The 57,671-nt window shown below is 45.3% G+C and carries 57 protein-coding genes and 3 pseudogenes (1 of these 60 running past the window's edge); 39 read left to right on the forward strand and 21 right to left on the reverse strand.

Annotation, left to right across the window (positions count from 1 at the left end; all coding sequences use genetic code 11):
- Positions 1–50: 50 nt before the first annotated feature.
- Positions 51–254 carry a hypothetical protein gene (locus LWH95_RS16160; RefSeq protein ID WP_039075166.1) on the reverse strand — a complete coding sequence of 68 codons (204 nt, stop codon included), beginning with the start codon at positions 252–254 and terminating at the stop codon, positions 51–53.
- Between the two features lie 13 nt (positions 255–267).
- Positions 268–471, reverse strand: a complete 204-nt coding sequence (locus tag LWH95_RS16165; protein WP_232919981.1) for a helix-turn-helix transcriptional regulator — start codon at positions 469–471, stop codon at positions 268–270.
- Between the two features lie 292 nt (positions 472–763).
- Between LWH95_RS16165 and LWH95_RS16170 the strand changes: the two are divergent.
- A pseudogene (locus LWH95_RS16170) lies at positions 764–2,107 on the forward strand (IS1182 family transposase).
- A 132-nt stretch (positions 2,108–2,239) separates the two neighbouring features.
- Here LWH95_RS16170 and phrF read toward each other — a convergent pair.
- Entirely contained in the window at positions 2,240–2,359 is a 120-nt protein-coding gene (gene phrF / locus LWH95_RS16175) for a phosphatase RapF inhibitor PhrF (RefSeq protein WP_003222023.1), read from the reverse strand.
- Positions 2,343–3,488 carry a response regulator aspartate phosphatase RapF gene (rapF, locus tag LWH95_RS16180; RefSeq protein WP_232919982.1) on the reverse strand — a complete coding sequence of 382 codons (1,146 nt, stop codon included), beginning with the start codon at positions 3,486–3,488 and terminating at the stop codon, positions 2,343–2,345. The genes phrF and rapF overlap by 17 nt, the downstream gene beginning before the upstream one ends.
- Before the next feature lie 229 nt (positions 3,489–3,717).
- On the opposite strand from rapF, the gene LWH95_RS16185 reads away from it, so the two are divergent.
- Together LWH95_RS16185 and LWH95_RS16190 are read left to right on the forward strand one after the other, a co-directional pair.
- The gene (locus LWH95_RS16185) at positions 3,718–5,073 is read left to right on the forward strand and encodes a YncE family protein (RefSeq protein ID WP_232919983.1); all 1,356 of its coding nucleotides are present in this window, start codon (positions 3,718–3,720) and stop codon (positions 5,071–5,073) included.
- A gap of 39 nt (positions 5,074–5,112) precedes the next feature.
- Entirely contained in the window at positions 5,113–6,489 is a 1,377-nt protein-coding gene (locus LWH95_RS16190) for a YncE family protein (RefSeq protein ID WP_232919984.1), read from the forward strand.
- A 6-nt stretch (positions 6,490–6,495) separates the two neighbouring features.
- Here the strand turns inward: LWH95_RS16190 and LWH95_RS16195 are convergent, their stop codons facing one another.
- The 9 genes and pseudogenes from LWH95_RS16195 to sboA all read right to left on the reverse strand — a co-directional run bounded on the left by LWH95_RS16195 (position 6,496) and on the right by sboA (position 13,434).
- Positions 6,496–7,197 (reverse strand): bacteriocin biosynthesis protein AlbG, encoded by a 702-nt coding sequence (locus LWH95_RS16195; protein WP_133485615.1) that lies wholly within the window; start codon positions 7,195–7,197, stop codon positions 6,496–6,498.
- Positions 7,194–8,474 (reverse strand): M16 family metallopeptidase, encoded by a 1,281-nt coding sequence (locus tag LWH95_RS16200; RefSeq protein ID WP_232919985.1) that lies wholly within the window; start codon positions 8,472–8,474, stop codon positions 7,194–7,196. Before LWH95_RS16200 ends, LWH95_RS16195 begins: the two co-directional genes overlap by 4 nt.
- A 4-nt stretch (positions 8,475–8,478) precedes the next feature.
- On the reverse strand, positions 8,479–9,675 hold the full coding sequence (locus LWH95_RS16205) for an insulinase family protein (protein ID WP_133485618.1): 1,197 nt from the start codon (positions 9,673–9,675) through the stop codon (positions 8,479–8,481).
- Complete coding sequence (albD, locus tag LWH95_RS16210; protein ID WP_133485620.1) at positions 9,629–10,939, reverse strand: antilisterial bacteriocin subtilosin biosynthesis protein AlbD; 1,311 nt, start codon at positions 10,937–10,939, stop codon at positions 9,629–9,631. Before albD ends, LWH95_RS16205 begins: the two co-directional genes overlap by 47 nt.
- Entirely contained in the window at positions 10,932–11,651 is a 720-nt protein-coding gene (locus LWH95_RS16215; protein ID WP_003235877.1) for an ATP-binding cassette domain-containing protein, read from the reverse strand. The genes albD and LWH95_RS16215 overlap by 8 nt, the downstream gene beginning before the upstream one ends.
- Positions 11,648–11,809: an antilisterial bacteriocin subtilosin biosynthesis protein AlbB gene (albB, locus tag LWH95_RS16220; RefSeq protein ID WP_003222006.1), complete on the reverse strand. Its 162-nt coding sequence runs from the start codon at positions 11,807–11,809 to the stop codon at positions 11,648–11,650. Before albB ends, LWH95_RS16215 begins: the two co-directional genes overlap by 4 nt.
- Before the next feature lie 12 nt (positions 11,810–11,821).
- Entirely contained in the window at positions 11,822–13,168 is a 1,347-nt protein-coding gene (gene albA / locus LWH95_RS16225; RefSeq protein WP_100275374.1) for a subtilosin maturase AlbA, read from the reverse strand.
- Positions 13,169–13,238: 70 nt separating this feature from the next.
- Positions 13,239–13,346: pseudogene (locus LWH95_RS16230) on the reverse strand (bacteriocin-like protein SboX); the annotation flags it as partial.
- A complete protein-coding gene (sboA, locus tag LWH95_RS16235) occupies positions 13,303–13,434 on the reverse strand; it encodes a subtilosin A (protein ID WP_003222002.1) in 132 nt (43 codons plus the stop codon). The gene sboA and the pseudogene LWH95_RS16230, both read right to left, overlap by 44 nt.
- 313 nt (positions 13,435–13,747) lie before the next feature.
- Between sboA and LWH95_RS16240 the strand changes: the two genes are divergently transcribed.
- The 4 genes from LWH95_RS16240 (at position 13,748) to fnr (ending at position 17,980) form a co-directional block, all read left to right on the forward strand.
- Positions 13,748–14,176 carry a DUF1934 domain-containing protein gene (locus tag LWH95_RS16240; RefSeq protein ID WP_003235873.1) on the forward strand — a complete coding sequence of 143 codons (429 nt, stop codon included), beginning with the start codon at positions 13,748–13,750 and terminating at the stop codon, positions 14,174–14,176.
- Positions 14,173–15,843, forward strand: a complete 1,671-nt coding sequence (gene argS, locus LWH95_RS16245; protein WP_133485622.1) for an arginine--tRNA ligase — start codon at positions 14,173–14,175, stop codon at positions 15,841–15,843. Before LWH95_RS16240 ends, argS begins: the two co-directional genes overlap by 4 nt.
- 133 nt (positions 15,844–15,976) lie before the next feature.
- Positions 15,977–17,164: a nitrate transporter NarK gene (gene narK, locus LWH95_RS16250; protein ID WP_133485624.1), complete on the forward strand. Its 1,188-nt coding sequence runs from the start codon at positions 15,977–15,979 to the stop codon at positions 17,162–17,164.
- Between the two features lie 99 nt (positions 17,165–17,263).
- Positions 17,264–17,980, forward strand: a complete 717-nt coding sequence (gene fnr, locus LWH95_RS16255; protein WP_003235867.1) for a fumarate/nitrate reduction transcriptional regulator Fnr — start codon at positions 17,264–17,266, stop codon at positions 17,978–17,980.
- A 33-nt stretch (positions 17,981–18,013) separates the two neighbouring features.
- Here fnr and LWH95_RS16260 read toward each other — a convergent pair whose 3' ends face one another.
- On the reverse strand, positions 18,014–18,733 hold the full coding sequence (locus LWH95_RS16260; RefSeq protein ID WP_232919986.1) for a YwiC-like family protein: 720 nt from the start codon (positions 18,731–18,733) through the stop codon (positions 18,014–18,016).
- Positions 18,734–18,876: 143 nt separating this feature from the next.
- Between LWH95_RS16260 and arfM the strand changes: the two genes are divergently transcribed.
- The 9 genes from arfM (at position 18,877) to LWH95_RS16305 (ending at position 30,700) form a co-directional block, all read left to right on the forward strand.
- Entirely contained in the window at positions 18,877–19,353 is a 477-nt protein-coding gene (gene arfM, locus LWH95_RS16265) for a Crp/Fnr family transcriptional regulator ArfM (protein ID WP_133485628.1), read from the forward strand.
- A 220-nt stretch (positions 19,354–19,573) separates the two neighbouring features.
- A complete protein-coding gene (locus LWH95_RS16270) occupies positions 19,574–23,260 on the forward strand; it encodes a nitrate reductase subunit alpha (protein WP_232919987.1) in 3,687 nt (1,228 codons plus the stop codon).
- The gene (narH, locus tag LWH95_RS16275) at positions 23,250–24,713 is read left to right on the forward strand and encodes a nitrate reductase subunit beta (protein WP_232919988.1); all 1,464 of its coding nucleotides are present in this window, start codon (positions 23,250–23,252) and stop codon (positions 24,711–24,713) included. Before LWH95_RS16270 ends, narH begins: the two co-directional genes overlap by 11 nt.
- 26 nt (positions 24,714–24,739) lie before the next feature.
- Positions 24,740–25,294: a nitrate reductase molybdenum cofactor assembly chaperone gene (gene narJ, locus LWH95_RS16280; protein ID WP_232919989.1), complete on the forward strand. Its 555-nt coding sequence runs from the start codon at positions 24,740–24,742 to the stop codon at positions 25,292–25,294.
- On the forward strand, positions 25,291–25,962 hold the full coding sequence (narI, locus tag LWH95_RS16285) for a respiratory nitrate reductase subunit gamma (protein WP_232919990.1): 672 nt from the start codon (positions 25,291–25,293) through the stop codon (positions 25,960–25,962). The genes narJ and narI overlap by 4 nt, the downstream gene beginning before the upstream one ends.
- A 153-nt stretch (positions 25,963–26,115) precedes the next feature.
- Positions 26,116–26,745, forward strand: coding sequence for a YitT family protein (locus tag LWH95_RS16290; RefSeq protein ID WP_232919991.1), 630 nt, complete (start codon positions 26,116–26,118; stop codon positions 26,743–26,745).
- A gap of 102 nt (positions 26,746–26,847) precedes the next feature.
- Complete coding sequence (gene cls / locus LWH95_RS16295) at positions 26,848–28,350, forward strand: cardiolipin synthase (protein WP_232919992.1); 1,503 nt, start codon at positions 26,848–26,850, stop codon at positions 28,348–28,350.
- Between the two features lie 88 nt (positions 28,351–28,438).
- The gene (locus LWH95_RS16300; RefSeq protein ID WP_060399724.1) at positions 28,439–30,166 is read left to right on the forward strand and encodes an ABC transporter ATP-binding protein; all 1,728 of its coding nucleotides are present in this window, start codon (positions 28,439–28,441) and stop codon (positions 30,164–30,166) included.
- 9 nt (positions 30,167–30,175) lie between these two features.
- On the forward strand, positions 30,176–30,700 hold the full coding sequence (locus tag LWH95_RS16305) for a dihydrofolate reductase family protein (RefSeq protein ID WP_003235844.1): 525 nt from the start codon (positions 30,176–30,178) through the stop codon (positions 30,698–30,700).
- A gap of 41 nt (positions 30,701–30,741) precedes the next feature.
- On the opposite strand, the gene LWH95_RS16310 is transcribed toward LWH95_RS16305, so the two are convergent.
- From LWH95_RS16310 to cls (LWH95_RS16320), 3 genes are all read right to left on the reverse strand, one after another.
- Positions 30,742–31,014 carry a hypothetical protein gene (locus LWH95_RS16310; protein ID WP_003235842.1) on the reverse strand — a complete coding sequence of 91 codons (273 nt, stop codon included), beginning with the start codon at positions 31,012–31,014 and terminating at the stop codon, positions 30,742–30,744.
- An 80-nt stretch (positions 31,015–31,094) separates the two neighbouring features.
- Positions 31,095–32,057, reverse strand: coding sequence for a UV DNA damage repair endonuclease UvsE (uvsE, locus tag LWH95_RS16315; RefSeq protein WP_232919993.1), 963 nt, complete (start codon positions 32,055–32,057; stop codon positions 31,095–31,097).
- A 12-nt stretch (positions 32,058–32,069) separates the two neighbouring features.
- Positions 32,070–33,269 carry a cardiolipin synthase gene (gene cls / locus LWH95_RS16320; protein WP_232919994.1) on the reverse strand — a complete coding sequence of 400 codons (1,200 nt, stop codon included), beginning with the start codon at positions 33,267–33,269 and terminating at the stop codon, positions 32,070–32,072.
- A gap of 154 nt (positions 33,270–33,423) precedes the next feature.
- Here cls (LWH95_RS16320) and LWH95_RS16325 point away from each other — a divergent pair, with 154 nt between their 5' ends.
- The 4 genes from LWH95_RS16325 (at position 33,424) to pyrG (ending at position 39,218) form a co-directional block, all read left to right on the forward strand.
- Entirely contained in the window at positions 33,424–35,541 is a 2,118-nt protein-coding gene (locus LWH95_RS16325) for a heterodisulfide reductase-related iron-sulfur binding cluster (protein WP_232919995.1), read from the forward strand.
- The gene (gene acdA / locus LWH95_RS16330) at positions 35,538–36,677 is read left to right on the forward strand and encodes an acyl-CoA dehydrogenase AcdA (RefSeq protein ID WP_003235835.1); all 1,140 of its coding nucleotides are present in this window, start codon (positions 35,538–35,540) and stop codon (positions 36,675–36,677) included. Before LWH95_RS16325 ends, acdA begins: the two co-directional genes overlap by 4 nt.
- A 182-nt stretch (positions 36,678–36,859) precedes the next feature.
- Positions 36,860–37,369 (forward strand): DNA-directed RNA polymerase subunit delta, encoded by a 510-nt coding sequence (gene rpoE, locus LWH95_RS16335; protein WP_232919996.1) that lies wholly within the window; start codon positions 36,860–36,862, stop codon positions 37,367–37,369.
- Between the two features lie 241 nt (positions 37,370–37,610).
- Positions 37,611–39,218, forward strand: coding sequence for a glutamine hydrolyzing CTP synthase (gene pyrG / locus LWH95_RS16340; protein WP_003235830.1), 1,608 nt, complete (start codon positions 37,611–37,613; stop codon positions 39,216–39,218).
- A gap of 82 nt (positions 39,219–39,300) precedes the next feature.
- On the opposite strand, the gene LWH95_RS16345 is transcribed toward pyrG, so the two are convergent.
- A complete protein-coding gene (locus tag LWH95_RS16345; protein WP_024572667.1) occupies positions 39,301–39,822 on the reverse strand; it encodes a DUF2529 domain-containing protein in 522 nt (173 codons plus the stop codon).
- Positions 39,823–39,987: 165 nt separating this feature from the next.
- On the opposite strand from LWH95_RS16345, the gene spo0F reads away from it, so the two are divergent.
- The 11 genes and pseudogenes from spo0F to LWH95_RS16400 all read left to right on the forward strand — a co-directional run bounded on the left by spo0F (position 39,988) and on the right by LWH95_RS16400 (position 50,532).
- On the forward strand, positions 39,988–40,362 hold the full coding sequence (gene spo0F / locus LWH95_RS16350; RefSeq protein ID WP_003227621.1) for a sporulation initiation phosphotransferase Spo0F: 375 nt from the start codon (positions 39,988–39,990) through the stop codon (positions 40,360–40,362).
- A gap of 179 nt (positions 40,363–40,541) precedes the next feature.
- Positions 40,542–41,399 (forward strand): class II fructose-bisphosphate aldolase, encoded by an 858-nt coding sequence (locus LWH95_RS16355; RefSeq protein ID WP_003243339.1) that lies wholly within the window; start codon positions 40,542–40,544, stop codon positions 41,397–41,399.
- A 118-nt stretch (positions 41,400–41,517) separates the two neighbouring features.
- Complete coding sequence (fsa, locus tag LWH95_RS16360; protein ID WP_003235823.1) at positions 41,518–42,156, forward strand: fructose-6-phosphate aldolase; 639 nt, start codon at positions 41,518–41,520, stop codon at positions 42,154–42,156.
- A gap of 378 nt (positions 42,157–42,534) precedes the next feature.
- Positions 42,535–43,824 carry a UDP-N-acetylglucosamine 1-carboxyvinyltransferase gene (locus tag LWH95_RS16365; protein WP_003235821.1) on the forward strand — a complete coding sequence of 430 codons (1,290 nt, stop codon included), beginning with the start codon at positions 42,535–42,537 and terminating at the stop codon, positions 43,822–43,824.
- 30 nt (positions 43,825–43,854) lie between these two features.
- Positions 43,855–44,820 (forward strand): class II fructose-bisphosphatase, encoded by a 966-nt coding sequence (glpX, locus tag LWH95_RS16370; RefSeq protein ID WP_003235818.1) that lies wholly within the window; start codon positions 43,855–43,857, stop codon positions 44,818–44,820.
- A gap of 212 nt (positions 44,821–45,032) precedes the next feature.
- Positions 45,033–45,195: pseudogene (locus LWH95_RS16375) on the forward strand (hypothetical protein).
- Between the two features lie 30 nt (positions 45,196–45,225).
- A complete protein-coding gene (rho, locus tag LWH95_RS16380) occupies positions 45,226–46,509 on the forward strand; it encodes a transcription termination factor Rho (protein WP_003221939.1) in 1,284 nt (427 codons plus the stop codon).
- Between the two features lie 118 nt (positions 46,510–46,627).
- Positions 46,628–46,828 carry a 50S ribosomal protein L31 gene (rpmE, locus tag LWH95_RS16385; RefSeq protein ID WP_003151132.1) on the forward strand — a complete coding sequence of 67 codons (201 nt, stop codon included), beginning with the start codon at positions 46,628–46,630 and terminating at the stop codon, positions 46,826–46,828.
- An 88-nt stretch (positions 46,829–46,916) separates the two neighbouring features.
- Positions 46,917–47,504, forward strand: a complete 588-nt coding sequence (locus tag LWH95_RS16390) for a thymidine kinase (protein WP_232919997.1) — start codon at positions 46,917–46,919, stop codon at positions 47,502–47,504.
- 289 nt (positions 47,505–47,793) lie between these two features.
- The gene (gene malS / locus LWH95_RS16395; protein ID WP_232919998.1) at positions 47,794–49,491 is read left to right on the forward strand and encodes an oxaloacetate-decarboxylating malate dehydrogenase; all 1,698 of its coding nucleotides are present in this window, start codon (positions 47,794–47,796) and stop codon (positions 49,489–49,491) included.
- 81 nt (positions 49,492–49,572) lie between these two features.
- Entirely contained in the window at positions 49,573–50,532 is a 960-nt protein-coding gene (locus LWH95_RS16400; protein ID WP_003235811.1) for an AEC family transporter, read from the forward strand.
- A gap of 35 nt (positions 50,533–50,567) precedes the next feature.
- Here the strand turns inward: LWH95_RS16400 and racA are convergent, their stop codons facing one another.
- Positions 50,568–51,122, reverse strand: a complete 555-nt coding sequence (gene racA, locus LWH95_RS16405; protein WP_232919999.1) for a chromosome-anchoring protein RacA — start codon at positions 51,120–51,122, stop codon at positions 50,568–50,570.
- A 121-nt stretch (positions 51,123–51,243) separates the two neighbouring features.
- Complete coding sequence (gloA2, locus tag LWH95_RS16410) at positions 51,244–51,630, reverse strand: SMU1112c/YaeR family gloxylase I-like metalloprotein (protein ID WP_232920013.1); 387 nt, start codon at positions 51,628–51,630, stop codon at positions 51,244–51,246.
- Positions 51,631–51,755: 125 nt separating this feature from the next.
- On the opposite strand from gloA2, the gene prfA reads away from it, so the two are divergent.
- The 3 genes from prfA to LWH95_RS16425 all read left to right on the forward strand — a co-directional run bounded on the left by prfA (position 51,756) and on the right by LWH95_RS16425 (position 54,043).
- On the forward strand, positions 51,756–52,826 hold the full coding sequence (gene prfA / locus LWH95_RS16415; protein ID WP_003235802.1) for a peptide chain release factor 1: 1,071 nt from the start codon (positions 51,756–51,758) through the stop codon (positions 52,824–52,826).
- Between the two features lies 1 nt (position 52,827).
- Positions 52,828–53,694 carry a peptide chain release factor N(5)-glutamine methyltransferase gene (gene prmC / locus LWH95_RS16420; RefSeq protein WP_148982423.1) on the forward strand — a complete coding sequence of 289 codons (867 nt, stop codon included), beginning with the start codon at positions 52,828–52,830 and terminating at the stop codon, positions 53,692–53,694.
- Between the two features lie 61 nt (positions 53,695–53,755).
- Entirely contained in the window at positions 53,756–54,043 is a 288-nt protein-coding gene (locus LWH95_RS16425; RefSeq protein ID WP_232920000.1) for a DUF5316 family protein, read from the forward strand.
- Between the two features lie 16 nt (positions 54,044–54,059).
- On the opposite strand, the gene LWH95_RS16430 is transcribed toward LWH95_RS16425, so the two are convergent.
- The gene (locus LWH95_RS16430) at positions 54,060–54,422 is read right to left on the reverse strand and encodes a UPF0715 family protein (protein WP_060399714.1); all 363 of its coding nucleotides are present in this window, start codon (positions 54,420–54,422) and stop codon (positions 54,060–54,062) included.
- A gap of 141 nt (positions 54,423–54,563) precedes the next feature.
- Here LWH95_RS16430 and spoIIR point away from each other — a divergent pair, with 141 nt between their 5' ends.
- The 5 genes from spoIIR to LWH95_RS16455 form a co-directional block, all read left to right on the forward strand.
- Positions 54,564–55,238 (forward strand): stage II sporulation protein R, encoded by a 675-nt coding sequence (spoIIR, locus tag LWH95_RS16435; protein ID WP_003235794.1) that lies wholly within the window; start codon positions 54,564–54,566, stop codon positions 55,236–55,238.
- Between the two features lie 66 nt (positions 55,239–55,304).
- Entirely contained in the window at positions 55,305–55,754 is a 450-nt protein-coding gene (locus LWH95_RS16440) for a GNAT family N-acetyltransferase (protein ID WP_148982594.1), read from the forward strand.
- Positions 55,755–55,904: 150 nt separating this feature from the next.
- Positions 55,905–56,945: an L-threonylcarbamoyladenylate synthase gene (locus tag LWH95_RS16445; protein ID WP_232920001.1), complete on the forward strand. Its 1,041-nt coding sequence runs from the start codon at positions 55,905–55,907 to the stop codon at positions 56,943–56,945.
- Between the two features lie 78 nt (positions 56,946–57,023).
- A complete protein-coding gene (locus LWH95_RS16450; protein ID WP_003235788.1) occupies positions 57,024–57,581 on the forward strand; it encodes a manganese efflux pump MntP in 558 nt (185 codons plus the stop codon).
- 75 nt (positions 57,582–57,656) lie between these two features.
- On the forward strand, positions 57,657–57,671 hold the 5' portion of the coding sequence (locus tag LWH95_RS16455; RefSeq protein WP_232920002.1) for a low molecular weight protein arginine phosphatase. It continues 438 nt past the right edge of the window; only the first 15 of its 453 coding nucleotides appear in the window; it begins with the start codon at positions 57,657–57,659; its stop codon lies off the right edge, out of view.

The following is a 57,671-nucleotide window of genomic DNA, read 5'->3' on the forward strand; positions in this document are numbered from 1 at the left end:
ACTTATATTCATACATGACTGTATAATCCTCCAGAAATTTATTGGAATTGTTACCTTGTTTTTCTATTATGATAAACTTGAATCCACAAATAGAGAGCGCAGCCTATTAATAGTATTGGGAATTGCCACCCTGTATTTCCGTTATTAAAATAATCTATTAATGACCATATCAGTAAAGTGATAGTATAAAAACTAAATGCTATTCTGGCGGCTATGCCCGATTGGTGTTTTTGCATCTCATCCATTTTCTTCATAAGAACCTCTCCCTTAGTTTTTTTTGACATTATAGTTGAAAACTTTGTCTATTCCTATATTTAATGCGTGGGCTATAGAAAAAGCCAGACTTAAAGTCGGGTCATATTTATTATTCTCAATTGCATTAATGGTTTGCCTGGTAACATTGCAGAGCTTAGCCAAATCATTTTGTGAAATATTAGCTGCTGTTCTAAATTTTTTAATATTGTTATCCACTAAAACCCTCCTTAAATTCTTTTTATTCTTATTTTAAATCTTCAAATTTATATATTTATTTTAAATAATATATGTATAAGTGTCAAATGTTTTTTACACTTTTGGATGTTAAGGTATATTTTTTGTTTTTGCAAATTTGACCATTAAGTTGTTTATACAAAAAAATGGCTTGCAGTATAACTCTGCAAGCCTCAGGCTGTTGAGAAAATCTCAACGTCTTTTATTTTTCCTTAAAAATATCCATTCTCTGTAATAAAATAAAAGAAAGACTTAAAAGGACGGTGTCTTTCTCATGTTCCACACAAGAAATTCTTCTCAAAACGCAGCCGAATTTGTTTTTCTCGAACAACTTGTCGAAGAGGATCATCTGCTTCGAAAAATTGATAAATACATAGACTTCTCTTTCATTATTGAAAAGGTTAAACCATATTACAGTGAAAACAAAGGCCGCCCCTCACCTTGATCCGATAATTTTATTCAAAATGATGTTTATCGGATATCTCTATGGTGTCCGTTCAGAAAGACAGCTCGAGAAAGAAATTTACTATAATATGGCGTACAGATGGTTTATCGGATTGAACATAAACGATCCAGTTCCGCACCACTCAACCATCAGCTGGAACAGACGCACACGTTTTAAAGATACAACCATCTTTCGAGACATTTTTGATGAGATTGTTCTTCGGGAAATCAATCAAGACATGGTGAGCGGACGTGTCCTATTCACCGATTCCACTCACACCTTAAAGTCAAAGCCAACAAGCATAAATACACAAGAAAAACAATTGAACAGGATACACAAAACTATATCAAAGATTTAAATGAAGCTATTCAAGAAGATCAGGAGGAACACGGAAAAAAAGCCACTAATGGTTAAAGAGGAGGTGAAAGCTGAAAAAGAGATCCGTCACAGTACAACTGATCCGGAAAGTGGATATCTGTATCGGGAAAACAAAACAGAAAGAAGGATCACCGAACAACGGATATGAAACATAACATTATCACAGACGCCTATGTCACGCCTGGAAACGTCCATGATTCTGTGCCCACCTCGACCGATTAGAACACCAAATTGCACGATTTGGTTTTCAAGTAGAAGCCGTCGCCCTTGATTCCGGATATTTTAACGACTCCGATCTGTAAAGGATTATCTGACCGGGAAATCTTTGGTGTGATTGCACATAGACGTTATCACCCTGCCAGAGGCTTGTTTCCAAAATGGAAATTTCATTATGACAATGAACAAGACAGATACATTTGTCCAAATCAATAAACACTTACATACTCAACAACTGACCGAAAAGGCTACCGGTTATATAAATCAAATCCCCTGAAACCTGTTCCGGATGCCCATTGCTTGAACAATGCACAAGATCAAAGAATAGCTAGAAGGTCATCACCCGACATGTATGGGAGGACCACAAAGAAAAGGTCAGACAAACTCGTTTGTCTGTTTTAGGAAAAAAACTCTACAAAAAAAGAAAAAATAGAGCGAAGCTTTGCATATTCCAAACAACTGCATGGGCTTCGCTATTGCAGGTTGAGGGGAAAACGGAATTTAAGTGAACAAGTTCTCCTCACAGCTGCATGTCAGAACATGAAGAAGATTGCCACATACCTAGCAAATCAGGGGTAGGAATGTGGGAGCTTTTTTTCTGTATCTAAAAATCCGAGAACATCTAACATAAACAGCAGAAAAGAAAAAAGCTTGTAGAAAAAACGTCGTTTTCTCTACAAGCTGACCACCGGTAAAAACCGGTTGTTTTCATTAAATCATTCCTCGCTGTGCAACTTCAATTTGGTGTGTAGGTGCATTTGCAATATTCGTTGCGATGAAAACAGTGCTTAGGGCCAGACAAGAGAGTAATAGTTTAGACTTCAATTTCATACAATCTCACTCCTCCTTGAATAAGTTGCCTTACTTGTTCCACCTTTAGGAAATAAGCAGAAGCTTTTTGAAAATTTTCACGTTCATGATAATATTTTGCCACATCAAGAGCGAAATCTTCAAGATCAGCATACAACATTTTACTTTCGAGGAAATCAAAGAAACTTTGAATTGCTTCTTCATCAGGGCCTGATAAGTATAAAGATTTCAAAAATTCAAACTCCGATAAATATATTGAATCTCCGGCCTTTTGAGAATAAGCCATTCCCTTACTATGATATGCATGGGCTTTATCCATTTTTCCCATTTTATAATGAATTTGTGTAATTAAAAAATAGGCTTGGGGCAGGGAAGGAATAATATTAGATTCTTCAAAAACAGCTATTGCTCTTTTGAAATATGTTACGGCATCCTCATATTGGCTTTGGCTGTTTTTACAAAGCCCGATGTTGTACAATGTTCTTCCCATTAATTGGGGCTGATTCTCAGCTTCCGCCATAGAGTAAGCTTTTTTAAAATGTGATATGGCATCCTCATATTGTTTCAGATCTAAGAAATTGGTAGCAAATAAAGAGTGGCACTGAAGCAATCTTATATTATAAGCTTCATGTTCTTTGTATATTTCATATGCCTGCCGTGCATAGTCCATTGAAAAATACGTTTGTTTCATATAGTAATAAGACTCAGACATTTTAAAGAAAAACTCTGCCTTCTCTATTCGATCCTTAACGAATATCAACTTGCTTTCGGCCTTTTTAAAAAATTTAATAGCCGACAGATATTCCCGCTGGTCCAGTTCATACATGCCTCTGAAGAAATTAAAGTAGTACTCAAGCAGCCCAGTTAAACGAGCCTGTTTTTTATCAATCTCAAGCAGCAGATCAGACAGTCTCGGCTGTTCCTCGATCCGCATTTTTTCTAGCGGTTCAAGGTACTCAAGCATCAGGTTGTGCCGGAATTCCATCAGTGAATAGTACAAATGAAGGTCTTGATCTTCTTCCATTTGATCCAGCTCTTGCCTGATTTCTCTTCGCAAATATTCTGCATCGGGTATGCTGAATCGGCGTATGTACATATACCATTCGTTAATCTTTTCTCCGACGGAAGAAGAAGATATGACACCTGTCACGTTTGTAAATCCCTCCCTTCATTATTCTATATATGTCATATTTTATCATTATCATTCTTGAGAGAAGCGCAAAAAAACCGCAATTTTTTCTTTCGTTACACCGCATGTTGGAGGAAATACTTTCGAAAAACCACTTTTACCCTCGGCAATTTGTACAAGCAAACACATTCACCTTCCATATTCTGTTGTATCTGCGTGAGCAGTGTATTTCTGAAAAGGAAGTGAAGGTATGAGAAAAAATAAGCTTTCCTTTAAAGAAAAAGCAGGAGTCGCACAAGAAGAATGTTTATGTTTTTGTGAGGAAGAAGCTAGCCGTGAAGCTATGTTTCAAGCGCCGATTGAATTGCCTGAGGGGTTTGTCGTTGATCCGGCTGAGGCTGTTGCAAACGTCACATGGAATGCAGACAGCCTTTCTTGTGTCAGTGAACGCTGTTTAATTCAAACGGGGCCTGAGCCTGATGAGGTCGGTGTTCAATTTGCAGTACGCCTGCAGGGGACCGTTACGCTTCTTGTCAGTGTCTCACCTGTACGAAATCAATATGGACAAGGGAATGGGGCTGTTTCTGTCATTCACAATGTAGAGATCGATCAAGTCGTCTATTACTCTGATGAACCGGATGATTGCCCGAATCTCAGTGACATCACGATCGAGAACCTTGTTGTCGTCCCGCCGTTTTACGGCAGTCCTTTATCAGTAACAGGAACGATTGTGCTTGTACCGGAACCGGAACCTGTTTATGCGTTTACAGCGAATCCAGATGCTCAATCGGTTTCTGTGATTGATACAAACACTCATGCCGTGTTCACAACGATTGCTCTACCGTTCGAGCCGACAGGTATTGAAATAACCCCGGATAAAAGCTCTGTGTTTGTCTTGCATTTCAACAATAATATGATTTCTGTCATTGATTATGACACATTGACTGTTAATACATCCATTCTGCTAGATCAGCCGCCTGAAACAATTAAATTTGTGCCTGAACATGATTTTGCCTATGTTCTCGCCGGTAATGCCATTTATGTGATCAGAATAGAAACGTCAACTGTAGAAAGGTCTATTCCTGTTGAAGGGTATGATATTGCAATTGATCCCAATGGGTTGTTCGCCTATGTTCTTGATTTTGGTTTAGTGCAAAAAGTGGACTTATCTACCGGTGAAGTTACAGGAACGATTGAACGAGAGCTTATTGTAAATTCCATAGAAACAAAGCCGCCGGAGCGATTTGCCTATGTATTAGAAGAAGATCACTTCTTCAATTATTTGACGATTATTGATTTAAATACCTTTACGATCAGTAGTACCCAAGAGCTGGAGTATGAAGGTGAGTATCTAATGTTTACGAGCGGATCAGAGGTGTATTTGTTTGATGGTTTCACTCACAATCTATATTCCGTCAGTCCAGGTGGTGCAGACGTAATAGGAAATCTTCCACAACAGGGAAGTGACTTTGCGTTTACCCCGAATGGCGAATTTCTGTATGCAACTCATTTTATAGAGCAAAGCATTACTGTTTACAACACCGATGATTATTCTGTGGAAACTGTCATATCTCTTGGGGTTTCACCGAGTGCCATTGCGATTTAACCAGATGCATGTTGTGCATTTTTAAAAGGACGTGAAATTATGAAAAAAAATGATCTTTCTGACTTACAGGAAAATTGTTTCTGTTTTTGTGATGAGGAGATCAGCCGAGAAGCGCTGTTTCAAGTGCCGATTGACATTCCTGAGGGGTTCACTATTGATTCTGCCGAAGCAGCTGCAGCGGTTACGTGGAGTACAGACAATTTGTCCTGTATCAGTGAGCCTTGTTTAATCCAGACTGGGCCGGAACCAGAAGATATCGGTGTTCAATATGCTGTGCGTCTGCAAGGGACCGTTACGCTTCTTGTCAGTGTCTCACCTGTAAGAAATCAATATGGACAAGGGGACGGGGCTGTTTCTGTCATTCACAATGCAAAGATCGATCAAGTCGTCTATTATTCTGATAACCCGGATGATTGCCCGGATTTCAGTGACATCACAATCGAGAACCTTGTTGTCGTTCCGCCGTTCTACGGCAGTCCTTTATCGGTGACGGGGACGATTGTGCTTGTACCGGAACCGGATCAGCGATCTTACGTGTTTACTGCAAACACTGGAGACGGCACAGTTTCGGTCATTGATACTGACGTGAATACTCTTGTAAGTACCATTTCTTTATCTGATATCCCGACTGATCTGGGTGTTACCTTGGATAAAGCGTATACGTATGTTCTCCATAGGAATGCGAATCTTGTATCGATCATTAACAACGAAACATTAACGGTTACACAAACCATCCCTCTTGCAGGAGCCCCAAGAAAAATCCAGTTTGAAATTGGGGGCGAATTTGCTTATATTCTCGCAGGGGGCAGCTCCATTTATGAAATTAATATTTCCTCGCAAACCATTACCAATACATTCACGGTGTCCCCCGCTGCGGACGATTTTGCCCTGGACCCTAACGGACAGTTTTTCTATACGACCAACTCTGGATTTTGGGTCGTTAATAAATATGACATCAATACAGGGCAGCTGATTGATAGTTTAAGTAACTTTGAAACACCAAATCTTATTGAAACCCCGTTAATAGGGGATTTTGCTTATCTGGAAAATGGTGAGCTAAGGCCGAATGTCGTTTCTGTGATAGATTTGACAACATTTAGCGAATCTTCACAAATTAACAGACTGTTTGACGGTTTAATTACAATTGTTTTTTCTGCTGACGGGACTCGTGCGTTTTTCCTTGAGCCCTATTTTGAGGTATTTCCGGAGAATCTCACTGTCGTAGATACAGCGCAGCATACCTTTATAACAACTGCCTCTCTCCCTGGCGCCTCTGACCTCGCCGTAACGCCGGACAATCAGTATATTTATGCAGCACAGCCCAACGACAATACCGTGACCGTGTACCGCACAAGTGATTATACAGCTGTGACGGTGATTCCTGTTGGGGCCGGTCCGTCTGCGATAGCGATATAGCTCATTTCACAGGTCGAGAGAAGCAGAGCTGCGATAAGACAATCGTTTATAAATAAATGACCCGATCTGCTGGATGGCTGCCAGGATGATCAGAAACAGCAGTTCACTTATGGTAAAACTGAGCATCCACCATATTCCGGCTCCTGTCAGCACTCCCACAAGCACTTTTCTGAACAGGGTGCCATGCTGGAATAGCTGAAGCAAGTATGTTCGCATATAAAACAATAAATACAAAACAAGCAACACCGCAAGTCCCATTGAAACGGCAGGGGGCGTGTGAAAACGGAAAGGGACGGCTTTGACGATTTCGAACATGCAGCCGAATATGATGACTTGGCATAATACAGCAGCCATCACGTATGCTTGGCGGACGTTTTTATAGCTGTCACGCAGCGATTTGACATCGTCGGCATAACGGCTGCACAATCTGTGATGCTGGAAGTCACAGCAGCTTTGATGAGACTGTGTGAGTTTCTGAAAGGCTGCTGTCATGTTTTTTACGGATTGGGTGACATAGTGAAGATAGAGAAAAGCGGGCAGCATCAGGACGGAAGCGATACAAGCCAGCAGTCCGAGCCGCACAGCATCATTGTTGATCATCTTTACATATTGGGCAGCGGCTTCGGCGAAGGTCTGAACCCAGCCGAAGGAATACGCCGCCATACCAACGAGCAGCAATAACACGGTAAAGACAGTGCTTTTTCTCATTGTCCAATCGCCTCTTTCTGTGAAACGTGAATGACCGCTTTTTTAGAAGATCCCAATACATCAATGAGAGACATGAAATCCTGGACATTCATATCGTGAATGGCGCGGTACAAGTCGAGAAATGAGCAATCGAACCGTTCACACTCGGCCGCCCATTCAAAGCATTTACGCACATAATCGCTGTCATAAATGATCGCGTCCGTCAAGGAGTCCTTGCCGTATTGGAGCCAGGCCGCAATTTGTTTTTTCTGCTGTCTGACATAGTAGGAAGCGACATCGATATAAGCCGAAGAATGCGCCCCTTGGCTGTGAAGGATCAAAAAACCGCCATCCTCATACATGTGAGCCTCGGCTGACAAGCGATCGATTTCCAGGCGGTACGTTTGCTGAATTTCTTGAAAAAACGGCGAACCGAATTGAAATAGAATACGAGACGCGATGTCCCAATAAAGCTTTAACGTCAACAGATCATTTTGTCCGGGGAGTGCGCCGATTTGCAGTCCAGTCCATGTGTCTCCAGGCCTTTCCTCATCACCCAGCACCTCTTTTTGCGAAAGGGGTGGAGGGTACGCGGGGATCATTTTTCTATCTGCTTTATGATCTGGACGCTTTTCCAGCCGGAGGTGAGGAGGCAAAAGGGTTTCCGCATCTTCTGAGCCTCCAATCAAAAACAGCGTCATCCGCTGGGGCTTGTAGGCAGCCTTGTAGGCTTTCTGTAAATCACGGATGTCCAGCGCCTCAATGTCCTTGATTCTGCCTGCAGGGAAGACCGCAGCTGGTGAGGCGGGAGAAAGCATGCTGATCAGCTGGTAATGGTAAGAGAGCTGATGATTGAGGTGTGCTGTTTGAATTTCATTTGTAATCACAGCTTTTTCCTGAGTGATCATCTGCTTGTCAAATGAGTGGTTCGATAACGCATCAAGCAGGATGGGGATCGTCTGTCTACACCGATCCGGCAATGAGGTAAACATAAAATTGGTATCGGTGTAGGTAGTGAACGCATTTAAAAGCGCGCCATGAGCAAAGAAATCACTGTACAGATTGCGGCCGTTATGCCAGAAGAGAAGATGCTCTAAAAAATGGGCTGTGCCATATGGGAGTTGCGTGTCGCCGGATTCTGCCTGTAAGCGGACATCCCGGCTCCCAAAATCGATTTTCACATTGCACAGCCGCAGGTTTGCGCGGGGAAATTTCAATCTGAATATTTTCAGTCCGCTGTCTGTGTATCTGATATCGGTTCGTTCATCCAGCTGTTGAAAAAAAGCTTTCTTTTCCATCTCTTCATCCCCTTACTACATGAGCTCCGATATAATTGATAGTCGCTATGAATTCCAACACATCACGGCACGTAACCTCTGAGATGCCATCCAGCAAGTCTTCCTTCGTGCAGGAGAAGCGGCGCAGAATCCCCATATAGGCCAAAAGTCCTTCTGGAGAATCGAATTGCAGCAGCATTTCATTGCGTAAAAATTGCTTTGCCTGTTCTAGTTCCTGTTCATCCGTTTGAAAATGTGAGACAGCTTCCAAAACGCGCGGGGGAATTTCTTTCTCATGAAGCTGATCCGTACATATTGAAACAAGCAGCAAATTGTTCATGATGTCGTATCGGGTGATGACGTGATAGACTGCCAGATCCTTCTCGCGAAAATGCTTGAATAAAGCGGAATGACCGTATTTTCCGAGCAATCCGTCTATCAGCTGGATTTTGATATAATCGCTGGCGTCTTTCATCTCCCCGCAGTCAAACCCGAGTGTCAAGACGGAAGGGCCTGCTTCGCTGCGTGTCTCTGTTTCAAAAACATGCCGGTTCACGGGTATTCTTCCGGCCGTCATGGCAGACGTTTGCTGGGCATGTCCCGGAACATCACAGGCTTGTACGTGTCCTAATATGTTCAGCTGTTTTTGCTGGGACAATAAATCAACGATGAAGTCCGTTGCGTCGAGAAACCGTTTAGGATGGATCGCCTGTATCTTGTTTTTCCGGCCAAACATGGCTGTACCGTACATTGGGTTTCCGAAGGCCTCCTCCGCCAACCGGGCCGCCGAGTAGGAGAAGGGGTCAGCGAATTTTTTTTCGATCTTCAGCAGCAGCTCATTCCTTGCCCTTTCAACAGCTTCGGCTGAAAGAGAAGAAGGGAAGGATATGTCTGCAAATGTCTTCAACAGGGCATCAACATGAAGACTCTTGTCATATAACGGGTGAATTAAACGGGTTCCGCAGGTTTTCAGCTGCTGGTCAAAAAAGAGATTCGCTGAATACATAAAGCGGCTGCCGGCAGCATAACCGAAAGCGTCAATGATTTGCTGCTTCAGGTGTGCGGCGGCGCCGTAAAAATAGATTGTTTCTTCTTCAGGTTCCGCCGCGCTTTCGATTGGCTTCAGAAAGCTCGCGGCGATTGAGATTGTTGAAAATTGATGAGTCTTCAGCAGGTTAACTTCTAAGCCGTTCTCTTTTGCTTGTATCAAAGAAACCACCATCCTGTTTTTGCAGGTAATAGACTATGATCAGCCCGGCAATCGGAATAACCGCCAAGGAGACAGCGGTGCCGGCTAATGTGGCTAAGAAAAGAGGAAGACAAAATAGATAAGACCGGTATTTTGAGAAACCGCTCCAGAGCTGCTGTTCCGTCTGCCAGCTGAAGGACGGCCTTTTTTCATCCGCGGTTAACCGGATAAACGCTCCCGCCAGCAGCAATTCCATACACTGTACAAAAGTGAGAGCTGAAATCGGACGGCTGCTGATGAAGCCCACAATGATAGCGACAAGGAGAAATCCGCCTGCCAATAGGCCTGAATAAAAGCGGTATTTCGCCCAAAACATCGTTCTTCGTTTAATCGGAAGCGTGATGAGCAGCATCCGATCGTTTTTTTCAATAGAGTACAATAGGGCGATCGGCGAGCAGATCAGCAGAAGGGCGGAAATCACAATATAAATCACTTGCTGATTGAAGATGCCGGTATTCATCATCTGGAACGAAAAGAATCCGCTGAACGCCGCCATCACCACGTAATTTAACAGCATCGCTTTAGAGGAGATAAATCGGTTCCATTCCCTTTTGTAAAACGAAAATTCAGATCTCCGCAAAAAAGAATGCATCTTGCTCTGCTGCGGAGGCGCCTGCAGAAAGACAGGAAAGTCAATGACCACCGCCCATAGCATATGAACCGCACATAGCGGGATCGTAACGGCCGGCATAAAAGCGGCACTGAAGCATACACAGGCGAAAACGGCTGCATGCAGCAGAAACATCCAGTTCTTCTTTTTGACAAAATGGTTGCTTAGTACTACACCGAATATTATTGAGTAAACGGTAAAAAACGAAAATCTGCCAAGCCAAATGAACGTTTGCGCCCCTGACAGCGTTCCGTTTCCAAATAAGAACAGCGGTAAAATAAAAAAGAATAATGTTCTTCTCAAACAGGTGTCGATAAACAGAACGACACTCTGGGCGAGCCAAAAGCTCCGTGAAGAAATCGGCAGCAGGCAGCTCAGCTTCATATAAGATTCCTTCCATTGAGATGTCACAGAAAGAAACACCATATATGCGTTCATCAAAAGAAGCGCGAGTATGATATATGTTTTTCCCAACACCGATTCGTCAATGCCGGCCTGACGGATCAGCCCGATTTCAAACACAGCGAGAATCACAAGCCCTGCGGCAATGCGAATGGCGTCCTTTTTCCCTTGCCGGCTGTAAAGCTGTTTGAACAGCAGAGACATGATGGGGAATATGTTATTCATGGCCGATCACCTCGAAAAATTCCCGCCGCAGATCGGTCTCCTCACCAATCGGAATGACCTTTTGGATCTGCTTGTTGTGAAGAATGGCCGCATAATCACAAAATCTCTGCACGACATCGAGCAGATGGGAAGAAAACAGAATGGTTCCGCCTGCCTCACAGTACTCGCGCATTTTTTGATAAAAGACTTCTATCGATTCCACATCCAAACCGACGAGCGGCTCATCTAAAATAAACAGGGGAGCCCGCAGCAATAAGCCTGTCATCAACACAACCTTTTGCCTGTTCCCCAAGGACAGCTCCGCAATTCTCCTGTTGGTGTATTTGGAAAAATGAAAGGCCTCGGCCAAACTGGTAAACTGCTGTTCTGAAAAATCCTTTTGATAAAGCGAGTGAACGAAAGACACATAGTCCTTCGCCGTAATTTCTGTAAACAGCAGCGGATAATCGGCGGCGAAGTAACGGTGAATCTTCAGCTGATCTGATGTTTTCTGCGGCATGCCGGCCTCTGCTTCAATGCCGCACAGCGTAAAGCCCCCGCTGAAATTACGGTTCACCCCTGTCAGCGTATTGATCAGTGTCGTTTTTCCGGCGCCGTTTACCCCAAGCAATCCGTAAACAGCGCCTTTTTCTAAATGTAAATCCACGTGTTCTAAGATGACGTTGTCCCGTTCATACCAAACGGAGACATCGTGTATATCCAAAATGCTCATCGCGAGTCAGCCTTCCGCGCGCGCATCCCGAAAAGAATGGCAATGGCAATGAAAATCAGCGTAAATAAATAATCGCTTTTGACAAAATAGACGACTGCGCCGATGACAAAGATAAATGAAAGGATATACAGTAAAATTCTTCTTTGTGCTGGTGACAAATCGTTTCCCTCCTAAATAAGCTGGACCACGTCTTCTAATTGTTCATTTTTCGCCCAGGAGCAAATGTTTTTCCGATGATATTTGTTAGAGTTCAGCCCTTTTAAGTAACAGCCTCCGCAATAGCCGCTGAACGGGCATTTGTCTTTCATGCAATGCTCGCTGAATCGCGGCGCCTGCGCTTGCCACAGTTTATGGACGAGAGGGGAGTTAAAGATGCTTTCATATGAATCATGAAAAATATTTCCCAATGAAAATTCCTTTGGAAAGAGCGCGCACGGACGTACTTCTCCGAACGGGCTGATCACGATGGATTTCCAGCCAGCGCCGCAATTTGCCGCGCGTTTTCTCTCATAAGGAATAATCGGAATCAGATCTTTAAACTCATCAATGATATTTTGCTCGTATTCCATAAATTTGCGGTGCTGCTCGGCATTTTTTGTGGGGTGGACGATATCTCTGCCTCTTCCGAAGTCATCAACCCAATTGTAAGAGAACGCCTTCGCCCCGAGATCCCGAACCTTTTGGGCCATATCGTGGATTTCCCACATGTTTTTTTCGAAAACGGACATGGCGACTCTGACAAATATCCCGTGGTCACTCAACAATTTTATCGTTTTACAAGTTTGGGCAAAAGAGCCTTTTCTCCCTCTAAAGGAATCATGGACCTCAGAATTCACACTATCGAGAGATATGCCGACGATGATTTTTTGCTTGTAAGTCTTCAACAGCTCAAGGCTCTCTTTTCGCATGAGTGTTCCGTTCGTTAAGACAGCAACCTTTTTGAACTTTTTGCATACATAGTCAAGAATCTCATTGGCGTTCGGATGGACAAAAATTTCTCCGCCCGTGATTTCGCATGTCAACACACCGTTGTCGAACAGCATATCAGCCGTTTTCTTGAATTGTTCAATCGACACGGTGCCGAGCGCTTCCGGCGAGCTTTCCAAATAACAGTGAGCGCATTTCAAATTACAGCGGTGCGTCAGCTCAAAGGTGGCGTGCAGCGGCATCGGAAATTCATTGCTTCCGCTCGTGGTGATTGTGTGGCGGCTGGCCCGATTTCCAACCTGGATGACCTGCTTGTTCAGAAGCATGTTGAGCATGTCGTAATACCAGTCCTTATGGTCCTCCGGTGATTCATCGTACACTGCGCATTGCTCCGCTAAAATCTGTTTAGCCGTTTTTTGCCCATCCATTCGCATGCAAAGCTCGTAAGCCGTTTTGTTAAGATCCAAATACTCAAAGTCAGAAATCGAGACATTATCGCGCAAGTAGTCGATTTCTAACACGCCGCCCTCGGGAAGCTGGTGAACTCTTACACTTTCATTAATAAATGGAAACATCTGCTCTATAAACAAAATACCATCCCCTCTACATATGATTCAAATGAAAAACGATTGTGTATGTATAAACCATGAGGTAGATTTAAGTTAAAAATTGTAATTTACTTAAAAAGGGCATAGTAGAATCACTATGCCCTTTTTGGAGAACCTTATCCCCATAGACCGAATAGACCTGTTGCACCGGCAATTTCAAAATCAGGGATAGGACCGTCCACTAGACAAGCGGCTCCGATCGAGCATGTTGCACAACCTTTGTTTTCTACAATAACAGCTTTTTTCATAATTGAATCCTCCCTTTTTTTTGTTTTTTCTAGCAGATCTATGTTGTACTTTTATGATAAAACTAATAAATTACCAATTCAATACATATATTTTGAAGAAAATGTGAAATGAAAACGATAGATTTCGGAAAAGTGTAACATTTCCTAAAGGTAATTAGTGATATGATTTTCTCTTCTAGTAAGGAAATGCTTTTTATGAGGTTTATCTTCAAATATGATGAGCAATGATGGTAAGATAGAAGCAGTTGAAGTTTACAAACTGAATGATTATACTATTCAAGTCAAAGTGGAATGATGAAAAGGACGTGTCAAAATGAAGCAAGAGACACCGATAACACTCCATGTGAAGTCTGTGATCGAGGATGACGGAAACCAGGAAGTCATCGAATTCCGCACCACCGGATTTTACTATGTAAAACAAAATAAAGTGTATCTATCTTATTATGAGGAACACGACTTAGGCAAAGTGAAAACGATTGTGAAAGTAAGCGAAGGCGAAGTGCTGGTCATGAGGTCAGGCGCTGTCAAAATGAATCAGCGTTTCGTAACGGGAGCTTCTACAATTGCTAAATATAAAATGTCATTTGGTGAGCTTGAGCTGAAAACAAGCACAAAATCGATTCAATCTGATCTCGGCGAAGAAAAAGGCCGTATCAGCATCGCATATGACATGCATGTCGGAGACGAGCAGCAGCATTTACATAATATGACGATCACGTATGAGGGAGGAACTCACGCATGAACATTGCGGAACAAATGAAGGACGTGCTGAAAGAAGAAATCAAAGCGGCCGTTCTGAAAGCGGGGCTGGCTGAAGAAAACCAGATTCCCAATGTCATTTTAGAAACACCGAAAGATAAAACACACGGCGATTATTCAACGAATATGGCGATGCAGCTGGCTAGAATTGCAAAAAAAGCGCCGCGTCAAATCGCTGAAGAAATTGTCGCTCATTTTGATAAAGGAAAGGCTTCGATTGAAAAACTAGATATCGCTGGCCCGGGTTTTATCAATTTCTATATGAACAATCAATATTTAACGAAGCTGATTCCGTCTGTATTGGAAGCAGGAGAAGCATACGGGGAAACGAACATCGGAAACGGTGAACGAGTCCAGGTAGAATTCGTATCAGCGAATCCGACGGGAGACCTTCACCTCGGCCATGCGCGCGGTGCGGCTGTCGGCGATTCCCTGTGCAATGTGCTTTCAAAGGCTGGTTACGATGTGAGCCGCGAATACTACATTAACGATGCCGGAAACCAAATCAACAACCTGGCGCTTTCTGTGGAAGTCCGTTACTTTGAAGCGCTCGGCTTGGAAAAAACGATGCCGGAGGACGGCTACCGCGGCGAGGATATCATTGCGATCGGAAAGCGTCTCGCTGAGGAATACGGCGACCGTTTCGTCAACGAAGAGGAAAGCGAACGCCTCGCATTTTTCCGTGATTACGGTCTGAAATACGAGCTGGAAAAGCTTCGCAAGGACTTGGAAAACTTCCGTGTGCCGTTTGATGTGTGGTATTCCGAAACTTCACTGTACCAAAACGGAAAAATCGACAAGGCGCTTGAAGCGCTCCGCGAAAAAGGCCATGTCTATGAAGAAGACGGCGCAACTTGGTTCCGCTCTACGGCGTTCGGCGATGATAAAGACCGTGTATTGATCAAGAAGGACGGCTCGTACACGTACCTGCTGCCTGATATCGCGTACCATAAGGATAAGCTTGACCGCGGCTTTGATAAGCTGATCAACGTTTGGGGCGCCGATCACCACGGCTACATCCCGCGTATGAAAGCGGCAATCGAAGCGCTTGGTTATGAAAAAGGAACGCTTGAAGTAGAAATCATTCAGCTCGTTCACCTTTACAAAAACGGTGAGAAAATGAAAATGAGCAAACGGACGGGTAAAGCGGTAACGATGCGCGACCTGATTGAAGAAGTCGGCTTGGATGCCGTGCGTTACTTCTTTGCGATGCGCAGTGCGGATACGCATATGGATTTTGACTTAGATCTTGCTGTATCAACATCTAACGAAAACCCTGTGTATTATGCACAATACGCACATGCCCGTATTTGCAGCATGCTTCGCCAAGGGGAAGAGCAGGGACTTAAGCCGGCGGCGGATCTTGATTTCAGCCATATTCAATCAGAAAAAGAATATGACCTGCTGAAAACGATCGGCGGCTTCCCGGAGGCAGTGGCGGAGGCGGCGGAAAAACGAATTCCGCACCGTGTCACAAACTATATTTATGATTTGGCTTCTTCTCTGCACAGCTTCTACAATGCAGAGAAAGTCATCGATCCTGAAAATGAAGAGAAAAGCCGTGCGCGTCTGGCTTTAATGAAAGCAACGCAAATTACGCTGAACAATGCGCTTCAGCTGATCGGCGTATCGGCTCCGGAAAAAATGTAATGATGAGAAAGGGCAAAGCCTGCGGGCTTTGCCCTTTTTTTATGAGGAAAACGTGTGATGTAATTCACAATCCTGTTTGCTGGGTTTTTGTATGATAAGACTGATTATTGAATCATTGAAAGGGGCAAGCCAAATGATCAACCGTCAACACATTCAATTATCGTTACAGTCATTAAGCTTGGTGGCAGGGTTTATGGTTTGGGTGCTGATTTCATCACTCATTTCCCAAATCACATTAGATATTCATTTAAGCAAAGGCGAGATTTCTTTGGTGACAGCGATTCCCGTAATCCTCGGGTCGCTTCTCCGCATTCCTTTAGGGTATTTAACGAACAGGTTTGGCGCAAGGCTGATGTTCATGATCAGCTTCATCCTGCTTTTATTTCCTGTGTTTTGGATCAGTATCGCGGATTCTCTGTTTGATTTAATCGCGGGTGGTTTTTTCTTAGGGATTGGGGGAGCGGTATTCTCCATTGGGGTGACATCCCTGCCGAAATATTATCCGAAAGAAAAGCACGGTGTCGTCAATGGGATTTACGGGGCCGGAAACATCGGAACCGCCATTACCACATTTGCCGCGCCGGTTATCGCTCAAGCTGCGGGATGGAAAACAACTGTGCAGATGTATCTGGTTCTGCTGGCAGTTTTCGCATTGCTGCACGTATTATTCGGCGACCGGCATGAGAAGAAAGTGAATGTTTCCATAAAAACTCAAATCAAAGCCGTTTACCGAAATCATGTACTGTGGTTTTTGAGCCTGTTTTACTTTATTACGTTCGGCGCCTTTGTCGCTTTCACCATCTATCTGCCGAACTTTCTAGTTGAGAACTTTGGGCTGAATCCTGCGGACGCCGGTTTGCGGACGGCTGGATTTATTGCCGTATCAACGCTGCTCAGGCCCGTGGGAGGACTCTTGGCTGATAAAATGAGCCCGCTCCGCATCTTGATGTTCGTTTTTGCGGGACTTACATTATCAGGCATTATCTTATCATTCTCGCCGACGATCGGCCTTTATACGTTTGGGTCATTAACGGTGGCAGTCTGCTCAGGCATAGGAAACGGGACCGTTTTTAAACTGGTGCCTTTCTATTTTTCGAAGCAAGCGGGGATTGCCAATGGTATTGTGTCTGCTATGGGCGGACTAGGCGGTTTTTTCCCTCCGCTGATTTTGACGAGTGTGTTTCAGGCAACAGGACAATATGCGATCGGCTTCATGGCGCTTTCGGAAGTTGCGTTAGCCAGCTTTGTCCTTGTCATATGGATGTATTGGCAGGAAAGAATGAAATCGCACACGGAGAGAAACAGTCAGAGCGTCAACTAACACTGGGCATTCACAAGATTGTTAGTTTTTTCTGGATGGGTGCAAATCAATTCACGTTACAATAGACATACGCAACGTGACTTTCTTCGAGGTGAGCTCATGAATTTTCTCTCTGTTCGACCATCTGACAGTGACTTTCTTTCCAGCGATCTGCATGAATTGCTGGAATCAATCAGCACGAAAAGAAAAATGGAAAAACACACGTATTTGTTTCAAGAAGGAATGGATGCAGAAGAGCTTTATCTGATTCAATCAGGACTCATTGAAATCGGCAAGCTGACGTCTGACGGAAAAGACCTTACGCTTAGAATCTGCCAAAAAAACGATATCGTCGGGGAATTAACACTTTTCACTGAAGAACCGAGATATATGCTCAGTGCGAAAGTGCTAGAGGATGGCGAGGTGCTCGTCATTAATAAAAGCAAGCTGGAAAAGGAATTAACCCAAAACGGTGCTTTGACATTTGAATTTATGAAATGGATGAGCACCCACCTCCGGAAAATTCAGTCCAAAATCAGAGATCTGCTTCTTCACGGCAAAAAGGGGGCGCTCTACTCCACTCTTATCCGCTTATCAAACAGCTACGGGGTGGAACGAAGCGACGGCATTCTGATTAACATTGTGCTGACAAATCAGGATTTGGCAAAGTTTTGCGCGGCGGCAAGGGAGAGTGTCAACCGGATGCTGGGAGATCTCCGCAAACAAGGGGTGATTTCGATAGAAGAATCCGGAAAAATTATTTTGCACAAGCGGGACTATTTGCGATGCGAGATTGAGTGTGAAAATTGTCCGCTGGAGATTTGCAATATTGACTGAAGAAACCAAGGACCGCCGGCGGTCCTTGGTTTTTTATCTTGTGATAAATATACACATGACGGCGAAAAAGAAGCAGGCATTTACGATTTCCAGAATGCCGATCGTTTTCACAGGCCAATCCCTTCCGTGAAAAAACCATGCCCGCAAACTGCTTGGGATAAAAGCAAGAAATGCCCATCCTGCTCCGAGAAGACTAGATAAAAAGGGGAGCAGCAGGTGATATCCCCATGACCAGTATGCAAATGCGCTGTTTTTTCTCTCCCGGATCACCGACTTCACATAAAAGGAACTCCCGATAAAAAATAAAGCAGATTGAGAGAAAATAAACCAAGCCCAGCCGTCAAGGGTTCCATTCCCCAGCCAGCAGCTTGCAAGTCCGCCTGAACAAAAGAACAAGACACCTGCAATATCATTCATTAGCGCTCGTTCGTTTTTTCGGCGGGCGTAATACATATGTATGAGAAACAGCGGCAATAAAGAAACGCCAACCCAGATGAGCGGCGGCTTATGAAAGACAGAGGCTAATAAACAGCAGCAGGCTGGAAAACCGTAATAACAAATCCACTTTTGATAGGGTTTGATTTGTTTCTTTTTTAAGGCGAGCGTAACAGGATAAACCGCCAAGTAAAGGAAAAGCCATCCTAGGAATAGCGGAATATGCCAGAAAACGGGTCCTCCCTTGATCATGCCGAGTAAAAATGGAATCAGCAGCATCGCCCATGCGCCGTGCTGCTTCGGAATCAGTGCCTTCATCAAAATCCTCCTTTTTTATTTCATTATAAATGCAGTCATCCCCCCGATAAGTGACATTCATCATACAAGCTGTGAAATACATCACTGCTGTACAGGCTCAATCGAGCTACACTAAAGTTATCCTTAACACAGGAGGCTTTCCTATGAATCAGTGTGACTATTTATTATTTCTGAAACAACTTCCCATGTTTAATGAAGTGCCTCAATCCATTGTCGAAACCTTGCTGAAAAATGGGACATTTATCTGCGGCTTATGTGATCAGTCTCCATCCTTTCTTCATTCTCAATCCGTCTATATTGTATTAAAAGGAAGTGTCCGTTTTATGGACAGCAGGCTCCCTGAAGGATCGAAAACCGTTGCGCTGTGGGAAAAAGGCGATGTGTTTCCGATTGATGAAAAAGGCGGGCTGTATTTATCGCCTTTTATCTCAGTCAATGCCTCTCCAGACATTCTGATACTCAATATCCCTTATTACATATTTAAAAAAATGATGTCTTACAATCCACAGCTGCAAATGAATTTTTTGGCCATGCTCCAGCAAAATGTCTTTTGTTCCTATCAATTATTTTTGCGGTATCTGCATACATCACAGGATGAAAATGCCGAGCCCGGTTCTTAAAATAGAGCCGGTTTTTTTGATCTTTGGAATAAAAGGCGGCTAATGACTCAGGCGTCCTGCCTGAACGCCGTCTTCATCACATCCCTGTGAAAGTCCTTCCTTCTCCTTTGTGTGAACATTTTGTGAAAAAAGCAGAGTGTGTGACATAGTTCACAAGGAAATACGCTTTCTCTGTTTATAGTGAACTTAGCATCATCTGACTCGGAAGGAGTGAACTCTCATGAAGAAAAAGAAAATAAGTCCGTTGTTTAGGAGATTGAACTATTTCTCTCCTATCGAACACCATTCAAATAAACATAGCCAAACCACCCGCGAAGATCGCGATTGGGAGAATGTATACAGAAACAGATGGCAGTACGACAAAGTCGTTCGCTCCACCCACGGCGTCAACTGCACGGGGTCCTGCAGCTGGAATATTTATGTGAAAAACGGAATTGTCACGTGGGAAGGACAAAATTTGAATTATCCTTCAACAGGCCCGGATATGCCTGATTTCGAACCGAGAGGCTGTCCGCGGGGGGCCAGTTTTTCATGGTACATTTACAGCCCGCTCCGTGTGAAATATCCGTACGTGCGCAGTGTGCTGATCAATTTGTGGCGGGAAGCACTGCAGGCTCATCAAAATCCATTGGAAGCCTGGAAATCGATCGTTGAAAACCCTGAAAAAGCGAAGTCCTATAAACAGGCAAGAGGGAAAGGCGGGTTTGTGCGCGCTGAATGGCCGGAGGTGCTGAAGCTGATTTCAGCGTCTCTGCTATATACAGTTATGAAATACGGACCTGACCGGAATGTCGGTTTTTCTCCGATTCCGGCCATGTCCATGATCAGCCACGCGTCAGGCTCCCGGTTTATGTCATTAATCGGCGGCCCTATGCTCAGTTTTTATGACTGGTATGCGGATCTTCCTCCGGCGTCCCCGCAAATTTGGGGTGACCAGACAGATGTTCCGGAAAGCAGTGATTGGTACAATTCAGGCTATATCATCACATGGGGCTCCAACGTTCCGTTAACGAGAACACCTGACGCGCACTTTTTGGCGGAGGCCCGCTATAAAGGCGCTAAGGTCATTTCGATCAGTCCGGATTTTGCGGAATCCTCAAAGTTCGCGGATGACTGGCTGAGTATCCGCCAAGGGACTGACGGGGCGCTTGCGATGGCGATGGGTCACGTCATTTTGCAGGAATTTTACGTGAATCAAGAGACGGAACGTTTTATTAAGTACGCGAAGCAATACACGGATTTTCCATTCTTCGTTACCCTGTCAAAAGAAAATGGCGTATATACAGCGGGGCGGTTTCTGCATGCCAAGGACATCGGGCGGCAGACAAAGCATGATCAGTGGAAGCCTGCGGTCTGGAATGAACAGACAAACGCATTTGCCATACCGCAAGGGACAATGGGCTCCCGCTGGGACGGGCAGCAGAAGTGGAACCTCCACATGGTCGATGAAGAAACCGGAGAACCGATTGAGCCCCGTCTCTCTGTGCTCGGAATAGAGGACGAAATCGGAACGGTGCGCATCCCGTATTTTTCAAATGACGGAAACAAAGTGCTTGAGCGGGATCTTCCTATTAAAAAACTGAACCTGAGTGGCGAAGAGGTGTACGTGACGACCGTGTTTGACTTGATTTTGGCCAATTACGGCGTGAACCGGGGCATCGGCGAACAATCAGCTGTCTCTTATGATGATCCTCACCCGTTTACACCTGGCTGGCAGGAACAGATGACGGGAATCAAAAAAGAAGCCGTCATTAAAATTGCCAGAGAGTTTGCCCAAAATGCGATCGATACAGACGGCCGGTCCATGATTATCGTAGGAGCGGGGATCAACCACTGGTTCAACTCCGACACAATCTACCGAGCGGTGTTAAATCTAGTTTTACTGGTAGGCGCCCAAGGCGTAAACGGCGGAGGCTGGGCCCATTATGTGGGGCAGGAAAAGCTCCGTCCTGCTGAAGGGTGGCAGACGATTGCCAACGCAAAGGACTGGGAGGGTGTGCCCAAACTGCAAAACGGCACCTCGTTTTTCTATTTTGCGACAGATCAGTGGCGTTACGAGGACCAGCCGATCAGTGACTTGGCTTCACCGATCGCTGCGTCATCCCGCTACAAGCATCACGCCGATTATAATGTGCTGGCGGCGCGCTTAGGGTGGCTGCCGTCCTACCCGACATTCAATAAAAACGGCATTGATCTATACAAAGAAGCTGAAAGAGCGGGGGCGGCAACACCGAAAGACGTAGGTGCGTACGTGGCCTCACAGCTTCAAGAGAAAAAACTGAAGTTCGCTATTGAAGATCCTGACAATGAAGCCAATTTCCCAAGGAATCTCTTCGTATGGCGGGCAAATCTGATCTCCAGCTCAGGAAAAGGGCACGAATATTTTCTCAAGCATCTGCTGGGGACGACGAACGGTTTGATGAATGACGACAGCGACAGCATCCGCCCTGAAGAAATCAAATGGCGGGAGCAGGCGCCGGAAGGAAAGCTCGACTTATTAATCAACCTTGATTTTCGAATGGCGGGTACGGCGCTGTATTCCGATATTGTGCTGCCGGCGGCGACATGGTATGAAAAACACGATCTCAGCAGCACGGATATGCACCCGTTCATTCATCCTTTTGCTCCGGCTATCTCGGCTCCGTGGGAATCGAAGTCAGACTGGGATATTTTCAAGGCTCTGTCAAAAGCCGTTTCCGATCTGGCAGAAGAAGTCGATATGGAGCCGGTGAAAGAAGTGGTCGCGACGCCGCTCCTCCACGACACCATGCAGGAATTGGCCCAGCCGTTCGGCAAAATCAATGACTGGAGCAAAGGCGAATGTGAAGCCATTCCGGGAAAAACGATGCCGAACATCCAAGTCGTTGAACGGGATTACAAGCATATTTTTCATAAAATGACCGCGCTCGGGCCTTACGCCGGTTTAAAACCGAGCGGAACAAAAGGGATGAGCTGGTCGATAGCCGATGAATATAAATCACTCAAAAAGAGGCTGGGAGAAATCACCTCGGACAGCATCGCAAAGGGATGTCCAAATATAAGTGAAGCAAAACAGGCGGCAGAAGCAATTTTAACCCTATCATCCACCTCGAATGGAAAAGTCGCAGTAAAAGCATGGGAATCACTTGAAAACATCACAAACCTGAAGCTGAAAGACCTGGCGGAAGAACGCGAGGAAGAATGCTTTACGTTCGAACAAATTACAGCCCAGCCGAAAACGGTCATCACGTCTCCGGCATTTACCGGCTCAGAAAAAGGAGGGCGCAGGTACTCGCCGTTTACAACGAACGTAGAAAAATTAATCCCGTGGCGAACACTGACCGGCAGACAATCTTATTATGTCGATCATGAATTGATGATGGAATTCGGTGAAACGATGGCGACATTTAAACCGATCCTTCAGCATCGTCCGTTCCTAAGCAAGCGGCCTGATCAAGAGGGCAAGGAAATCGTCCTTAATTATTTGACGCCGCATAATAAATGGTCCGTCCACAGCATGTATTTTGATTCCTTGCCGATGCTGACGCTGTTCCGCGGCGGGCCGACCGTGTGGATGAATAAAGATGATGCAATGGATACAGATATCAAAGACAACGATTGGATTGAATGTTTTAACCGAAACGGCGTTGTCGTCGCGAGAGCGGTTTTGTCTCACCGGATTCCTAAAGGAATGGCGTTTATGCACCATGCCCAAGACCGCCACATCAACGTGCCCGGCACAAAACTGACGAATAACCGCGGAGGCACCCATAACAGTCCGACAAGGATTCACGTAAAGCCGACACAGATGATCGGGGGCTATGCCCAGCTCAGCTACGGCTTTAACTATTACGGTCCAACAGGGAATCAGCGCGACCTGAACGTCGTCATCCGCAAGCTGAAGGAGGTCGATTGGCTTGAAGATTAAAGCGCAAATCGGTATGGTCATGAACCTGGATAAATGCATCGGCTGCCACACGTGCAGCGTCACCTGCAAAAACACGTGGACAAACCGTTCAGGTGCGGAATATATGTACTTCAATAATGTAGAAACAAAGCCGGGCATCGGCTACCCGAAGCAATGGGAGGATCAGGACAAATATAAAGGCGGCTGGACATTGAAAAAAGGAAAGCTCGAGCTGAAATCAGGCCCGAAAACGAATCGGCTTGCAGGACTTTTCTATAATCCGAACCAGCCGTCGATTGATGATTACTATGAACCTTGGAACTATGATTATGAAACATTAACAAACAGCCCGCAGAAAAAACACCAGCCAGTGGCGCGCCCGAAATCGTCCTTGACCGGGGACTTTATGAATATTGAATGGGGCCCGAACTGGGAGGATGATCTCGCAGGCGGCCATATTACGGGACTTGAAGATCCAAACGTGCAAAAGATGGAGGAATCGATCAAAACAGAATTCGATGAGGTCTTTATGATGTATCTGCCGCGTATTTGCGAGCACTGCATCAACCCAGCGTGTGTTTCGTCTTGCCCGTCCGGCGCCATGTACAAACGCGAGGAAGACGGCATTGTGCTTGTCGATCAAAACGCATGCCGTTCATGGAGATATTGCGTCTCATCCTGTCCATATAAAAAAGTCTATTTTAACTGGCAAACGAACAAAGCGGAAAAATGCACACTCTGCTTTCCGCGCTTGGAGGCGGGACTGCCGACCATCTGCTCTGAGACGTGTGTAGGCAGAATCCGCTACCTCGGTGTCATGCTGTATGACGCGGACAAAGTGGAGGAAGCGGCGTCTGTTGAAAATGAAAAGGATCTCTACCATTCCCAATTGGACGTTTTTCTTGATCCGAATGATCCTGAGGTTGCCAAACTGGCAAAAGAACAAGGCATCCCGGCTGAATGGATAGAGGCCGCGCAGCAATCGCCGATCTATAAAATGATCATTGACTGGAAGATTGCGCTGCCGCTTCATCCTGAGTACCGCACGCTGCCGATGGTTTGGTACATTCCGCCGCTGAGTCCGATTATGAATCTCTTTGAAGGAAAAGGCAGCCGGCAATCTGCGGAAGATATTTTTCCGGCTATCGACCAAATGAGAATTCCGATTGACTATTTGGCACAGCTATTAACGGCCGGTGATACGGATCATATTCGGTCAACGTTAAAGAAAATGTCTGTCATGCGCCAGTATATGAGAGCGGTCCAGACGAATAAAACCGTCGACCCGGCACTGATTTCCAGTGTCGGCTTAACAGAACAGCAAATTGAAGACATGTATCGGCTGCTTGCGATCGCCAAATATGATGACCGCTTTGTGATTCCGAACAGCCATCGAGAAGAAGTGTCTAATTTATACGCTGAGCAAGGGAGCTGCGGCTTATCATTTTCAGGCGGTCCCGGCTCTTGTTTCTAATTTTTGATTAAATGAGGTGTAACAAGATGAACACCACAGACCGGCAAATCACGTTCTCCGCTCTTTCCTATCTTCTTTCTTATCCGGATGAAGAGTGGAGAGCTGAGCTTCCCGATTGGAAGGCTATTATCCATGAAATCGGCAACCAGCAAATCCGGGAGAAGCTGCTGCACTTTTTCGATGCGACAGCTGGCTTTTCTCAAGAAGCGCTGATTGAACACTATGTCTATACGTTTGACTTCGGGAAAAAAACGAATATGTACGTCACCTACTTTAACTCAGGCGAGCAAAGGGAACGAGGCATTGAATTGCTGCAATTAAAAAACACATACGAGCAATCCGGCTTCCTGCCGACAGAGAAAGAGCTGCCTGATTACCTGCCGCTTATGCTGGAATTTGCCGCGATTGCGGAGATTGAAGCAGCTAAAAGTGCGTTTGAGAAATATCTGTCTAATGTGAGGGAGCTGGCTTCCCGTCTCGAAAAAAATGACAGCATCTATGCTGAGCTGCTGCACGTGCTGCTGGCCGCGCTGGAAAACATCGGCGTGCGTGAAAGCGTTGAAGGGGCTGTTCAGGCATGAGCGGGCAGATCCTGTGGGGCGTGATGCCATACATTGTATTGACGATCTTTATCGGCGGCCATATTTACCGCTATCAGCATGACCAATTTGGCTGGACGGCGAAATCAAGCGAGCTGTTAGAAAAGAAAAAACTCGCGGCGGGCAGCACACTTTTTCACTGGGGCATGGTGTGCGTTATCGGAGGGCATCTCATGGGAATTTTGATCCCGGAAGCCTTGTACACTTCCATTGGCATTTCAGAGCATGTGTATCACAAAATGGCGATTGGCGCAGGCCTGCCGGCGGGGATCGTGGCATGTACCGGACTTATCATCCTGACGTACAGAAGGCTGTTTGACAAAAGAATCCGCAAAACCAGCTCTCCATCGGATATCCTTACGCTCCTCCTGCTGCTGTTCATGATGCTGTCGGGTGTTGCAGCCACGTTTCTCAACATTGATTCGAAAGGATTTGATTACCGGACAACTGTAGGGCCGTGGTTCAGGGAAATCGTTTTGTTCAGGCCTGACGCCTCCTTGATGGAGAGTGTCCCGCTATGGTTTAAGCTTCATATTATTATAGGATACGTCGTTTTTATCCTGTGGCCGTTTACGAGATTGGTTCACGTGTTCAGCCTTCCGCTGAAATATTTGACACGAAGCTATGTCGTGTATCGGAAACGCTCGTAAAAATCCCCCCTCAATGAGGGGGATTTTTTATGATAATCGTTTGATGAAAAAATAAAAACGCAAGATATTTTCTGCCAAGGTAATGGCTGGGCGGCCAGGAATCCTGTTATGTTTGTATTTGAAAATAACATCATCGACAAAGGAGAGTGAAGAATGAAGCGGATTTTACTCATTTTAACTGCTTGTCTTATGACAAGCGCCGGGGTCCTGACTCTCAGACATTCTCATGTATTAACCGGCGGCACAGCCGGACTGTCACTAAGCCTGACATACTTGTTTCATTCCTCGTTTGCTATTATCTTCTTTCTGATTAATATCCCGTTTTATATATTTTCTCTCATCAGAATGGGCATCACATTCACCTTATCCACTGTATTTGCAGTCACAGCGCTGACTCTGTTTACAGGCGCGGATCACTGGCTGCCGCCTGTCTCTTTTTCACCGCTTGCCGGGGCGATTTGCGGCGGGGCGCTGATTGGATTCGGCCTGTCGCTCATGTTTTATCATCAGGCATCCCTCGGCGGCGCCAATATTCTCGCTTTATTTATGCAAAAACGGTACGGATGGAATCCCGGGACAGTTAATTTCCTCTTTGATTTTGCCGTAGTGCTGGCCGGCATCTTCTCAGTCGGCTTGCTGAAAGGGCTCTGCTCCTTAGTGTCGATTGCGGTCACGGGCCTGATCGTCAGCTTCTTCAAAAATAAAATCAAAAGCAGCTACTCTCTCAACTCGGCTTTGTTCCAGAACATCACACCCGTCCAATCACAGGAAGCCTCATCATAAGCCTTTCCGCCTCGTGCGGGGAGGCTTTTTTTCTGCAAAGGTTTAAATGTTAGAAAGAAGAGGAAATACGGAGGTAATCGGATCAGATTGGAGAGAATCAGGATGCTGAAAAGGAGACTGGAGTTTTTCTTTTTATATATGATGCTTATCGGGGCATATGTTATATGGTTTTTTCCGGTTTCCAGACTTGAGTTTTACGGAGGATTGCTTTGCTATGGAAGTATTATTTTGTTCAGCATCTATTCGTTAATTCTTGAAAACCGCACCTCGCAGCACACGCTGTTATGGATTCACATTCTTGTCTTTTTTCCGATCGCCGGCTATATGTTTTATCTGTTTTCCGGACAGCTTTATGTGAAGGGAAAGCTGTTTAAGACAAAACGAATGTACAACAGGGAAAAGCTCAGGAAGCTGTTTGACATGGAGGAAACGCCGGAAGTGACAGAGCTGAAGGACAATCAGGAAAGGTTCTTTACGTATTCCATCAGGGCTGCCCATATGAATATCAATACGAAAAGCAATATCAAAGTGCTGAAAAACGGTGAAGAAACCTTCCCGGACATTTTCAAAGCGATGAGGAAAGCGGAATCTTACATACATATTGAATATTACATGTTTAAATCAGACATGCTCGGCCGCGGAATGATGGACATTATGATGGAGAAAGCGCGTCAGGGTGTCGAGGTGCGGTTTTTATATGACGCCGCAGGGAGCATCAAGCTGGCAAGCAGAGATATCATGAAAATGAAACAAGCGGGAGTGGACATCGTTCCGTTTTCTCCCCTGAAATACGGGTTCTTCAATCAGAAACTGAATTTTAGAAATCACCGGAAAATCGTGATCATCGATGGGAAAATCGGTTTTGTGGGCGGATTAAATGTCGGGAAGGAATATATCAGCAGAGATCCGTACATCGGGTTTTGGAGAGATACTCACCTGCGGCTGGAAGGAGAAATTGTGCAAACGCTTCACGCCATTTTTATGCTGGATTGGGAATATGTCTCCGATGAAGTGTTAATTGATCAAGAGGCGTACAATACGCCGGTTCCCGTGGAGGGAGGGGGCATTTATCAAATTGTCGCGACAGGCCCTGACATGAAGGAAAGCATGAGCGACCTTTATTATGAAATGATTTCTTCAGCGCAGAAATCAGTATGGATTGCCACGCCCTATTTTGTCCCGAATGAGTCCATTCGCACGGCGCTGAAAGCAGCGGCGACAAAAGGCGTGGAGGTAAGGGTGATGGTGCCGGAGAAGAACGACAGTTTTTTGACACAATACGCGTCGAGATCCTATTTCCCAGAGCTGCTTCTGGAGGGCATTGAAGTGTATTCGTATCAAAAAGGCTTCATGCATCAAAAAGTCATGATCGTTGATGGCGACCTCGCCTCCGTCGGTACCGCGAATATGGACATGCGCAGCTTCCAGCTCAACTTTGAAGTGAACGTGTTCTTCGCAGATGCCGAAGCGATTCGCACTCTTGAAGCTCATTTCGAAGAGGATATGCTGGACAGTGAAAAACTCAGCCCTGTCGGCTTTTATAAAAGGGGAATGGCCGACCGGACAAAAGAATCCTTTGCCCGTCTGTTTTCAGGTGTTCTGTAAGAAAAAAGAAATCTGATCTTTCAAAACAGCCGGTGTATAGTATAATTGAGAAATGTTATCAGTTATTTATGCATTGGGGGAAGATAGGGTGCTGCGGCAGTTTTTTTCGTATTATAAACCATATAAAACGTTGTTCTTTCTCGACTTTTTCTCGGCGATCGCAGGAGGCTTAATGGAGCTGAGTTTTCCTTTGATCGTCAATTATTTTATTGATACCTTGCTTCCGGGCAGGGACTGGGGGCTGATCATCGCGACCTCAATCGGCTTATTTGCGGTGTACGCGCTCAGCTCGGCTCTCCAGTATATCGTCACATACTGGGGGCACATGCTCGGGATCAATATCGAGACCGATATGAGAAAGTCGCTTTTTGACCATTTGCAAAAGCTCTCGTTCAAATTTTACGACAACAACAAGACAGGAACGCTGATGTCGAAGCTGACGAACGATTTAATGTACATCGGCGAAGTTGCCCATCACGGCCCGGAAGATTTATTCATTGCCGTCATGACCATTCTCGGGGCGTTCGGGGTGATGCTATTTATTAACTGGCAGCTGGCATTATTAACGTTTATCATCATGCCGATTGTTATTTGGCTTGCGCTTTATTTCAACAAAAAAATGACCAAAGCATTTACCACGCTGAACAAAGATATCGGAGACTTCAGCGCGCGGGTAGAAAATAATATCGGCGGGATTCGGCTCGTGCAGGCGTTCGGCAATGAAGCGTTTGAAAAAGAACGCTTCGCCGTCAACAATCAGCGTTTCCGTGTCACAAAGCTTTCCTCATACAAAATCATGGCGAAAAACGGTTCCATCAGCTATATGCTGACTCGGTTTGTCACGCTGTTTGTCCTTTTATGCGGTACGTGGTTTGTCATTCGCGGTTCCTTATCGTACGGGGAATTCGTGGCGTTTGTGCTCCTGACGAATGTACTGTTCAGGCCCATTGACAAAATTAATGCCATTATCGAAATGTATCCGAGGGGGATCGCCGGTTTTAAAAGCTATATGGAACTGATGGAGACAGAGCCGGATATTCAGGATTCTCCGGATGCGAGAGTCGTTTCCGGCCTGAAGGGCAATATCCGCTATGAAGATGTTTCATTTGGCTATGATGACCACCACAACGTCCTCAATGACATTAACCTGTCTATTCAAGCGGGGGAAACGGTTGCGTTCGTCGGTCCGTCAGGCGCGGGAAAATCAACGCTTTGCAGTCTGCTTCCGCGCTTTTATGAAGCATCGGAGGGCGACATTACGATCGACGGCATCAGCATTAAAGATATGACGCTGTCTTCACTGCGGGGGCAGATTGGCGTCGTGCAGCAGGACGTTTTCTTATTCTCGGGCACGCTTCGAGAAAATATCGCCTACGGCCGATTAGACGCATCAGAAGAAGACATTTGGCAGGCTGTGAAACAGGCGCATCTGGAAGAGCTCGTCCATAACATGCCGGATGGATTGGATACCATTATCGGTGAACGCGGCGTGAAGCTCTCCGGCGGGCAAAAGCAGCGGCTGTCAATTGCACGGATGTTCTTGAAAAATCCGTCAATCCTGATTCTCGACGAAGCAACCTCGGCTCTTGATACAGAAACAGAAGCGGCGATCCAAAAGGCGCTTCAAGAATTGTCGGAGGGGCGCACGACGCTCGTGATCGCCCACAGATTGGCGACGATCAAAGACGCGGACAGAATTGTGGTCGTCACAAACAACGGTATTGAAGAACAAGGCCGCCATCAAGACCTGATTGAAGCCGGAGGCCTATACAGCAGGCTGCATCAAGCGCAATTCGGGCAAATGGTTCAGCAATAGGAGGAAAATATGGATAGAAAAAATGTGCTGTACATTGCCGTTTCATTGGACGGGATGATCGCGAGAGAAGATGGAAGCATCGATTGGCTGGATGAATTTGAAGGTGAAGGCGATAACGGATACAGCGATTTTTATCAGACGGTTGATACCGTCATCTTAGGCCGGAGCACATATGAACACGTCAAAATCCTCACACCGGTTTTCCCGTATCAGGATAAAACATGCTACGTTTTCACAGGAACGCCCGGCAGCTATCAGGATGAACATGTGACTTTTATCAATGAGAGAGCCAAGGCCTTCACTGACCGTTTGAAACGGGATAAAGGCTTAAACATCTGGATAGCAGGCGGGGCAGAGCTGGTGAATGCCTTTATGAAAGAAGACGCCATCGACGAATTCATCATCACCATTATTCCAGTCGTTTTAGGGAGCGGCATCCCGCTGTTTCACGAACTAACAAATGAAACAAAGCTGCGGTTAAAAGGGATGAAACAATTTGGACAGGCGGTTCAGCTCCATTATGTAAGGCCATAAGAAAAAGGATAGACAAGATGTCTATCCTTTTTATATGTAAGTTAAAGCGCCTCTTTTTCAGCAGGCTCGACGATATTTTGGAATTTTTCAATCAGCTGTGAGGCTTTGGTTCCTTCCACTACAATCAAATATTCCTTTTCATTATGAGCCATGCGGAACGTTTCAAGCTCAATTAAGCTTTTGATTTTGCACATCGTTTTCTTCGAATAAATATAAACCTCGTGGCTTCCGGAATGGCACATTTTATAAAGATGAATCAAATTTCTTAAAGTAAATGCCTGTGCGGCTACTTTCAGAGACTTGATGTTTTTCATGATCTTTCTCCTCCATCGATTGTTGTCTTATATAGCGTATGTTCCCAGAGCCGACGATCTGTAAACCTGATTTTGCACATTTAAGATTTCCATTGCAGCGTGCCGCCGCCGATGCGTTTGACGCCGCGGATGGAGCTTAATTCATCCATCAGGCGGAGAAGCGCCTTGTCTTTCTGTTTTGCTTCAATCATGAAATCAATATTTGTTTCCCATTGCCTGAAGCGTTCCAAGAGCGGCAGCAAAAAGTTGGCGTCAACATAATCGGCATGGCTGCGTATGGCTTGCTCCGATTTTGGGGAAGACAGGTGAACCTTTGGCTGCAGCCCGATCCGCTCCCACGTTTTGATCATCCGGGGCAGTGCTTCATTCAGGTCGGCGTGATCATCTTGATTGGCGTAAAAATGATGAAAGTCAAAGACAAACGGAACATCCTCTTTTTCACAGACCTGAAGCGTTTCTTCCGTCGTATATGTTTTATCATCATTTTCAAGCGTCATTCGCTGTTTGATCTCCTGCGGCAGCTGCTTCATATTTTGATGAAATTGAGCAGTGGCAGTCTCTTTATCTCCGTAAGCGCCGCCAATATGAATGTTGATAACGGAGCGATCAGCAATGCCCATGGCTTCAAGCATGCGGTAGTGATACGCCATATCGGTTACCGCATTTTTTGTGACGGATTCCTTCGGGCTCGTAAACAGAGTGAATTGGTTGGGGTGAAAGCTTGTTCTTAGATGATGTGTTTTGACAAGCTCCCCGATCTCCCGAAACTCCTTTTGAAACGGCGTCACAAAATCCCACATCACATCGGGATGCGTGGCCAGCGGAACAATCGAACTGGAAAAACGGTACAAAGGAATGCCGTGGCCGATGATATAGTGAAGGGTTCTCATCGTATTGCGCAAATTGGCTTTTGTCACAGTTAGAAGCGCTTCTTTTCTTTCATCCTTTGCAAGCTTGGAATAACGCGCGAATGTTAATGTTTTAGCGGGAGACGCATCCCAAAGGCTCATCGCGTTTGAAACGAACCCGAATCTGAAAATCATAGGAACTCTCCTTTATAAAAAATAAGATATTGCTCTGCCAAGCCATTCCGCCGGGCGCTGCCTGAATGTGCGTTTTTTGAAATTCTCCTTTGTCAGCAGCTCCGACCTTTTAATATCCTCTTCAATCGTGGCATAGACTTCTTTTGTAAAAGCCTTATCATCGATTTCAACATTCACCTCTTCATTTAAAAAAAAGCTTCGCTGATCAAAATTGGCGGTGCCGATGATGCTGAAATGATCGTCAATAATCAGGGCTTTTACATGATAAAACCCCTGATAAAAGCGGTAGATAAGACAGCCGGCATCCAAGAGCTCCGAATAATACGAAAAAGCTGCTTCTCTGACCAGCGGATGATCTGATTTCATCGGCACGATGATCGAAACGGCTACACCGTTTTTTCTTGCTTTGACCAAGGCCTGCTGAAGTGATTTTGTCGGAATATAATAAGGTGTGCAAATGGTAATGCGCTCTTTTGCCTTCGCAATATTTGCCAAATACGTTTTTTCAAGAGAATAACCGTCAGTCGCATAAATCTTATGAGAGATATTCCCTTGTGGAAGCTCCGGCCAAACATCCGGGCTTAGTTCAGCTGATCCGGTATTTCGTTTCAAGTCGGCGGTAAAAAGGGTCTGAAGATCTCGGACGCCTTCTCCCTTCATACGCAAATGATAATCCTCCCAATTGCCGAACTTCGCCTTCTTTCCCAGGTATTCCTCACCGATGTTAAACCCGCCGATATAGCCGATTTTTCCGTCTATCACAGCGATTTTCCGGTGATTCCGTTTTTGCATATGAAAAAAGAAAAAAGGAAAACGAGGCTTGTTAAGAAAATGAACCTGAACCCCGGCATTTTTCATCGTCTTCAGCGCCGGCTTTTTAATTTTTTGGCTGCCGGACCAATCCAGCAGCAAATAAACAGAAACACCGGCTTGTGCTTTTGCTTTCAGTAGCGTAAACATATTGTGGCTGACCTCATCGTTTTTCATAATAAAAAACATAACGTGAACTGAAGAAACGGCCTGGCGGATGTCTTCCATCATCCGTTCCACAAGATCAGCACCGCAGTGGATCAATTCAATATCGCTCTTCTTTTTTGAAAAAACAGGCTCGTACGCGTTTTTTTTATAAATGGCGCGTCCCATGAAGATATCAAGCAGAATGAAAGCCAATAGTATGATGACAATGATGAGAATCACGAAAAATATCTTCATCCCGGCACTCCTTTCCGTAGTAAAGATAGTGTGCCCGAACAGCAGGAATTTAATTATTGACTGAACACTCATTCATTATTTATCATAAAGATAATCTTATACAGATTCGAGGGTAGGGGATCGCGGTCTTTATCAGTAAAAAGGGGGAATTGGAATGAGCGGCTTTCTTATCGCAAATGCATTGTTATTTCTGGTTGTAACCGCTTACGCTGTCTATTTGTTTGTTTACTTGGTCAAAACGAGACTGGCCTACATCAGGCTCGGCCAGAAAGAACAATTTGATAAACGGATCAAGGAACGGCTTCACGCCATTTGGGTGAATGTATTCGGACAGAAAAAACTGCTCAAGGACAAGAAAAGCGGAATCATTCACGTCATGTTTTTCTACGGATTTATATTGGTTCAGTTCGGAGCTATTGACTTTATCATCAAAGGACTGGCTCCCGATCGGAATCTGCCGCTTGGCCCTGTCTATCCCGCTTTCACCTTTTTTCAGGAAATCGTTACGTTTCTCATTTTAATTGCTGTGGGCTGGGCATTCTATAGACGTTATATCGAAAAGCTCGTCAGGCTGAAACGCGGTTTCAAAGCAGGACTTGTTCTCATTTTTATTGGGGGGTTAATGCTGACGGTTCTGCTTGGAAACGGGATGAATCTGATCTGGCATGAGCACGGGCTTTCTTGGAGCGAGCCGATAGCATCTGGTATTGCGTTTTTGCTTGGCGGAATTGGGAAAACAGGCGCGGCGGTCATTTTCTATATCGCATGGTGGGTCCATCTTCTGTTTTTGCTGAGCTTTTTAGTGTACGTGCCTCAGTCGAAGCATGCCCATTTAATCGCCGGACCTGCCAATGTTTTTTTCAACAGAATGGAATCGGCCGGAAAGCTTGAAAAAATCGATTTTACCGACGAAACGAAAGAAAGCTACGGAGCGGGGAAAATAGAAGATTTCAGGCAGTCCCAGCTGCTTGATCTGTACGCGTGTGTCGAGTGCGGCCGCTGCACCAATATGTGTCCTGCAACAGGCACCGGAAAAATGCTGTCGCCGATGGACTTGATTTTGCGCCTCAGAGACCATCTCACAGAAAAAGGCGCGGCCGTCACCTCACGCTCGCCTTGGGTGCCCGCGGCAGCGTTCCGGCATATGAGAGGCAATCAGCTGGCGGCAGCGTCAGCGGGTAGCGGATCTCAGGAAGCCGCCGCCGCGCTGGATTACAATCCGAGCTTGATCGGCGACGTCATCACAGAGGAAGAAATTTGGGCGTGTACGACTTGCCGGAATTGCGAGGATCAATGCCCCGTCATGAACGAACACGTGGATAAAATCATCGACCTCCGCCGCTACCTCGTACTGACAGAAGGAAAAATGGACAGTGACGCACAGCGCGCCATGACCAGTATCGAGCGGCAGGGAAATCCGTGGGGCCTCAACCGCAAGGAACGTGAAAATTGGCGTGACGCGGCGCCGGATGCCGAGATTCCGACCGTAAAAGAAATGAAAAAAGAAGGAAAAGAATTTGAGTACCTTTTCTGGGTCGGTTCCATGGGGTCTTACGACAACAGAAGCCAGAAAATCGCTGTCTCCTTTGCCAAGCTGCTCAATCACGCGGGCGTGACCTTCGCGATCCTCGGCAATAAAGAAAAAAATTCAGGAGACACGCCGCGCCGCCTCGGAAATGAATTTTTGTTCCAAGAGCTGGCTGAGAAGAATATCTCTGAATTTGAAAAAAATGATATCAAAAAAATCGTTACGATCGACCCGCACGCATACAATTTATTTAAAAACGAATATCCGGATTTCGGATTTGAAGGCGAGGTTTATCATCATACAGAAGTGCTGGCCGAGCTGGTGAAGAACGGGAAATTAAAACCGCAGCACCCGCTACAAGAGGCGATTACCTTCCATGATTCATGTTACTTGGGCCGGTACAACGAAGTCTATGATCCGCCGAGGGAGATTTTGAAAGCCATTCCGGGCGTACAGCTGATTGAAATGGAAAGAAACCGGGAAACCGGCATGTGCTGCGGCGCCGGCGGGGGATTAATGTGGATGGAGGAAGAAACGGGCAACAGGATTAACGTCGCCAGGACAGAGCAAGCACTCGCGGTTAACCCATCGGTGATCAGCTCCGGCTGTCCGTACTGTCTCACGATGCTTGGGGACGGCACAAAGGCGAAAGAAGCCGAAGACCGGGTCAAAACGTATGACGTCGCCGAGCTTCTGGCCCAATCTGTCTTAGGAGCTGATATGAAAATGGGGGAGAAGCCATGAATTTTTCATTATCAGAAGAACACGAAATGATCAGGAAATTGGTCCGTGATTTTGCAAAGCATGAAGTGGCCCCGACAGCGGCAGAACGCGACGAACAAGAACGCTTCGACCGCGAGCTGTTTCGGGAAATGGCGAATCTAGGGCTGACGGGAATCCCGTGGCCTGAAGATTACGGAGGAATCGGAAGTGACTTTCTGGCTTACGTCATCGCGGTGGAGGAGCTTTCGAAAGTGTGCGCCTCCACCGGTGTGACGCTTTCCGCTCATATCTCTCTATGCAGCTGGCCGCTGTTTGCCTTTGGGACGGAAGAACAGAAAACAGAGCACTTAACACAGCTGGCCCTCGGAGAGAAAATCGGCGCTTTCGCTTTGACCGAAGCAGGGTCCGGTTCTGACGCCGGCGGCATGAAAACAACTGCTGAACGAATCGGCGATGATTATGTGTTAAATGGTTCAAAAGTGTTTATCACAAACGGCGGGATTGCGGATATTTACATTGTTTTTGCCGTCACCGATCCCGAGAAAAAGAAAAAAGGCATTTCCGCTTTTATAGTAGAAAAGGATTTCGAAGGATTTTTGACAGGCAAGAAAGAAAAGAAGCTGGGCATCCGTTCGTCCCCGACAACGGAAATCACGTTCGAAGATTGTGTTGTGCCTGCAGCAAACCGACTCGGAGAAGAAGGGGAAGGCTTCAAAATCGCGATGAAGACGCTAGACGGAGGCAGAAACGGCATTGCCGCTCAAGCCGTGGGAATCGCTCAGGGGGCGCTTGATGCGGCGCTGCAATACGCAAAAGAGAGAAAGCAATTCGGAAAATCGATCGCCGAGCAGCAGGGCATCGCTTTTAAACTCGCAGATATGGCTACAATGATAGAAGCTTCAAGGCTATTGACCTATCAGGCAGCGTGGCTTGAATCATCAGGTCTTCCATATGGAAAAGCTTCTGCTATGTCCAAACTGCTGGCGGGGGATACGGCGATGAAGGTGACGACCGAAGCCGTGCAGATTTTCGGCGGCTACGGCTATACAAAAGATTATCCGGTTGAACGCTATATGCGTGATGCAAAAATCACGCAAATCTATGAAGGCACTCAAGAAATTCAAAGACTTGTCATCTCCCGAATGCTCGCGGATTGATGCAAAACATCTATCAGTCGGATCACTCTTGTAAAATTATTTAAATTAACGCCGTTAAGGGTAGCATATTCTGTTTTATTTTGTTTATAATGAGAGGTATGGTTTGTATAAGAACGATACAAAATCGCTTTCATTATTGATAAAACAGATACATATATGTAATAGAAAGGGAGTGTCCGACCTTGGGTATCAAACAATATTCACAGGAAGAGCTAAAGGAAATGGCTTTAGTTGAAATCGCTCACGAATTATTTGAAGAACATAAAAAACCAGTTCCATTTCAGGAGCTTTTAAATGAAATCGCATCTTTGCTCGGCGTGACAAAAGAAGAGCTTGGAGACCGCATCGCTCAATTTTATACAGATTTAAACATTGACGGCCGCTTCCTGGCGCTTTCTGACCAGACTTGGGGGCTTCGCAGCTGGTATCCGTATGATCAGCTTGACGAAGAAACGCAGCCGACAGTCAAGGCGAAAAAGAAAAAAGCGAAGAAAGCAGTCGAAGAAGATCTTGATCTTGACGAGTTTGAAGAGATCGACGAAGACGACATTGATTTAGATGAAGTCGAGGAAGAACTTGATCTTGACACCGACGATTTTGACGATGAAGATGACGACGATCTTGAGATCGAAGAGGATATTATTGATGAAGATGATGAAGACTATGAAGAAGAAGAAGAGGATCTCAAATAGTAAAAGATTTCATCTTCAAAACGATCTTGACTTTCATAGTCGAACTATGTAGTATGTATTTTGGGCTCTTCAAAAACGAAGAGAGAACATAGTACGTTATGCTCCCTTTCAAGAAATTGAAAGGGAGCTTTCTTATTTTCACCCCTCATTTTTCTTATAAATCATTTAAAAGGCTAAATGATTTTTTATAAAATAGTACATTTTAAAAATGTAGCTAAGAGCGAAGAGAGGAGCAAACGAAATGACGAAATATATTTTTGTAACTGGGGGAGTTGTATCCTCACTTGGAAAGGGTATTGTAGCAGCTTCATTAGGACGTTTGCTGAAAAACCGCGGAATGAATGTGACGATTCAAAAATTCGATCCATACATCAACGTTGACCCGGGAACAATGAGCCCGTACCAGCACGGTGAAGTATTCGTAACGGATGACGGCGCTGAAACAGACTTGGACCTTGGTCACTATGAGCGTTTTATCGACATCAACCTGAATAAATTCAGCAACGTGACAACAGGTAAAATTTATTCGACAGTTCTTAAAAAAGAACGCCGCGGAGACTACCTTGGCGGAACCGTACAGGTCATCCCGCACATCACAAACGAACTGAAAGACCGTGTTTACCGAGCGGGGAAAGAAACAAACGCAGATGTTGTCATTACAGAAATCGGCGGTACTGTCGGAGACATCGAATCACTGCCATTCCTTGAAGCGATCCGCCAAATGAAGAGCGACATCGGCCGTGAAAACGTAATGTACATCCACTGTACGCTTGTTCCTTACATTAAAGCTGCGGGCGAATTAAAAACAAAGCCGACACAGCACAGCGTAAAAGAATTGCGCAGCTTGGGCATTCAGCCAAACATCATCGTCGTTCGTACAGAAATGCCGATTTCTCAAGATATGAAAGACAAAATCGCGCTATTCTGCGACATCGATACAAAAGCGGTTATCGAGTGTGAAGATGCGGACAATCTTTACTCCATTCCGCTCGAGCTTCAAAAACAAGGGCTTGATAAGCTCGTTTGCGAGCACATGAAATTGGAATGCAAAGAGGCGGAAATGTCCGAGTGGCATGAGCTTGTGAACAAAGTCAGCAACCTGTCTCAAACGATCACAATCGGCCTTGTCGGTAAATACGTTGAGCTTCCTGACGCATACATCTCTGTTGTTGAGTCTCTCCGCCATGCGGGGTATGCGTTTGACACAGATGTAAAAGTAAAATGGATCAACGCGGAAGAAGTGACAGAAAGCAACATCGAAGAGCTCACAAGCGGAACGGACGGCATCATCGTGCCGGGTGGATTCGGAGACCGCGGTGTTGAGGGTAAAATCGTCGCAACAAAATACGCGCGCGAAAACAAAATTCCGTTCTTAGGCATTTGCTTGGGCATGCAGGTTGCGTCTATTGAATACGCACGAAACGTACTGGGCTTAAAAGGCGCTCACTCAGCGGAAATTGATCCGTCAACGCAATACCCGATCATCGACCTTCTTCCTGAACAGAAGGATGTTGAAGATCTCGGCGGAACGCTTCGTCTCGGCCTTTACCCTTGTAAGCTTGAAGAAGGCACGAAAGCCTTTGAAGTGTATCAGGATGAAGTGGTGTATGAGCGTCACCGCCACCGTTATGAATTCAACAACGAATTCAGACAGCAAATGGAAGACCAAGGCTTCGTATTCTCAGGCACAAGCCCTGACGGACGCCTTGTTGAAATTATCGAGCTGAAAGACCACCCTTGGTTCGTGGCTTCTCAGTTCCACCCAGAGTTTAAGTCAAGACCGACAAGACCTCAGCCGTTATTCAAAGGCTTTATCGGAGCGTCTGTCGAAGCTGCAAATCAGAAGTAATAAAAAAAGACTTGCCGTTTGTCAAAAGCGGGCAAGTCTTTTTTATTTGTTTCCGGCAAGAGACAGCATGTACAATAAGATATTATGCATACTCTTGCAGAATTTCTTTTAATGTAAACGATAAAGCATGGTAGACATACAGTGCTGTCATTAAAGAGGGAAATCCGTAACGGGTGCCGTCTTCATCGGGAACAAGCGGCATTTTTAATTTAGAATCAATATGCACATCACAATATTGTTCAATTCCCGCACTGTCTTTAGCTGCGGGCGATACGCATACGACTCCCGCACCTTTTTCATAAAGCTCTTTCGCAAGCGCCTGCTCTTCGGCTGTGCCCGTCCCTGAACAAAACATCAGCACCCTGTCGCTTTCTGTCACTTCCTCAGCGCTTTCTGGAAAGGCTTTGACAGATGGGAAGGGTTCTTTGCTTTCGGTGGCCTCATAAAAGACGCCCTGAAGCTCATTAGCTCCATATAAATAAATGGAATGCCCGCTGATCACCGCTTGAGCAAGCAGCCGCGCCCCATCTTCAATCGCGTCAGATTCCTTATCCTGAATGCGGGAAAAAATACCTGTTAACTGTGTCGTAAATATTTTCAACATAAGTGAATCCTCCTTTATAACGTACAATATCAGTATACAACAAAAGAGAAAATGCTCAGAAAATGTCGTAAAGTAGACTATTATAATTAAAGGAAATAGGAAAATCAAACAGAATACATACACTACTGCTTACTTTTGACGAAAATCATAATATTGGGGTGTAAAATGATGAATGAAAAAATTTTAATCGTTGATGATCAATACGGCATACGTATTTTGCTTAACGAAGTATTCAATAAAGAAGGCTACCAGACGTTTCAGGCTGCAAACGGCCTGCAGGCGCTTGACATCGTGACAAAAGAACGGCCCGACCTTGTGCTTCTGGACATGAAAATTCCCGGCATGGACGGTATCGAAATCTTAAAACGGATGAAGGTCATTGATGAAAACATCCGGGTGATCATCATGACGGCATACGGAGAGCTCGACATGATCCAGGAATCAAAGGAACTGGGCGCTTTGACGCACTTTGCGAAGCCGTTTGACATCGACGAAATCAGAGATGCCGTGAAAAAATATCTGCCCCTGAAGTCTAATTGACAAAAAGAAGAAACAAATGAATCATGTCATTGTGTTGCCGATTTGTCGAAAAGTTGGTATTCTAGTTATGGAGAAAAAGCGATCTGGTATTTACATATGACAGCAATAGATGGGTCATGCTAGGGTGGAAAGCTTTTTTCGCTAGAAGACAATCAGGCTACATAAGGAGGACATTCGACATGCCTTTAGTTTCTATGACGGAAATGTTGAATACAGCTAAAGAAAAAGGTTATGCTGTAGGACAATTTAACTTAAACAACCTTGAGTTTACTCAAGCGATTTTACAAGCAGCTGAAGAAGAAAAATCTCCAGTGATCCTTGGTGTTTCCGAAGGTGCGGGACGCTACATGGGCGGCTTCAAAACAGTCGTAGCTATGGTAAAAGCACTTATGGAAGAGTACAAAGTGACAGTTCCTGTTGCGATTCACTTAGACCACGGTTCAAGCTTTGAATCTTGTGCGAAAGCGATTCATGCAGGTTTCACATCTGTAATGATCGACGCTTCTCACCATCCATTTGAAGAAAACGTAGCAACAACTGCTAAAGTTGTTGAGCTTGCTCATTTCCACGGAGTATCTGTAGAAGCTGAGCTTGGAACAGTAGGCGGACAAGAAGATGACGTTATCGCTGAAGGCGTAATCTACGCTGATCCTAAAGAGTGCCAAGAGCTTGTTGAGCGCACTGGCATCGACTGCCTTGCACCTGCATTAGGTTCTGTTCACGGCCCTTACAAAGGTGAGCCAAACCTTGGCTTCAAAGAAATGGAAGAGATCGGAAAATCAACTGGTCTTCCGCTAGTTCTTCACGGTGGTACTGGAATTCCGACTGCTGACATCAAAAAATCAATTTCACTTGGTACAGCTAAAATCAACGTGAATACTGAAAACCAAATTTCTTCTGCAAAAGCTGTTCGCGAAACATTGGCAGCTAAGCCTGACGAGTACGATCCACGTAAATATCTTGGACCAGCTCGTGAAGCGATCAAAGAAACAGTTATCGGTAAAATGCGTGAATTTGGTTCTTCAAACCAAGCTTAATTCAATTGGAACGTTTATAGCCGCCTGACAGCTTGACAGGCGGTTTTCCGTCTATCTTTAGAAAGCGCAATCATATTCACAGTTCAGAAAATTTCTTACTCAGGGAGGCTTTTTGAAAATGTTATTTTTTGTTGATACAGCTAATATCGATGAAATTAGAGAAGCGAATGAATTAGGAATTCTCGCCGGTGTAACGACGAATCCTAGTTTAGTAGCAAAAGAAGCTAACGTATCATTCCACGACCGTCTTCGCGAGATCACAGACGTCGTGAAAGGCTCTGTAAGTGCAGAGGTTATTTCTTTGAAAGCTGAGGAAATGATCGAGGAAGGAAAAGAACTGGCGAAAATCGCACCGAACATTACGGTGAAAATCCCGATGACGTCTGACGGTTTAAAAGCGGTAAGAGCACTTACTGACTTAGGCATCAAAACAAACGTCACATTGATCTTCAATGCAAACCAGGCGCTTCTTGCTGCCAGAGCAGGGGCAACGTATGTATCACCATTCCTGGGACGTTTAGATGACATCGGCCACAACGGACTTGACCTGATTTCAGACGTCAAGCAGATTTTTGACATTCACGGTCTTGAAACACAAATCATTGCGGCGTCAATCCGCCATCCGCAGCACGTGACAGAAGCCGCTTTAAGAGGGGCTCATATCGGCACAATGCCGCTGAAAGTCATTCATGCGCTCACTAAGCACCCGTTAACAGACAAAGGAATCGAACAATTCCTGGCAGACTGGAATAAATAATGCAAAGGACGGCAAACAGCTTTATGCCTGTTTGCCGCGGCCTTTGTTTTTCACCGTCCTGATACAGCGGACCTTCAGATGCAAACGCCGCTTTACAGAGAAGGAATCATTGGGCTGCAGAAGCTGATATCGGAATGAAGGGTTTGCGTACTGCTTTTGCCGGATGACGACGATGTCTCTTGAGCCGGCGGGTCTCTGTGCAATTTTCGAAACCTGTGCCCCGCAAAGCTTCGCTATTTTCTTCCTGATATTTTACAATGTGTTGTATTCTTTCTCTTCGAATTGGCTAGATTTTGGACATGAGCTTTATTTGCAGAGACAGAATAAAATGACATTTTATTTAGCTCCGCAGCTATCTTCTTATGGAAGGAGACTATCATGGAAAAGTTGAATATTGCCGGCGGTGACTCGTTAAACGGTACAGTACATATCAGCGGCGCTAAAAACAGTGCTGTTGCATTAATACCTGCAACCATTTTGGCAAATTCCGAGGTGACAATTGAAGGGCTTCCAGAGATTTCAGATATTGAAACGCTGCGTGACCTGTTAAAGGAAATCGGCGGCAACGTGCATTTTGAGAATGGGGAAATGGTTGTTGACCCCACGTCGATGATCAGCATGCCGCTTCCTAACGGAAAAGTAAAAAAGCTTCGCGCGTCGTATTATTTAATGGGGGCGATGCTCGGCCGCTTCAAGCAGGCCGTCATCGGATTGCCCGGCGGTTGCCACTTGGGCCCCCGCCCGATTGACCAGCATATTAAAGGCTTTGAAGCACTTGGAGCTGAAGTAACCAATGAACAAGGCGCCATTTATTTGCGTGCTGAAAGGCTGAGAGGCGCACGCATTTATCTAGATGTCGTAAGTGTGGGGGCAACCATTAACATTATGCTTGCCGCTGTTTTGGCAGAAGGAAAAACGATCATCGAAAACGCTGCCAAGGAGCCTGAGATTATTGATGTCGCGACACTGCTTACAAGCATGGGCGCTAAAATCAAAGGTGCGGGAACCAATGTGATCCGAATCGATGGCGTGAAGGAACTGCACGGCTGCAAGCATACGATCATTCCGGACAGAATTGAGGCCGGGACATTTATGATTGCAGGGGCTGCAATGGGCAAGGAAGTCATTATCGATAATGTGATTCCCACTCATCTTGAGTCGTTAACGGCAAAGCTGAGAGAAATGGGCTATCATATCGAAACAAGCGACGACCAGCTTCTCATTGTCGGCGGGCAGAAGCACTTAAAGCCGGTTGATGTCAAAACCCTTGTATACCCGGGCTTTCCGACTGATTTGCAGCAGCCGATGACAGCACTCCTGACAAGGGCAAAAGGGACAAGCGTCGTCACGGACACCATTTACTCGGCAAGATTCAAGCACATTGATGAGCTGAGACGGATGGGTGCCAATATGAAAGTAGAAGGCAGATCTGCCATCATCACAGGTCCTGTCGAGCTTCAAGGCGCAAAAGTGAAGGCGAGTGATCTGCGTGCCGGAGCCTGTCTGGTCGTAGCCGGCCTGATGGCTGACGGCGTCACGGAAATTACGGGCTTGGAGCATATTGACCGCGGATACAGCACCCTTGAGAAGAAGCTCGAGGGGCTAGGAGCAACAATCTGGCGTGAAAGAATGACTGACGAAGAAATAGAACAGCTTCAAAATTCATAATGGTTTCTTGTGAGAGGAGATCGTGTTGAAATGGAAAGAAGTTTATCAATGGAATTGGTACGTGTGACCGAAGCTGCGGCATTGGCATCTGCAAGATGGATGGGCCGGGGGAAAAAAGATGAGGCTGATGAAGCGGCAACAAGCGCAATGAGAGACGTTTTTGATACAGTTCCGATGAAAGGAACCGTTGTGATCGGTGAAGGAGAAATGGACGAGGCGCCGATGCTGTATATCGGGGAAAAACTCGGAAACGGGTACGGCCCGCGCGTCGATGTTGCAGTTGACCCTCTTGAAGGCACAAACATCCTAGCAAGCGGCGGCTGGAACGCGCTGACGGTTATCGCCGTCGCAGACCACGGCACGCTTCTGAACGCTCCTGACATGTATATGCAAAAAATCGCAGTCGGTCCAGAAGCGGTGGGCTGTATTGATATTGAGGCACCTGTCATTGATAACCTTAAAGCGGTGGCAAAGGCGAAAAATAAGGACGTTGAGGACGTCGTTGCCACAATCTTAAACCGTGAAAGACACGCAAAAATTATTTCCGAGCTTCGTGAGGCCGGCGCCAGAATCAAATTGATCAATGATGGCGATGTCGCAGGCGCCATCAACACGGCTTTCGACCACACGGGCGTTGACATCCTGTTCGGATCAGGCGGAGCTCCTGAGGGTGTGCTTTCTGCTGTTGCGTTAAAAGCGCTGGGCGGAGAAATTATCGGTAAACTTCTTCCGCAAAGCGATGAAGAAATCACACGCTGCCACAAAATGGGCCTTGATTTAAGCAAAGTCCTCCGTATGGAAGACCTTGTGAAGGGTGATGACGCGATTTTTGCAGCTACCGGGGTAACTGACGGCGAGCTGTTAAAAGGCGTTCAATTCAAAGGCTCTGTCGGCACAACTGAAAGCTTAGTTATTCGTGCAAAATCAGGCACAGTCCGCTTCGTTGACGGCAGACACAGCCTGAAAAAGAAACCAAATCTTGTAATCCGTCCATAAAAAAAGAAAAAGCGGGTGTGAGCCCGCTTTTCTTTTGCAGAAAAGAGTCAACTCTATCAATTCCGTGTCAAAACCTTATTTCAGTTGAATAATTTTTTGAAATAAGGTAAAAATAAAGAGTGCTGCGATTTTTACTGCGTAATTCCTTCTTTTAAGCACTAGGAAAGTTTCAATTTCTACCGCATACAGACGATATAAGTATTGATCTTCTCATGTTTTTGTCCTCGCTTCCTTCAAAACTCATTAAGACAATCCTTTTAACAAAAGCGCCGATCATGGGTGGAAGTGTTACCGATAGAAGTTCCTTTATGTTAAAAAAAGAATGTGCTTTGGCGGATGTTGTGCAAAAGCAGCAGATTTACATGTGCAGAGTAAGATATTGACTATGAAAAGCGTGGTGTTTTTATGAAAGACGTATCTATTTCCTCTTTGGAAAATATGAAATTAAAAGAGCTTTATGAACTTGCAAGACATTATAAAATCTCCTACTACAGCAAACTGACAAAAAAAGAACTCATTTTCGCCATTCTGAAAGCGAATGCAGAACAGGAAGATCTGCTGTTTATGGAAGGCGTTCTTGAGATCATCCAGTCTGAAGGTTTCGGCTTCCTGAGACCGATCAACTACTCTCCAAGCTCAGAAGACATTTATATCTCAGCTTCACAAATCCGCCGTTTCGATTTGCGAAACGGAGACAAAGTTTCAGGCAAGGTTCGCCCGCCAAAAGAAAATGAGCGTTACTATGGACTTTTGCACGTTGAAGCAGTGAATGGAGATGATCCTGAATCAGCAAAAGAGCGTGTGCATTTCCCGGCGCTTACACCTCTTTATCCAGATCGTCAAATGGTGCTTGAAACAAAGCCGAACTTCTTGTCTACAAGAATTATGGACATGATGGCGCCGGTCGGATTTGGACAGCGCGGTTTGATTGTTGCGCCGCCAAAAGCCGGAAAAACGATGCTGCTGAAGGAAATTGCCAACAGCATTACAGCGAATCAGCCTGAAGCAGAGCTCATCGTGCTTTTGATCGACGAAAGACCGGAGGAAGTAACCGATATCGAGCGCTCTGTAGCTGGTGATGTCGTCAGCTCAACGTTTGATGAAGTGCCGGAAAACCATATCAAAGTGGCCGAGCTTGTGCTTGAGCGCGCAATGCGTCTCGTGGAACATAAAAAAGATGTTATCATCCTGATGGACAGCATCACACGCCTTGCCCGCGCCTACAACTTAGTGATTCCGCCGAGCGGAAGAACGCTTTCCGGAGGGATTGACCCAGCAGCGTTCCACCGCCCGAAACGCTTCTTCGGGGCAGCGAGAAATATCGAAGAGGGCGGCAGCTTAACCATCCTTGCTACGGCTCTTGTCGATACAGGGTCACGTATGGATGATGTCATTTATGAAGAATTCAAGGGAACAGGCAACATGGAGCTACACCTTGACCGCTCTCTGGCAGAGCGCCGCATCTTCCCGGCTATCGATATCCGCCGTTCAGGAACGCGCAAGGAAGAGCTGCTTGTGCCTAAAGAGCATCTTGATCGTTTATGGTCGATCCGAAAAACAATGTCTGATTCACCTGATTTCGCAGAAAAATTCATGAGAAAAATGAAAAAAACCAAAACAAACCAGGAATTTTTCGATATTCTCAATCAAGAATGGAAACAGGCAAATCTATCATCTGCTAGAAGATAAATTGTATTTGCAAAAGAAGTAAATCACTGATATAATTTTCTCATATGCGTTTCGGACAATGCTCCGAAATAATAACTCTGTTTCCACACGGGATTCAGGGCGGAAGGAGATGGATACAATGAAAGCAGGAATTCATCCTAATTTCAAAAAAGCAACAGTTAAATGCGCTTGCGGAAATGAATTTGAAACAGGCTCAGTAAAAGAAGAGGTACGCGTTGAGATTTGCTCTGAATGCCACCCATTCTACACTGGCCGTCAAAAATTCGCTTCTGCTGATGGTCGTGTTGATCGCTTTAACAAAAAATACGGTCTTAAGTAATAATAGATTTTTCAACAGGCAGGAAGCAGTCTTGCCTGTTTTTTATATTGTCTAAAACACAGCTGGCAGAGAGAGGGGAGCGGAGCCTATGTACATAATGAAACAAAGCGGGTGGCTTGAGCTGATTTGCGGCAGCATGTTCTCGGGGAAATCTGAAGAGCTGATCAGAAGAGTGAAGAGAGCGACTTACGCCAAGCAGGAAGTCAGGGTATTTAAGCCTGTGATTGATAATCGCTACAGCGAAGATGCTGTTGTCTCCCATAATGGAACATCCATGACGAGCTATGCCATTTCTTCTGCTGCGGACATTTGGGATCACATCAGTGAAAGTACGGATGTGATTGCGGTTGATGAAGTGCAGTTTTTTGATCGGGACATTGTTGAGGTTTTATCATCTCTTGCCGATAAAGGCTACCGTGTGATTGCAGCGGGTCTTGATATGGATTTTAGAGGAGAGCCGTTCGGCGTCGTCCCGGATATTATGGCGATTGCGGAAAGTGTGACGAAACTGCAAGCCGTCTGTTCCGTCTGCGGATCACCGGCGAGCAGAACACAGCGCCTGATTGACGGCAAACCTGCTTCTTACGATGATCCGGTCATAAAGGTGGGCGCATCCGAATCGTATGAAGCAAGATGCAGACATCATCACGAAGTCCCAGGAAAATCTAAAAATTAACCCAAAACATGGGTAAAAAGATAGAAAGCACCGTGTAAAAACACCGGTGTTTTTTTTATATTCTGATAACATCCAATTAAAAAATTTAATTAAGTGTATTAAAAAATTAAGTAATTTTCTTCCCTTGAATTTTGATTTTGACAGGCATAAAATAACTAACGTAATGTAAATAGTTTTGAGACATTGTTCGAATAATTGTCACAAAGTCGCATAAAGATCATGATCGGTCATATTTTAGATGGGTTATTACTTAACTTGGTTAACTATTTCAAGAAAGAAGGAGATTTGCTTGAATAACATAAAAAAAACGAAAGAAGGCCACTTAGAAACAACTCTTAGAGGGAAAGAAGTTTTATCTATTCCTACTTTAAATAAAGGCGTTGCTTTTTCAGTAGAAGAAAGACAAGAACTTGGCTTAGAAGGACTTCTGCCGCCAACTGTACTTTCTCTTGATCAACAAGCACAACGCGCATACGAGCAATTCCAAGCGCAGCCTGACCGCCTTCGTCAAAATGTTTACTTAAGTGATCTTGCAAACCGTAACGAAGTTCTTTTCTATAAATTGCTGAAAAACCATCTTCGCGAAATGCTTCCTGTTGTGTACACACCAACAGTTGGTGAAGCGATTCAGGAATACAGCCATGAATATAGAAGACCTCAAGGTATCTACTTGTCAATCGACAACATTGACGGTATTGAAAAAGCGTTTGAAAACCTTCATGCGACTGCAGGAGATATTGATCTTATCGTTGCTACTGACTCTGAAAGTATTCTCGGTATCGGTGACTGGGGTGTAGGCGGTATTAACATCGCAATCGGTAAATTGGCTGTTTACACTGCTGCAGCTGGTATTGACCCTAGCCGTGTTATCCCGGTTGTGCTTGATGTCGGTACGAACAACGAAAAACTTCTGAATGATCCTTTATATATTGGTAACAAGCATGAGCGTGTTAAAGGCGAACGCTATGAAGCTTTCATTGACGCTTATGTAAAAGCGGCATTGAAATTCTTCCCTAAAGCGCTTCTTCACTGGGAAGACCTTGGTAACAAAAATGCACGTAATATCATGAAAAAATACAATCATGAAATTCTTACATTTAATGATGATATCCAAGGTACAGGAGCGATCACACTTGCTGGTGTGCTTGCGGCGATGAAGAAAACTGGCGCTTCTATTAAAGATCAGCGTGTTGTTGTCTTCGGTGCTGGTTCTGCTGGTATCGGTATTGCTGACCAAATCCGCGACACAATGGTGCTTGCTGGATTATCTGAAGAAGAAGCTAACAAACGCTTCTACACACTTGATTACAGAGGCTTGCTGACTGAAGAAATCGAAGGCATCCTTGATTTCCAAAAACCTTACCTACGCAGTGCGGATGAAGTAAAAGACTGGAAGCGCGATGAAAAAGGCCAAATTCCATTCGATGAAGTGGTTCGCCAAGCGAAACCAACGATCTTGATTGGTACTTCAGGGGTTTCAGGTGCGTTCACAGAGGAAATTGTAAAAGAAATGGCATCTCACGTAGACCGTCCGGTTATCATGCCGATGTCTAACCCGACTCACCTTGCTGAAGCAGTTCCTGAAGATCTGTTCAAATGGACTGACGGAAAAGTGCTTATTGCAACAGGAAGCCCATTTGACAATGTAGAATACAACGGTGTTTCTTATGAAATCGGACAATCTAACAACGCATTCGCGTTCCCTGGTCTTGGACTTGGTTCAATTGTAGCTGAAGCGCGTATCATTACGCCTGCGATGTTTGCTGCAACTGCTGATGCGATTGCTGAAATGGTTGACTTCGAAACACCTGGAGCAGGATTGCTTCCAAGCATCGATAAGCTTCAAGAAGTTTCTATTCAAGTTGCGATTGCCGTTGCTGAAGCAGCAATTAAAGAAGGCGTAGCAAATCGTCAGCCTGAAGATGTAAAACAAGCTGTCCTTGATGCAATGTGGACACCTGAATACAAAAAAGTCATCGCGAAATAATTAGCGAGTAAATTTTTTCGTCCGAGGGAAAGCTTTTTGTAAAGCTAAAGTATACGGACATAGGATTTGGAGGAGAATATTTTGAGCATCTTAGATATCTTAATCCTCCTGGCACCGATATTCTTTGTTATTGTGCTGGGTTGGTTTGCAGGACATTTTGGAAGTTATGATGCCAAGTCGGCAAAAGGGGTAAGTACGTTAGTAACGAAATACGCACTTCCAGCTCACTTTATCGCTGGTATTTTGACAACTTCCAGAAGTGAATTTTTATCACAAGTTCCATTGATGGTTTCTTTAATTATTGGGATTGTTGGTTTCTATATCATCATTCTTTTGGTTTGCAGATTTATCTTGAAGTATGATTTAACGAACTCATCTGTATTTTCTTTGAACTCTGCACAGCCAACATTCGCATTTATGGGTATTCCTGTATTGGGAAGCTTGTTCGGGGCGAATGAAGTTGCGATTCCGATCGCGGTTACAGGTATCGTGGTAAACGCGATTCTTGATCCGCTTGCGATTATTATCGCTACTGTCGGTGAGTCTTCTAAGAAAAACGAAAAGGACGGCGACAGCTTCTGGAAGATGACAGGAAAATCAATCCTGCATGGCCTTTGTGAGCCGCTTGCAGCTGCTCCGTTAATCAGTATGATCTTAGTGCTGGTTTTCAACTTCACTCTTCCTGAGCTGGGTGTTAAAATGCTTGATCAGCTTGGAAGCACAACATCTGGTGTTGCTCTCTTCGCTGTCGGTGTTACTGTTGGTATCCGTAAAATCAAACTCAGTATGCCGGCTATCGGTATTGCGTTACTAAAAGTTGCGGTTCAGCCTGCGTTAATGTTCCTGATTGCTCTTGCAGTCGGACTTCCAGCTGACCAAATGACAAAAGCGATCCTTCTTGTTGCATTCCCTGGTTCTGCCGTAGCAGCCATGATTGCGACTCGTTTCGAGAAACAAGAAGAAGAAACTGCGACTGCGTTTGTGGTCAGTGCGATTCTGTCATTGATTTCACTTCCGATTATTATCGCGCTTACTGCGTAATCAAAAAAGCTCCCCGTAAAGGGAGCTTTTTTACTTTAGGTCTGAAATTTGAAAAGTGACAAAAGCGGTTTTTTTCTTGTTTTTGTTTTTTCAGAAGAAGCAGCAGTCTCGGGGATCGGCTGGGCGGTGAATTCTTTTATTTGCGAGGTCAGTGATTGCAGGTCTGCAAGGATGTCATCAATTTCTCTGCGGTGCTGAAGCAGCTGATAAGATACACCCTCATCGGCTTTTTGTTTTAGCTGGCGTTCCAGTTCCCCGATCCTTGCCAGCAGCTCGTTTTCGTCCTGCTTTTGCTGTAAAAGGGTGTCGAGCTTCTGTTCGAGCTGTTCGATTCTCCGTTCTGTGTCGCCATTTGTTTTTTGGACAAGGAAGCCTGTGCGCTTTTTAGTGCTTTGCGGCACATGAATATCCTGAATCGCCGTGCCTTCAGAAATTTGTTTTTGAACAGATTTTAGAACCTTTACATCTTCTACCGTAAACGAATAGTGTCCAAGCTCATTGCGTTCGGCCGGAAGATTCAGCTGCTTCACCCACCGCTGCACCGTTTTTGCGGAGACGCCGAGTTCACTTGCTACCATATTTGTATTCATGATCCCATACCTCCTTTTTAGCTAGGTATTCGACCATAGAATGCGGTTCCCTTCCTATTAGACAAAACAAGAAAAGATTCGGCAAAGAAAGTGGGTATCTCCTTTTTTTCTTCAAAAACCGTTACTGTTCATACAGCTCTAAAGGAAGCTGGTCCGGATCAAAAAAGAAGGTGAAACGCTTGCCGGTCAGCGGATCTATTCTGATCGGCTCTGTTTCGATTCCTTTTTCATGAAGCTTCTGAACTACCTTATCCAAGCTGCTGACTGTGAAGGCAAGGTGGCGCAGGCCTGCCGCTTCAGGCTGGGTTAGGCGCGCGGGCGGATCGGGAAACGAGAACAGCTCAATGACATACGTGCCGTTAAGCGACAAATCAAGCTTATAGGAGCCGCGCTCTTCGCGGTACGTTTCTTGAATGACTTGAAAACCAAGCTTATGTACGTAGAAAGCTTTCGACTTTTCATAATCTGAACATATGATTGCAATGTGATGTATGGATTTCAGCAACATCATCCCTCCTCGATTCCCAGTATAGCAGAGGAGGCTTTTCAAGCTGGGATTGAAATGCTTTTGACTGGGGTTAATCACTATACTATAATGAGAATGTTACGCACAGGAAAACAGAGGTGAAGACCGTGTTAGACCGTTTAAAGTCAATCGAAGAACGATACGAAAAATTAAATGAGCTTTTAAGCGATCCAGAAGTAGTCAACGATCCTAAAAAGCTAAGAGAATATTCAAAAGAGCAATCTGATATACAAGAAACAGTTGACGTATATAGACAATACAGAGATGCGTCAGAACAGCTGGCTGATGCAAAAGCGATGCTAGAAGAGAAGCTGGACGCTGAGATGCGCGACATGGTGAAGGAAGAGATTTCTGAACTTCAGAAGGAAACGGAAACACTGTCAGAACGCCTGAAAGTGCTCCTGATCCCGAAAGATCCTAATGACGACAAAAACGTTATCATGGAGATCCGCGGAGCTGCGGGAGGCGAGGAAGCCGCTTTATTCGCGGGCAGCCTGTACAGAATGTATTCCCGTTATGCCGAGCTTCAAGGCTGGAAAACAGAGGTCATGGAAGCGAGTGTAACCGGAACCGGCGGCTACAAAGAGATCATCTTTATGATTACGGGAAGCGGCGCATATTCTAAACTCAAATATGAAAACGGCGCCCACCGCGTACAGCGTGTTCCGGAAACAGAATCAGGCGGCCGTATCCATACATCAACTGCAACAGTAGCATGTCTTCCTGAGGCAGAAGAGGTAGAGGTTGACATTCATGAGAAGGATATCCGAGTCGATACGTTTGCATCAAGCGGACCGGGCGGACAAAGCGTTAACACAACAATGTCTGCCGTTCGTCTGACGCATTTGCCGACAGGTGTTGTTGTATCATGCCAGGATGAAAAATCTCAAATCAAGAACAAAGAAAAAGCAATGAAGGTTCTCCGTGCCAGAATCTATGATAAATTTCAGCAGGAAGCCCAAGCTGAATATGATCAAACACGGAAATCAGCAGTTGGATCAGGTGACCGCTCTGAGCGTATCCGCACATACAACTTCCCGCAAAACCGTGTGACGGATCACAGAATCGGCCTGACGATTCAAAAGCTTGATCAGATTCTTGAAGGAAAACTTGACGAAGTGGTTGAAGCGCTGATTGTTGAAGATCAGGCAAGCAAGCTTCAGCAGTCGGAAGGTTAAGATGAAGACGATATTTGAAGCCCTGAAATGGGCTTCTTCTTATTTAACCGAAGCGGGAAGAGAAGAAAATGCGGCTGAGCTTCTTTTGCTTTATGATACCGGAATGGACAGAAGCAAGCTGCTCGCCAGCTTACAGGAACCGATTGGCGAAGACGAACTGTATCGCTTTACGCGTCACGTTGAGATGCATAAAGAGGGCGTCCCGGTTCAGTACATTATCGGAAAAGAGTTTTTTTACGGACGGGAATTTATGGTGAATGATGACGTGCTGATCCCGCGGCCGGAAACAGAAGAGGTTGTCTATTATCTGCTTGAAAAATATCGGCATGTCTTTTCGGAAGACGGGCGGCTTGATGTCGTCGACGTCGGGACAGGAAGCGGCGCGATAGCCGTCACGCTTGCGCTTGAAAACAAAAACTTTTCGGTGTCGGCGGTTGATATTTCAAAAGAAGCGCTGCAAGTCGCCTCTGCCAATGCGGAAAAGCTCGGAGCGGATGTGCGCTTTTATCAGGGTGATTTGCTTGAGCCTTTTATTAAGGCAGGAAAAAAAGCGGATATTGTCGTCTCAAATCCTCCTTATATTTCAGAAGAAGAAATGGCTGACCTATCAGAGATTGTCCGTTTTCATGAGCCGCTGCACGCTCTCACTGATGGCGGAGACGGGCTGAAATTTTATAAGCGGTTTATGGAAGACATCCCGCTTGTCATGAAGGAGAAAGTGTTTGTCGTTTTTGAAATCGGATGGAAACAGGGCGAAGCGGTCAAAGAACTGATCCTCAAGGCGTTTAAACATGCGGAAGTGGAAGTGCTGAAAGATATTAACGGAAAAGACAGAACCATATGCGCTGTGATTCATAAAAATAAATAAGCAGCTTGCTGGCGAGTTGATGAATCAAGCTGTTTTAACACCAGCAAAGGGGATGTAAAGGATGAAAAAGGCCCTGACAGCAGGAATCTTGTTCATTGCGATTGAGAGCATGATTGGCACCATTTTTCCGCAGGCTCTTTCATATGAAGCGATTTTTGGCGTTGCGTCTCTCGTTTTGATTGGGCTCGCGATCATCATATCGGGTTTGGCTGTAAGCGGAAGTGATCAGCGGGCAAACTACCATTCAGAAACCAAAGAAGGCCGTACATCCCGCTTGAAAATGGCGGCTGCTTTCTTTGTCGCGGCGATACCTTCTATTCTATGTTATTTGCTGACGGTTTTGTTTTAATGAAAAAGGAAGCCTCTTAGGCTTCCTTTTTTTGGAGTAAAACAGAATCCCATATCCAATAGACAAGAGCTGTTAATACAGCGAAAAGATAGAAGGCCATATTTTGAAGCAGAGATTGTCCCGAAGGCTGCAGCACGCCGAAAATGATCGCGTTGGCAATAAAAGCTGCTACAAGGTAATACAGCAGATACAAAGGGCTGAACCGTTTCGGCTTTTTATTCATCATGAATTGAAGCGGCAGAGCGAATATCAAATAAGGAAACAGAAAATAAAATGCCATCGTTATGAGAGCGGCAATGATGAATGAATGGATATAAATAATTGAATAAAGAACCGACATTGTGAAGGCTGATAACAGCACTGTATAATTATATTTCATCTTTAAACCTCCTAAAACACTATCGTACCATAAATAAGATTAACAGCTTGCTAGATTTTTTTCACTCTGCACGTTTACCCCGGGCTCTCCTTGTCCATAATAGGGCTAGAAATAAAGCACGGAGAGGAACGGTGGGGACCGATGAAAAAAACAGTAATCATTTGTATATATATCTTTCTTTTATTATCCGGAGCACTTGTAGGGCTGGCAAAAGAAGAGACGGCACAGCAATCAGAAAATCAGCCGGTGGTCATACCGGATGAGGCGATTCGCCTGAGAATATTGGCAAACAGCGATAGTAATCAGGACCAGCAATTAAAGCGGCATATCAGAGACGCGGTCAATAAAGAAATCACAACCTGGGTAGAGGATATCACTTCTATAGAAGAAGCGCGGCGTGTGATTCGCTCAAAGCTGCCTGAAATCAAAGAAATTGCAAAGGAAACAATGGAAGAAGAAGGAGCAAACCAATCGATATCCGTTGATTTTGACAAAATCTCATTTCCGACAAAGCTTTACGGCAATATGGTATATCCCGCTGGCGAGTATGAAGCGATTCTGATTACGCTTGGAAATGGAGACGGCGCCAACTGGTGGTGTGTGCTGTTCCCGCCGCTCTGCTTTCTCGATTTTTCCAACGGAGAAGCCGTAAAAGAACAAGAAGATCAAGAAGCCTCAAAAAAGCAGACTGAAAAAGTGCTTGAGGACGTAACCGCTAAAGCGGAAAAAGCCAAAAAAGAAGAGAAGGAAGAGAATGAAGACGGCACAGAAGTGAAATTCTTCTTAGTCGAATGGATTTCCGACCTTTTTTCCTAATCACCTGGTCTAAAAATAGATTTGCCTCATAGATTGGAAGAAAGAATGCAAAAAAGGGGTGAACGGATGTTTTATCAACTGCGGGTGGCAAGGGAAAAAGACGGAGATGTGCTCGAGGAATTTCTAAAACAGGCGAAAACCAATTATGAAGGCGTGAAAGAAGGCTTCACCCAGTTTCTTATGCTGGAGGACAGCGAGAAAAACATTGCGGGATGTCTCGGAATTGAAAAAATCAGCTGTGATCAAGGGCTGCTGCGATCACTTGTGATATCGGACAAGCTTCACCAAGGTCATATTGTGACACTCTTTCAGAGCATGGAGTTGCTGTGCGAAAAGCATCAGATCAAAACAGTATACTTAATAGCGAATCAGCATTCCTCTGCTGATTTCCTGACGGCCATGGGATTTGAACGAGCTGAAAGCGTACCGGAAGAGCTGTTTTCTTCTGATCATTTCTGTGAATCGCGGCAAACGGAAGGGGCCGTCTTGATGAAAAAACCGTCTGGATCAGTGTGATTTATACACATACTTATCCACTTCTTCATTAGCGTTGTCCACAATTTGTGGATAACGCTTGTTTTATTACAGGACATCTTTTATACTTTCAAAAGGATTACACGCGTAAAACTATCGTTTTATTGTTGTGAATAAGGAGTTTGGTCAGAAATGAAAACGAAAAGATGGTTTGTGGATGTAACTGATGAGTTATCCACAAATGATCCACAAATTGCACAAGCAGCCGCTTTGCTCCGGGAAAATGAGGTTGTTGCGTTCCCGACAGAAACGGTATACGGCCTCGGTGCAAACGCGAAAAGCACAGATGCCGTCAAAAAAATATATGAAGCGAAAGGGCGGCCGAGCGATAATCCCCTGATTGTCCACATTGCGGACATTAGCCAGCTTGATGATTTAACGGGTCCAGCGCCGGAAAAAGCGAAAACATTGATAAAACGGTTTTGGCCGGGAGCACTCACGCTCATTCTGCCTTGCAAACCTGGTGCACTCTCACCTCGTGTAACGGCAGGGCTTGAAACGGTTGCTATTCGAATGCCGGATCATCCGCTTGCTCTTGCGTTGATTCGCGAGTCGGGGTTGCCGATTGCAGCACCGAGCGCCAATCTATCAGGGAAGCCAAGTCCGACAAAGGCGGAACATGTGGCCTATGACTTGGATGGCCGCATAGCCGGAATTATGGACGGAGGCCCTACCGGGATTGGGGTTGAATCAACCGTACTTTCATGTGCTGGCGACATCCCTGTTCTTCTGCGCCCGGGCGGCATTACGAAAGAACAAATTGAAGCGGAGATCGGACCGATCCTTGTGGATAAAGGGCTCAGCGATCAAAATGAGAAGCCGATTTCCCCGGGGATGAAATATACACATTACGCGCCGACAGCGCCGCTTGCGATTTGCGAAGGCAACCCGGAGCGCATTCAGCACCTCATTCAAGAATATCAACAGGGCGGCAGACGGGTCGGTGTCCTGACGACAGAAGAAAACGCGGGCGTTTATTCCGCTGATTATGTGAAGAGCTGCGGCAGACGGGCTCAGCTTGAGACTGTTGCGGCAGGGCTGTATGATGCTTTACGCAGCTTTGATGAGAAGAAGGTGGATTTTATTATCGCAGAATCCTTTCCGGACACTGGCGTCGGACTCGCCATTATGAACAGGCTGATGAAAGCCGCCGGAGGAAGAGTGATTCGCTGAACACAGTCAGATGTTCTAACCCTTTTTGGACACGCATAGGCTAAAAAAGCGGGGCGTGTCCAAGGGGGTTATTTATGTATGTCGGATTTGTTCATAGGCGAACTGATTACATTAAGCATCATGGCGTTTGCTTTAGGGATGGATGCTTTTTCTGTCGGTCTCGGAATGGGCATGGTCAAACTCAGAAAAAAGCAGATATTCTATATTGGTTTTATCATCGGCCTCTTTCACGTTATCATGCCTCTCGGGGGGATGGCGGCCGGTAACATGCTGTCAGGGCTCCTCGGCGTGTTAGCGGTTTATATCGGGGGTTCGCTGCTTTTTGTTCTTGGGGTTCAAATGCTTATGGCTTCTTTTAAACAGTCAGAAGAACGACTTATGTCGCCGGCAGGGCCGGGCTTATTGCTGTTTGCCGTCGGCGTCAGCCTTGACAGCTTCTCCGTCGGTTTGAGCTTGGGGATATACGGCTCGCATCCGCTCCTCACAATTACCCTGTTCGGGCTGTTCAGCATGATTTTGACATGGCTGGGCCTGCTGATCGGAAAACAAGTGCAGTCATGGCTTGGCACATACAGCGAAGCGCTCGGGGGCATCATATTAATCGCATTCGGCCTAAAGCTGCTTTTGCCAATTTAATATACCAATAAAAGAAACGAAGTCGCCGTTTCTTTTTTCTTCATATATAATAGAGAAAAATAAGGGGTGACTGACATGAACATTATTTTT

The organism is Bacillus sp. G16 (assembly GCF_021282335.1).
GTDB classification, from domain to species: domain Bacteria; phylum Bacillota; class Bacilli; order Bacillales; family Bacillaceae; genus Bacillus; species Bacillus inaquosorum.

Excerpts from the sequence above, each read along its gene's own strand:
- LWH95_RS16160 (WP_039075166.1), bottom strand. The coding sequence starts at position 254 with ATGAAGAAAATGGATGAGATGCAAAAACACCAATCGGGCATAGCCGCC.
- phrF (WP_003222023.1), bottom strand. The coding sequence starts at position 2,359 with ATGAAATTGAAGTCTAAACTATTACTCTCTTGTCTGGCCCTAAGCACT.
- LWH95_RS16185 (WP_232919983.1), top strand. The coding sequence starts at position 3,718 with ATGAGAAAAAATAAGCTTTCCTTTAAAGAAAAAGCAGGAGTCGCACAA.
- LWH95_RS16190 (WP_232919984.1), top strand. The coding sequence starts at position 5,113 with ATGAAAAAAAATGATCTTTCTGACTTACAGGAAAATTGTTTCTGTTTT.
- LWH95_RS16195 (WP_133485615.1), bottom strand. The coding sequence starts at position 7,197 with ATGAGAAAAAGCACTGTCTTTACCGTGTTATTGCTGCTCGTTGGTATG.
- LWH95_RS16200 (WP_232919985.1), bottom strand. The coding sequence starts at position 8,474 with ATGGAAAAGAAAGCTTTTTTTCAACAGCTGGATGAACGAACCGATATC.
- LWH95_RS16205 (WP_133485618.1), bottom strand. The coding sequence starts at position 9,675 with ATGGTGGTTTCTTTGATACAAGCAAAAGAGAACGGCTTAGAAGTTAAC.
- albD (WP_133485620.1), bottom strand. The coding sequence starts at position 10,939 with ATGAATAACATATTCCCCATCATGTCTCTGCTGTTCAAACAGCTTTAC.
- LWH95_RS16215 (WP_003235877.1), bottom strand. The coding sequence starts at position 11,651 with ATGAGCATTTTGGATATACACGATGTCTCCGTTTGGTATGAACGGGAC.
- sboA (WP_003222002.1), bottom strand. The coding sequence starts at position 13,434 with ATGAAAAAAGCTGTTATTGTAGAAAACAAAGGTTGTGCAACATGCTCG.
- LWH95_RS16240 (WP_003235873.1), top strand. The coding sequence starts at position 13,748 with ATGAAGCAAGAGACACCGATAACACTCCATGTGAAGTCTGTGATCGAG.
- argS (WP_133485622.1), top strand. The coding sequence starts at position 14,173 with ATGAACATTGCGGAACAAATGAAGGACGTGCTGAAAGAAGAAATCAAA.
- narK (WP_133485624.1), top strand. The coding sequence starts at position 15,977 with ATGATCAACCGTCAACACATTCAATTATCGTTACAGTCATTAAGCTTG.
- fnr (WP_003235867.1), top strand. The coding sequence starts at position 17,264 with ATGAATTTTCTCTCTGTTCGACCATCTGACAGTGACTTTCTTTCCAGC.
- LWH95_RS16260 (WP_232919986.1), bottom strand. The coding sequence starts at position 18,733 with ATGAAGGCACTGATTCCGAAGCAGCACGGCGCATGGGCGATGCTGCTG.
- arfM (WP_133485628.1), top strand. The coding sequence starts at position 18,877 with ATGAATCAGTGTGACTATTTATTATTTCTGAAACAACTTCCCATGTTT.
- LWH95_RS16270 (WP_232919987.1), top strand. The coding sequence starts at position 19,574 with ATGAAGAAAAAGAAAATAAGTCCGTTGTTTAGGAGATTGAACTATTTC.
- narJ (WP_232919989.1), top strand. The coding sequence starts at position 24,740 with ATGAACACCACAGACCGGCAAATCACGTTCTCCGCTCTTTCCTATCTT.
- narI (WP_232919990.1), top strand. The coding sequence starts at position 25,291 with ATGAGCGGGCAGATCCTGTGGGGCGTGATGCCATACATTGTATTGACG.
- LWH95_RS16290 (WP_232919991.1), top strand. The coding sequence starts at position 26,116 with ATGAAGCGGATTTTACTCATTTTAACTGCTTGTCTTATGACAAGCGCC.
- cls (WP_232919992.1), top strand. The coding sequence starts at position 26,848 with ATGCTGAAAAGGAGACTGGAGTTTTTCTTTTTATATATGATGCTTATC.
- LWH95_RS16305 (WP_003235844.1), top strand. The coding sequence starts at position 30,176 with ATGGATAGAAAAAATGTGCTGTACATTGCCGTTTCATTGGACGGGATG.
- LWH95_RS16310 (WP_003235842.1), bottom strand. The coding sequence starts at position 31,014 with ATGAAAAACATCAAGTCTCTGAAAGTAGCCGCACAGGCATTTACTTTA.
- uvsE (WP_232919993.1), bottom strand. The coding sequence starts at position 32,057 with ATGATTTTCAGATTCGGGTTCGTTTCAAACGCGATGAGCCTTTGGGAT.
- cls (WP_232919994.1), bottom strand. The coding sequence starts at position 33,269 with ATGAAGATATTTTTCGTGATTCTCATCATTGTCATCATACTATTGGCT.
- LWH95_RS16325 (WP_232919995.1), top strand. The coding sequence starts at position 33,424 with ATGAGCGGCTTTCTTATCGCAAATGCATTGTTATTTCTGGTTGTAACC.
- acdA (WP_003235835.1), top strand. The coding sequence starts at position 35,538 with ATGAATTTTTCATTATCAGAAGAACACGAAATGATCAGGAAATTGGTC.
- pyrG (WP_003235830.1), top strand. The coding sequence starts at position 37,611 with ATGACGAAATATATTTTTGTAACTGGGGGAGTTGTATCCTCACTTGGA.
- LWH95_RS16345 (WP_024572667.1), bottom strand. The coding sequence starts at position 39,822 with ATGTTGAAAATATTTACGACACAGTTAACAGGTATTTTTTCCCGCATT.
- spo0F (WP_003227621.1), top strand. The coding sequence starts at position 39,988 with ATGATGAATGAAAAAATTTTAATCGTTGATGATCAATACGGCATACGT.
- LWH95_RS16355 (WP_003243339.1), top strand. The coding sequence starts at position 40,542 with ATGCCTTTAGTTTCTATGACGGAAATGTTGAATACAGCTAAAGAAAAA.
- fsa (WP_003235823.1), top strand. The coding sequence starts at position 41,518 with ATGTTATTTTTTGTTGATACAGCTAATATCGATGAAATTAGAGAAGCG.
- LWH95_RS16365 (WP_003235821.1), top strand. The coding sequence starts at position 42,535 with ATGGAAAAGTTGAATATTGCCGGCGGTGACTCGTTAAACGGTACAGTA.
- glpX (WP_003235818.1), top strand. The coding sequence starts at position 43,855 with ATGGAAAGAAGTTTATCAATGGAATTGGTACGTGTGACCGAAGCTGCG.
- rho (WP_003221939.1), top strand. The coding sequence starts at position 45,226 with ATGAAAGACGTATCTATTTCCTCTTTGGAAAATATGAAATTAAAAGAG.
- rpmE (WP_003151132.1), top strand. The coding sequence starts at position 46,628 with ATGAAAGCAGGAATTCATCCTAATTTCAAAAAAGCAACAGTTAAATGC.
- LWH95_RS16390 (WP_232919997.1), top strand. The coding sequence starts at position 46,917 with ATGTACATAATGAAACAAAGCGGGTGGCTTGAGCTGATTTGCGGCAGC.
- racA (WP_232919999.1), bottom strand. The coding sequence starts at position 51,122 with ATGAATACAAATATGGTAGCAAGTGAACTCGGCGTCTCCGCAAAAACG.
- gloA2 (WP_232920013.1), bottom strand. The coding sequence starts at position 51,630 with ATGTTGCTGAAATCCATACATCACATTGCAATCATATGTTCAGATTAT.
- prmC (WP_148982423.1), top strand. The coding sequence starts at position 52,828 with ATGAAGACGATATTTGAAGCCCTGAAATGGGCTTCTTCTTATTTAACC.
- LWH95_RS16425 (WP_232920000.1), top strand. The coding sequence starts at position 53,756 with ATGAAAAAGGCCCTGACAGCAGGAATCTTGTTCATTGCGATTGAGAGC.
- LWH95_RS16430 (WP_060399714.1), bottom strand. The coding sequence starts at position 54,422 with ATGAAATATAATTATACAGTGCTGTTATCAGCCTTCACAATGTCGGTT.
- spoIIR (WP_003235794.1), top strand. The coding sequence starts at position 54,564 with ATGAAAAAAACAGTAATCATTTGTATATATATCTTTCTTTTATTATCC.
- LWH95_RS16440 (WP_148982594.1), top strand. The coding sequence starts at position 55,305 with ATGTTTTATCAACTGCGGGTGGCAAGGGAAAAAGACGGAGATGTGCTC.
- LWH95_RS16445 (WP_232920001.1), top strand. The coding sequence starts at position 55,905 with ATGAAAACGAAAAGATGGTTTGTGGATGTAACTGATGAGTTATCCACA.
- LWH95_RS16450 (WP_003235788.1), top strand. The coding sequence starts at position 57,024 with ATGTCGGATTTGTTCATAGGCGAACTGATTACATTAAGCATCATGGCG.